This window comes from Gordonia amicalis NBRC 100051 = JCM 11271, from assembly GCF_000332995.1.
GTDB classification, from domain to species: domain Bacteria; phylum Actinomycetota; class Actinomycetes; order Mycobacteriales; family Mycobacteriaceae; genus Gordonia; species Gordonia amicalis.
The window spans coordinates 1-56286 of record NZ_BANS01000037.1 but is presented as its reverse complement, the minus strand read 5'-3'; the positions used below and the strand labels follow the sequence as shown (position 1 = coordinate 56286).

54 protein-coding genes and 1 pseudogene (1 of these 55 only partly in view) are annotated in these 56286 nt (G+C 67.6%); 21 read left to right on the top strand and 34 right to left on the bottom strand.

What is annotated here, in order from left to right; translation table 11 throughout:
• The 3 genes in view from GOAMI_RS22350 to phnN are tightly spaced (each overlapping or abutting the next) and all read left to right on the top strand, a layout consistent with a single transcriptional unit that may run on beyond the window.
• Positions 1-777: the 3' portion of a DUF1045 domain-containing protein gene (locus tag GOAMI_RS22350; RefSeq protein WP_006437852.1), read on the top strand. The gene continues 69 nt to the left of window position 1, outside the view; only the last 777 of its 846 coding nucleotides appear in the window; the start codon falls outside the window, past its left edge; its stop codon occupies positions 775-777.
• Positions 774-1946 (top strand): alpha-D-ribose 1-methylphosphonate 5-triphosphate diphosphatase, encoded by a 1173-nt coding sequence (locus GOAMI_RS17270; protein ID WP_006437850.1) that lies wholly within the window; start codon positions 774-776, stop codon positions 1944-1946. The genes GOAMI_RS22350 and GOAMI_RS17270 overlap by 4 nt, the downstream gene beginning before the upstream one ends.
• The gene (phnN, locus tag GOAMI_RS17265; protein ID WP_006437849.1) at positions 1943-2509 is read left to right on the top strand and encodes a phosphonate metabolism protein/1,5-bisphosphokinase (PRPP-forming) PhnN; all 567 of its coding nucleotides are present in this window, start codon (positions 1943-1945) and stop codon (positions 2507-2509) included. The genes GOAMI_RS17270 and phnN overlap by 4 nt, the downstream gene beginning before the upstream one ends.
• Before the next feature lie 70 nt (positions 2510-2579).
• Here phnN and GOAMI_RS17260 read toward each other — a convergent pair whose 3' ends face one another.
• Positions 2580-3326, bottom strand: a complete 747-nt coding sequence (locus GOAMI_RS17260) for a class I SAM-dependent methyltransferase (RefSeq protein WP_006437848.1) — start codon at positions 3324-3326, stop codon at positions 2580-2582.
• A 210-nt stretch (positions 3327-3536) separates the two neighbouring features.
• Here GOAMI_RS17260 and GOAMI_RS17255 point away from each other — a divergent pair, with 210 nt between their 5' ends.
• The 6 genes from GOAMI_RS17255 (at position 3537) to GOAMI_RS17230 (ending at position 7788) form a co-directional block, all read left to right on the top strand.
• A complete protein-coding gene (locus GOAMI_RS17255; RefSeq protein ID WP_006437847.1) occupies positions 3537-4148 on the top strand; it encodes a DUF8020 domain-containing protein in 612 nt (203 codons plus the stop codon).
• 218 nt (positions 4149-4366) lie between these two features.
• Positions 4367-5614, top strand: coding sequence for an alkane 1-monooxygenase (locus tag GOAMI_RS17250; RefSeq protein ID WP_006437846.1), 1248 nt, complete (start codon positions 4367-4369; stop codon positions 5612-5614).
• Positions 5611-5778, top strand: coding sequence for a rubredoxin (locus GOAMI_RS17245; RefSeq protein ID WP_006437845.1), 168 nt, complete (start codon positions 5611-5613; stop codon positions 5776-5778). The genes GOAMI_RS17250 and GOAMI_RS17245 overlap by 4 nt, the downstream gene beginning before the upstream one ends.
• Positions 5775-5954 carry a rubredoxin gene (locus GOAMI_RS17240; protein ID WP_006437844.1) on the top strand — a complete coding sequence of 60 codons (180 nt, stop codon included), beginning with the start codon at positions 5775-5777 and terminating at the stop codon, positions 5952-5954. Before GOAMI_RS17245 ends, GOAMI_RS17240 begins: the two co-directional genes overlap by 4 nt.
• Positions 5951-7189: an NAD(P)/FAD-dependent oxidoreductase gene (locus GOAMI_RS17235; protein ID WP_006437843.1), complete on the top strand. Its 1239-nt coding sequence runs from the start codon at positions 5951-5953 to the stop codon at positions 7187-7189. Before GOAMI_RS17240 ends, GOAMI_RS17235 begins: the two co-directional genes overlap by 4 nt.
• On the top strand, positions 7186-7788 hold the full coding sequence (locus tag GOAMI_RS17230) for a TetR family transcriptional regulator (RefSeq protein WP_006437842.1): 603 nt from the start codon (positions 7186-7188) through the stop codon (positions 7786-7788). The genes GOAMI_RS17235 and GOAMI_RS17230 overlap by 4 nt, the downstream gene beginning before the upstream one ends.
• A gap of 8 nt (positions 7789-7796) precedes the next feature.
• Here the strand turns inward: GOAMI_RS17230 and GOAMI_RS17225 are convergent, their stop codons facing one another.
• Positions 7797-9284: a phospholipase D-like domain-containing protein gene (locus tag GOAMI_RS17225; RefSeq protein WP_006437841.1), complete on the bottom strand. Its 1488-nt coding sequence runs from the start codon at positions 9282-9284 to the stop codon at positions 7797-7799.
• A gap of 125 nt (positions 9285-9409) precedes the next feature.
• On the opposite strand from GOAMI_RS17225, the gene GOAMI_RS17220 reads away from it, so the two are divergent.
• From GOAMI_RS17220 to GOAMI_RS17195, 6 genes are all read left to right on the top strand, one after another.
• Positions 9410-10033 (top strand): CHAP domain-containing protein, encoded by a 624-nt coding sequence (locus tag GOAMI_RS17220; protein ID WP_006437840.1) that lies wholly within the window; start codon positions 9410-9412, stop codon positions 10031-10033.
• A gap of 22 nt (positions 10034-10055) precedes the next feature.
• A complete protein-coding gene (locus GOAMI_RS17215; RefSeq protein ID WP_006437839.1) occupies positions 10056-10688 on the top strand; it encodes a DUF2461 domain-containing protein in 633 nt (210 codons plus the stop codon).
• Between the two features lie 181 nt (positions 10689-10869).
• Entirely contained in the window at positions 10870-12303 is a 1434-nt protein-coding gene (locus tag GOAMI_RS17210) for an FAD-binding oxidoreductase (RefSeq protein WP_006437838.1), read from the top strand.
• 33 nt (positions 12304-12336) lie between these two features.
• Positions 12337-13332, top strand: a complete 996-nt coding sequence (locus tag GOAMI_RS17205; RefSeq protein ID WP_006437837.1) for an antibiotic biosynthesis monooxygenase — start codon at positions 12337-12339, stop codon at positions 13330-13332.
• A 103-nt stretch (positions 13333-13435) separates the two neighbouring features.
• Positions 13436-14833: an amidohydrolase family protein gene (locus GOAMI_RS17200; RefSeq protein ID WP_006437836.1), complete on the top strand. Its 1398-nt coding sequence runs from the start codon at positions 13436-13438 to the stop codon at positions 14831-14833.
• Between the two features lie 4 nt (positions 14834-14837).
• Positions 14838-15782 carry a putative antibiotic biosynthesis monooxygenase gene (locus tag GOAMI_RS17195; protein WP_006437835.1) on the top strand — a complete coding sequence of 315 codons (945 nt, stop codon included), beginning with the start codon at positions 14838-14840 and terminating at the stop codon, positions 15780-15782.
• A gap of 1 nt (position 15783) precedes the next feature.
• On the opposite strand, the gene GOAMI_RS17190 is transcribed toward GOAMI_RS17195, so the two are convergent.
• Positions 15784-16191, bottom strand: a complete 408-nt coding sequence (locus tag GOAMI_RS17190; RefSeq protein WP_040004939.1) for a YchJ family protein — start codon at positions 16189-16191, stop codon at positions 15784-15786.
• A gap of 91 nt (positions 16192-16282) precedes the next feature.
• On the opposite strand from GOAMI_RS17190, the gene GOAMI_RS17185 reads away from it, so the two are divergent.
• Complete coding sequence (locus GOAMI_RS17185; protein ID WP_006437833.1) at positions 16283-16495, top strand: dodecin; 213 nt, start codon at positions 16283-16285, stop codon at positions 16493-16495.
• An 18-nt stretch (positions 16496-16513) separates the two neighbouring features.
• Here GOAMI_RS17185 and GOAMI_RS17180 read toward each other — a convergent pair whose 3' ends face one another.
• A complete protein-coding gene (locus GOAMI_RS17180; RefSeq protein WP_006437832.1) occupies positions 16514-17401 on the bottom strand; it encodes an alpha/beta fold hydrolase in 888 nt (295 codons plus the stop codon).
• 75 nt (positions 17402-17476) lie between these two features.
• On the opposite strand from GOAMI_RS17180, the gene GOAMI_RS17175 reads away from it, so the two are divergent.
• Entirely contained in the window at positions 17477-18097 is a 621-nt protein-coding gene (locus GOAMI_RS17175) for a TetR/AcrR family transcriptional regulator (protein WP_040004938.1), read from the top strand.
• Here GOAMI_RS17175 and GOAMI_RS17170 read toward each other — a convergent pair.
• The 5 genes from GOAMI_RS17170 to GOAMI_RS17150 all read right to left on the bottom strand — a co-directional run bounded on the left by GOAMI_RS17170 (position 18071) and on the right by GOAMI_RS17150 (position 23334).
• Entirely contained in the window at positions 18071-18745 is a 675-nt protein-coding gene (locus GOAMI_RS17170) for a TetR/AcrR family transcriptional regulator (RefSeq protein ID WP_006437830.1), read from the bottom strand. The genes GOAMI_RS17175 and GOAMI_RS17170 overlap by 27 nt on opposite strands.
• A gap of 95 nt (positions 18746-18840) precedes the next feature.
• Positions 18841-19986 carry an acyl-CoA dehydrogenase family protein gene (locus GOAMI_RS17165; protein WP_006437829.1) on the bottom strand — a complete coding sequence of 382 codons (1146 nt, stop codon included), beginning with the start codon at positions 19984-19986 and terminating at the stop codon, positions 18841-18843.
• Positions 19987-20008: 22 nt separating this feature from the next.
• On the bottom strand, positions 20009-21685 hold the full coding sequence (locus tag GOAMI_RS17160) for a class I adenylate-forming enzyme family protein (protein ID WP_006437828.1): 1677 nt from the start codon (positions 21683-21685) through the stop codon (positions 20009-20011).
• 47 nt (positions 21686-21732) lie between these two features.
• Entirely contained in the window at positions 21733-22482 is a 750-nt protein-coding gene (locus GOAMI_RS17155; protein ID WP_006437827.1) for an SDR family NAD(P)-dependent oxidoreductase, read from the bottom strand.
• Between the two features lie 60 nt (positions 22483-22542).
• Entirely contained in the window at positions 22543-23334 is a 792-nt protein-coding gene (locus GOAMI_RS17150) for an enoyl-CoA hydratase-related protein (protein WP_006437826.1), read from the bottom strand.
• 234 nt (positions 23335-23568) lie between these two features.
• Between GOAMI_RS17150 and GOAMI_RS17145 the strand changes: the two genes are divergently transcribed.
• Together GOAMI_RS17145 and eutC are read left to right on the top strand one after the other, a co-directional pair.
• Complete coding sequence (locus GOAMI_RS17145) at positions 23569-24978, top strand: ethanolamine ammonia-lyase subunit EutB (RefSeq protein WP_006437825.1); 1410 nt, start codon at positions 23569-23571, stop codon at positions 24976-24978.
• The gene (gene eutC, locus GOAMI_RS17140; RefSeq protein WP_006437824.1) at positions 24975-25784 is read left to right on the top strand and encodes an ethanolamine ammonia-lyase subunit EutC; all 810 of its coding nucleotides are present in this window, start codon (positions 24975-24977) and stop codon (positions 25782-25784) included. Before GOAMI_RS17145 ends, eutC begins: the two co-directional genes overlap by 4 nt.
• Before the next feature lie 21 nt (positions 25785-25805).
• On the opposite strand, the gene GOAMI_RS17135 is transcribed toward eutC, so the two are convergent.
• The 25 genes from GOAMI_RS17135 to hisD all read right to left on the bottom strand — a co-directional run bounded on the left by GOAMI_RS17135 (position 25806) and on the right by hisD (position 54876).
• Positions 25806-26141, bottom strand: coding sequence for an SHOCT domain-containing protein (locus GOAMI_RS17135; RefSeq protein ID WP_006437823.1), 336 nt, complete (start codon positions 26139-26141; stop codon positions 25806-25808).
• Between the two features lie 40 nt (positions 26142-26181).
• Complete coding sequence (locus GOAMI_RS17130) at positions 26182-26631, bottom strand: DUF6325 family protein (protein ID WP_006437822.1); 450 nt, start codon at positions 26629-26631, stop codon at positions 26182-26184.
• Entirely contained in the window at positions 26628-28466 is a 1839-nt protein-coding gene (locus GOAMI_RS17125; protein ID WP_006437821.1) for an AMP-dependent synthetase/ligase, read from the bottom strand. Before GOAMI_RS17125 ends, GOAMI_RS17130 begins: the two co-directional genes overlap by 4 nt.
• Positions 28467-28576: 110 nt before the next feature.
• Positions 28577-30565 carry an ABC transporter ATP-binding protein/permease gene (locus tag GOAMI_RS17120; RefSeq protein WP_006437820.1) on the bottom strand — a complete coding sequence of 663 codons (1989 nt, stop codon included), beginning with the start codon at positions 30563-30565 and terminating at the stop codon, positions 28577-28579.
• Between the two features lie 189 nt (positions 30566-30754).
• Entirely contained in the window at positions 30755-31219 is a 465-nt protein-coding gene (locus GOAMI_RS17115) for a hypothetical protein (RefSeq protein WP_006437819.1), read from the bottom strand.
• A gap of 10 nt (positions 31220-31229) precedes the next feature.
• Positions 31230-32108 (bottom strand): acyl-CoA thioesterase, encoded by an 879-nt coding sequence (locus GOAMI_RS17110; RefSeq protein WP_006437818.1) that lies wholly within the window; start codon positions 32106-32108, stop codon positions 31230-31232.
• 52 nt (positions 32109-32160) lie between these two features.
• Complete coding sequence (pyk, locus tag GOAMI_RS17105; RefSeq protein WP_006437817.1) at positions 32161-33585, bottom strand: pyruvate kinase; 1425 nt, start codon at positions 33583-33585, stop codon at positions 32161-32163.
• 193 nt (positions 33586-33778) lie between these two features.
• Positions 33779-35284, bottom strand: a complete 1506-nt coding sequence (locus GOAMI_RS17100) for a glutamate synthase subunit beta (RefSeq protein WP_006437816.1) — start codon at positions 35282-35284, stop codon at positions 33779-33781.
• Positions 35277-39848: a glutamate synthase large subunit gene (gene gltB / locus GOAMI_RS17095; RefSeq protein WP_006437815.1), complete on the bottom strand. Its 4572-nt coding sequence runs from the start codon at positions 39846-39848 to the stop codon at positions 35277-35279. The genes GOAMI_RS17100 and gltB overlap by 8 nt, the downstream gene beginning before the upstream one ends.
• 339 nt (positions 39849-40187) lie before the next feature.
• Positions 40188-41963 carry a prolipoprotein diacylglyceryl transferase gene (gene lgt, locus GOAMI_RS17090; RefSeq protein ID WP_210737919.1) on the bottom strand — a complete coding sequence of 592 codons (1776 nt, stop codon included), beginning with the start codon at positions 41961-41963 and terminating at the stop codon, positions 40188-40190.
• Between the two features lie 169 nt (positions 41964-42132).
• The gene (gene trpA, locus GOAMI_RS17085) at positions 42133-42942 is read right to left on the bottom strand and encodes a tryptophan synthase subunit alpha (protein ID WP_006437813.1); all 810 of its coding nucleotides are present in this window, start codon (positions 42940-42942) and stop codon (positions 42133-42135) included.
• Positions 42939-44273, bottom strand: a complete 1335-nt coding sequence (gene trpB, locus GOAMI_RS17080; protein WP_006437812.1) for a tryptophan synthase subunit beta — start codon at positions 44271-44273, stop codon at positions 42939-42941. The genes trpA and trpB overlap by 4 nt, the downstream gene beginning before the upstream one ends.
• 61 nt (positions 44274-44334) lie before the next feature.
• Positions 44335-45153 carry an indole-3-glycerol phosphate synthase TrpC gene (gene trpC, locus GOAMI_RS17075; RefSeq protein WP_024498859.1) on the bottom strand — a complete coding sequence of 273 codons (819 nt, stop codon included), beginning with the start codon at positions 45151-45153 and terminating at the stop codon, positions 44335-44337.
• 197 nt (positions 45154-45350) lie between these two features.
• Positions 45351-46121, bottom strand: coding sequence for a TIGR02234 family membrane protein (locus tag GOAMI_RS17070; protein WP_006437810.1), 771 nt, complete (start codon positions 46119-46121; stop codon positions 45351-45353).
• The gene (locus GOAMI_RS17065) at positions 46118-47710 is read right to left on the bottom strand and encodes an anthranilate synthase component I (RefSeq protein ID WP_006437809.1); all 1593 of its coding nucleotides are present in this window, start codon (positions 47708-47710) and stop codon (positions 46118-46120) included. The genes GOAMI_RS17070 and GOAMI_RS17065 overlap by 4 nt, the downstream gene beginning before the upstream one ends.
• On the bottom strand, positions 47707-47886 hold the full coding sequence (locus tag GOAMI_RS17060; RefSeq protein ID WP_005196179.1) for a tautomerase family protein: 180 nt from the start codon (positions 47884-47886) through the stop codon (positions 47707-47709). Before GOAMI_RS17060 ends, GOAMI_RS17065 begins: the two co-directional genes overlap by 4 nt.
• Before the next feature lie 39 nt (positions 47887-47925).
• Positions 47926-48297: a phosphoribosyl-AMP cyclohydrolase gene (hisI, locus tag GOAMI_RS17055; RefSeq protein WP_006437808.1), complete on the bottom strand. Its 372-nt coding sequence runs from the start codon at positions 48295-48297 to the stop codon at positions 47926-47928.
• Between the two features lie 19 nt (positions 48298-48316).
• Positions 48317-49090 (bottom strand): imidazole glycerol phosphate synthase subunit HisF, encoded by a 774-nt coding sequence (gene hisF, locus GOAMI_RS17050; RefSeq protein ID WP_006437807.1) that lies wholly within the window; start codon positions 49088-49090, stop codon positions 48317-48319.
• 109 nt (positions 49091-49199) lie between these two features.
• The gene (locus GOAMI_RS17045; protein WP_006437806.1) at positions 49200-50021 is read right to left on the bottom strand and encodes an inositol monophosphatase family protein; all 822 of its coding nucleotides are present in this window, start codon (positions 50019-50021) and stop codon (positions 49200-49202) included.
• The gene (priA, locus tag GOAMI_RS17040) at positions 50021-50764 is read right to left on the bottom strand and encodes a bifunctional 1-(5-phosphoribosyl)-5-((5-phosphoribosylamino)methylideneamino)imidazole-4-carboxamide isomerase/phosphoribosylanthranilate isomerase PriA (protein WP_006437805.1); all 744 of its coding nucleotides are present in this window, start codon (positions 50762-50764) and stop codon (positions 50021-50023) included. The genes GOAMI_RS17045 and priA overlap by 1 nt, the downstream gene beginning before the upstream one ends.
• Before the next feature lie 63 nt (positions 50765-50827).
• Positions 50828-51118 carry a hypothetical protein gene (locus GOAMI_RS17035; protein WP_006437804.1) on the bottom strand — a complete coding sequence of 97 codons (291 nt, stop codon included), beginning with the start codon at positions 51116-51118 and terminating at the stop codon, positions 50828-50830.
• On the bottom strand, positions 51115-51756 hold the full coding sequence (gene hisH / locus GOAMI_RS17030; RefSeq protein ID WP_006437803.1) for an imidazole glycerol phosphate synthase subunit HisH: 642 nt from the start codon (positions 51754-51756) through the stop codon (positions 51115-51117). Before hisH ends, GOAMI_RS17035 begins: the two co-directional genes overlap by 4 nt.
• Positions 51753-52376 carry an imidazoleglycerol-phosphate dehydratase HisB gene (gene hisB / locus GOAMI_RS17025; RefSeq protein ID WP_006437802.1) on the bottom strand — a complete coding sequence of 208 codons (624 nt, stop codon included), beginning with the start codon at positions 52374-52376 and terminating at the stop codon, positions 51753-51755. The genes hisH and hisB overlap by 4 nt, the downstream gene beginning before the upstream one ends.
• Positions 52373-53536, bottom strand: a complete 1164-nt coding sequence (locus tag GOAMI_RS17020) for a histidinol-phosphate transaminase (protein ID WP_006437801.1) — start codon at positions 53534-53536, stop codon at positions 52373-52375. The genes hisB and GOAMI_RS17020 overlap by 4 nt, the downstream gene beginning before the upstream one ends.
• Positions 53533-54876 (bottom strand): histidinol dehydrogenase, encoded by a 1344-nt coding sequence (gene hisD / locus GOAMI_RS17015; RefSeq protein WP_006437800.1) that lies wholly within the window; start codon positions 54874-54876, stop codon positions 53533-53535. The genes GOAMI_RS17020 and hisD overlap by 4 nt, the downstream gene beginning before the upstream one ends.
• 312 nt (positions 54877-55188) lie before the next feature.
• On the opposite strand from hisD, the gene GOAMI_RS17010 reads away from it, so the two are divergent.
• Entirely contained in the window at positions 55189-55644 is a 456-nt protein-coding gene (locus tag GOAMI_RS17010) for a hemerythrin domain-containing protein (protein ID WP_040004941.1), read from the top strand.
• Positions 55645-55995: 351 nt separating this feature from the next.
• Positions 55996-56286: pseudogene (locus tag GOAMI_RS17005) on the top strand (HNH endonuclease); the annotation flags it as partial.

The following is a 56286-nucleotide window of genomic DNA, read 5'->3' as shown; positions in this document are numbered from 1 at the left end:
GCGCGCGCGGTCCGGCTCCGGGAACATGCCGAGAAGTGGCTGGGTCGCGCGATCGACGGTCGCGCCGTACCGACGTGTGCGCCCACCGGGTGGGTGCGCGACGAGGTCGACGCGATCACCGTCGCCGCACGTTCGTACGGTTTCCACGGGACGCTGAAGCCGCCGTTCCGTCTCGCCGCCGGCCGGTCGCTGGACGAGTTGACCGGCGCGGTGGCCGATCTGGCGGCACGCACCCCGGCCGTGTCGATCCCGCACCTGAGTCTGGGCCGGCTCGACGCGTTCTTCGCGCTGGTTCCGGGGGCGGACGACCAGCCGTTGCGCTCGGTGGCCGACGCGGTGGTCACCGGTCTCGACACGTTCCGTGCGCCGTTGACCGACGAGGATCGTGCGCGCCGCAATCCCGACGCGCTGACGCCGAGACAGCGAGATCTCCTCGAGCGCTGGGGTTATCCGTACGTCCTGGACGAGTTCCGCTTCCACCTCACGCTCACCGACCGGATTCCCGACGACCGGCGATCGGAAGTCGGTGGGGTATTGCGGTCGTGGTTCGCCGATGTTCTCGGCCACGACATCCCCCTCGATGTGCTGACGGTGCTGATCCAGGAGACACCGGGCGCACCGTTTCGTCTTCATTCGGTTCATCCCATGACCTTCGGGACGGCACGGCCGGAACCCGTCGCACCCGCCTCCCGTCATCCCGGCGCGAGCGCCCACACAACCCAGACAGCCCAGACAGCCCAGACAGCCCAGACAGCCCAGAGAGGAATCACACGATGAGCAGCGAAACGGTGCTCTCCAACGCCCGGATCGTCCTCGACGATCAGATCCTGCACGGCAGCGTCCGGGACGGCGTGATCGCCGACATCAGTCCGCAGCGCTCTGCTCCATCCGCGGGAGAAGACCTCGACGGCGACTACCTGATGCCCGGCGTGGTCGAGGTCCACACCGATCACCTCGAGTACCACTTCGCACCGCGACTGGGTGTCTTCTGGGATCCGTTGCCCGCGGTGCTGGCCCACGACGCCCAGATGGCCGCGGCCGGCGCCACCACGGTCCTCGACGCCGTCCGCATCGGTTCCGAGTCGGAGTCGGCCGACCGGGCCGCGACCGCCGCGCATCGCCTCGCCGATGCGGTGACGCAGGCAGCCGACGCCGGGCTGCTGCGTGCCGACCACGCGATCCATCTCCGCTGCGAGGTGTCGGCCGCCGACTGCGTCGATGCCTTCGGCCGATTCGCCGACGACCCCCACGTACGACTCGCCTCGTTGATGGACCATGCGCCGGGGCAGCGACAGTTCGCCGATGTCGAGCAGTTCAAGAAGTACTACTCGGGCAAGCATCTGATCGCACTCGAGGACATGGACAGCTACATCGCCGAACGGGTCGAACAGTCCGAGCGCTATGCCGACCTGAACCGGAAGACGATCGCCACGCTCGCGACCGAACGGGGGATCACGCTCGCCGCACACGACGACGCCACCGTCGAACACGTCGAGGAGTCGATCGGTCTGGGAGTGCACATCTCCGAGTTCCCGACCACGATCGTCGCGGCCGAAAGTGCCACCCGCCACGGTCTCCGGGTGGTGATGGGGGCTCCCAACATCGCACGCGGTGGAAGCCAGTCCGGCAACGTGGCCGCCAGCGACCTCCTGGAACGCGGGCTTCTGCACATCCTGTCGTCGGACTATGTACCGGCGAGCCCACTGCAGGCGGTGTTCCAGCTCGCCGCCGAGGGCTCGCTCGACCTGGTCGCGGGCGCAAAACTGGTGAGCGGTAATCCTGCACGCGCCGTCGGCTTCGACGACCGCGGCGAGATCGCGGTGAACAAGCGTGCCGATCTGGTGCGGGTGCGTCCACATTCGTCGTCGCCCACGCCACGTCATCCCCGCGGCGTGGACGTCCCCGTCGTCCGAGGCGTCTACCGAGCCGGGACCCGCGTGTCGTGACCACGCCACTCGGTCCCGGCGCGTTCGTCGCGGTGGTGGGCGCCAGCGACGTCGGCAAGGACTCGCTGATGGACTACGCCACCGAGCGCTGCGACGCGTATTCTCCGCGGCGGGTGATCACCCGGCCCGCCGGCCCCGGCGAGGATCGTCGGCCGGTCACCGACGCGGAGTTCGACGCAGCCTGTGCACGTGGAGACTTCGCGGCGCACTGGGTGGCTCACGACCTGCGCTACGGGATTCCGGTCGATATCGACGACACGCTGCGGAGCGGCCGGGTCGCGGTGGTGAACGTCTCTCGATCCGTGATCGACGAGTTGGCGACCAGGTACGCACGGCTGGTGGTCGTACGGGTGACCGTCTCCGACGACGTCCGGGAGCGCCGCCTGCGGGGTCGAGGACGAGAGTCCGGTAGCGACGTGGCGGCGCGCCTGTCCCGTCCCGACCCGGCGCCACATCGTCCGGGCGACGTCGTCATCGTCAACGACGGCTCGGTGGCCGACGGAGGTGAGCAGTTGGTTCGCGTTCTCCGAACGCTGGGGGCGAGATCCGTGTCGAGGCTGTGATCCGCACCGGAACTTCACCATCCTGCTGGCGGGTATACGGCCGTCGGCCGCGGACTGACCCAGTCCGGGCTCACACCGTCCCGCGAGCGGCCCACGCGGTGGCCGAGACGGTGAACGGCCCGTCGCCCAGACGCTCCCGCGCGACCGTCTCGAGTTCGGTTCGGGCACCGGCGTCGAGCGTCGTCACGTACTCGCCCGCGGGACCGACGCCGAGAGTGTAGGGCTCCCACCATTCTTCGAAGGTCGGGTGCACGACGTCGACGGTGATCGGTTCCTCGGTGACGTTCCGCAACCCGGCCGTCTCGAACAGTTCGGTGAGGTGACCGCGGTGGGCGCCGGAGAGGAGCGCCTCGTCCTGGGCGTCGGGATCGAGAACGTGCACCGCATCCCAGAAGGGCGCGAGCGCTCCGGTGGGTCCGTCCCACACACACGCCGCGACGATCCCCTCCGGCCGGGTCACCCGCGCCATCTGCGTGATGCCGCGAACCGGGTCGGTCATGAAGTGGACCACCAACTGCGCGAGGGCGTGGGTGAATTCGTCGGCGTCGTACGGCAATTCCTCGGCCGTCCCACGACGCACGTCGACATCGGGGAATCGCTGGTGGATCGCGTCGACGAACGGCGGGGACGGATCGATCGCGGTGACTGCGACCCCTCGCGACAGCACATGGGCGGTCAGCGCCCCCGGGCCACACCCGACGTCGAGGACACGCGCGTCGGCACCGACCTCCGCGAAGGTCGCGAAGACCTCGGCGAGAGGGTCGGCGTATCGGCCCATGAAGCGCCCGTAGGCGTCGGGCGGGACGACGAAACCCACTCGTCCATGTTAGGACGCGGTGTGATGGGGGTCACCGTTGTCATCCGTTCGTACCAATGACCGCGGGACAGAGCACACATGGTCGTGAGCCGATGCAAGAATCACACCGCTTGAACCCGACAAAGCGCTCGGACCGGCAGCAGGCGACCTGAACGTGGTCACCTGAGGCGACGGCGACCTGTCGCCACGAAGACGAAGTGGAGATCACCGATGAGACGTTTCCGCCTCCTCAGCGTCACGACGTTGGCTGTCGCGATACTCACGGTGTCGTTCGGCACCGCTCACGGAACGCCCGCGCCGGCGGCGCCGTCACATCTGTCGGTGGCATCCGCGGACGGCACATCCATCTCCTCCACTCTGAAGAACGCCACATTCGTCGCCGCCGACGACGAGCTCCGCGTCGTCGATCTCAACGGCCGAACGCTCGAGCGTGTCGCCCTGACACTCCCGCTGAACGGGGTGAATGTGCCGTTACAGACGCGGGTCAGCGCGGACCGCACCCAGGCGACCTTCACCCCGCTCCTCACACCGCAGGCCCGGGCCGCGATCGCCGCCGGTGTCCACCCGGCGTCGGCGAAGAAGGACCGCGCATATCAGCAGATGATCTGGCACATCACCAACGGCTGGAACCGCGGTGGCAACGTGACGACCGCGGTCGGCGCGCTCGCCGGTCTGATCATCGGCTGCCTGATCATCGTCGGATGCATCTGGGGCGCCGGGGTCGGCGCCGCCATCGGTGCGGCGATCGGTGCGGCGATCGGTATCGGCAACGGCGATCCCGCTGCCGCCCAGTCGATCCTGAACTGGATCAACACCCCATGACCGAGGGGTAGAACCCCTCGATTCCGGACGCGGCCTTCCCCCGCCGCCCCGGAGTTCCCCCAGGAAGATCCCTCGCGCCCTCCCCCGACAGAAACGCGCGAGGGATCTTCTTCGCGAAAGACTACTTTACAAACCATAGGATTTGTCTAGACAACGTACATTGTCTCGGTTAGTGTCTAGTGCGGCAAGTCACAGTCCTTCTCGTGAGAGGAGCGTGCATGAGTACCGCACCGCTCGAATCCGCCCCTGGCACCCCGCCCCTGGAATGGCGCGACAAGAAGCGCCACCTCTGGCTGCTCGGCCTCATCCCGCCGACGTCGGTCTTCCTGGCGATGGCATTCGTCGCCGCCTTCAACGCGATCGGCCACGGTTTCGACGCCGTGTCCCCCGTCTGGTGGTGGATCGGACCGATGCTGGTCTATGTCCTGCTGCCCATCCTGGACGTCTTCTTCGGCCCCGACGGCTCGAATCCGCCGGAAGAACTGATGGAGCAGTTGGAGAACGACAAGTACTACCGCTACTGCACATACATCTACATCCCGTTCCAGATCGCCAGCCTCGTCATGGCCTGTTATCTGTGGACCGCCGACGATCTCAGCTGGCTCGGCATCGACGGCGGACTGGGCCTCGCCTCCAAGATCGGTCTCGCCCTGTCGATCGGCGTGATGGGCGGTATCGGCATCAACACCGCGCACGAACTCGGCCACAAGAAGGACGATCTCGAGCGCTGGCTGTCGAAGATCACGCTCGCGCAGACCTTCTACGGTCACTTCTACATCGAGCACAACCGTGGACATCACGTCCGCGTCGCCACCCCCGAGGACCCGGCGAGCTCGCGTTTCGGTGAGACCTTCTGGCGATTCCTGCCGCGGAGTGTGTGGGGCAGCCTGAAGTCGTCGATCGAGCTGGAGCGCAAGCGACTCGACCGTGTCGACAAGCCGTTCTGGCATCCGAGCAACGACGTCCTCAACGCCTGGGCCATGTCGATCGTGCTCTGGGGTGTGCTCGCGGCGGTGTTCGGGTGGCAGGTCCTGCCGTTCCTCGTCATCCAGGCCGTCTACGGGTTCTCGCTCCTCGAGACCGTCAACTACCTCGAGCACTATGGTCTGATGCGTCAGAAGACCAAGACCGGCCGCTATGAGCGCTGCACCCCGGAGCACAGCTGGAACTCCGACCACATCTGCACGAACATCTTCCTGTATCACCTTCAGCGACACAGTGATCACCATGCCAACCCCACCCGGCGCTACCAGACGCTGCGCAGCTTCGACGGTGCGCCGAACCTGCCGAGCGGGTACGCCAGCATGATCACGCTCGCCTACTTCCCACCCGTCTGGCGTGCGGTGATGGACAAGCGGGTCCTCGACCACTACGACGGCGACATCGAGCTCGTCAACGTCGCACCGCATCGTCGTGAACGCATCCTCGCCGCGCACGGTGTCGCCGGGAAGGACGGCGACCGATGAGCGCCTACCGTTGCCCGGTCTGTGATTTCGTCTACGACGAGGCGACCGGCGCACCCCGTGAAGGATTCCCGGCCGGCACCGCGTGGTCCGACATCCCCGACGACTGGGCCTGTCCGGACTGCGGTGTCCGCGAGAAGATCGATTTCGGAGAGGTGGCGAAGTGAAGTTCAAACTGTTCCGCTGCGAGGTCTGCGGATTCGAATACGACGAAGAACTCGGGTGGCCGGAGGACGGCATCGAGCCGGGGACCCGCTGGGACGACATCCCCGACGACTGGAGCTGCCCCGACTGCGGTGCCGCGAAGGCAGATTTCGAGATGGTCGAGGTGGCCCGCCCGTGAACCCTGGGCCCGCCCACGCCCCATCGGTGGTGATCGTCGGGACCGGGGTCGCGGGCGTCACGGCAGCGGAAACCCTGCGGGCCAACGGGTTCGACGGGACGATCACCGTCTTCGGCGAGGAACCCCACCTCCCCTACCGACGCACCGCGCTCAGCAAGGGCATGCTCGACGGGGACCTCTCCGATCCCAAGATCACCCTGCGGCCCCCGGGGTACTGGGAGGAGCGCGGCATCCACATCGTGCCGTCCGTCCGGGTCATCGGCATCGACGCCGTGTCCGGAACCGTCGAACTCGCCGATGGTTCGGCGGTCGGCTATGACGCGCTCGTCCTCGCGACCGGCGGCACGGCACGCCAACTGCCCGGCGCGTCGCCGGACCTCCTGTCGCTGCGCACGCGCCGCGACGTCGAGCGTCTCCGTGCCCGGATCGACTCGGGTCCGGTCGTCGTCGTCGGCGGTGGACTGATCGGCCTGGAGATCGCCGCCGCGGTGGCGTCCTCCGAGCAGCGGGTGGACTCCGCCGGACAGATCACCGTTCTCGAGGCCGCCGCGTCGTTGCTGTCGCGGGTGGTCCCGGACAGCGTTGCGGAGGCCGTCGCCGCCCTGCATCGGGATCGCGGCGTTCGGGTCGTCACCGACGCCCGGATCACTGCCGCCGAGACCGACGCGGTGACGCTGGCAGACGGCACCCGGCTGACCGGAACCGTGATCAGCGCCATCGGGATGCAACCCGATACCGCCCTCGCGGAGGCGGCGGGTCTGTCGGTGAGTCCTGCGGGCATCGTCGTCGACGAGACGCTGCGCACCTCGACACCCCGGATCTATGCCGCCGGCGACGTCGCAGCACGGCCGCATCCGCTGACGGGTGAGCCGATGCGGGCCGAGCAGTGGCTGACCGCGACCGAGCACGGCAAACTGGTGGCCATGACCATCGCCGCCGATCTCGGCCTCGCCACCGGTCCCTCGACCCCCATCCCGCGCGTCCCGCTCGCATGGTCGATGCAGTACAGCAGCAACATCCAGATGGTCGGGTGGCCGACCATGGCCGACCGGTTCGACGTGGACCTCGACACCAGCACCGGGACGGGTACCTGCGCCGACGGGTTCGCCACCACCGTCCGCTGTTTCGCCGACGAACGCCTCGTCGGCGCGGTGTGCATGGGTCGCGGCGGTGCCGGACGTGCACTCCGTACCGAGATCGAGAAGACGCTGGAGCCGGTCGGCGCGACGGGATGACGACGCGTAACTACGCCCAGGACAGCAAGGCGCTGCTGCGGAACTCCCTGCTCGACGGATTGCACGACCTGCTGATGGACCGGGACTGGTCGGCGATACGGATGTCGGACGTCGCCGCCGCCACCGGTGTCAGCCGGCAGACCGTCTACAACGAGTTCGGGTCGAGGTACGGGCTCGCGCAGGGATATGCGGTCCGGCTGGCGAGCCGTTTCGCCGGCCATGTCGCCGACTCCCTCGCGGAGCACGTCGACGACGTGACCGGCGCGCTGCGCACCGCGTTCACCGAGTACTTCACCGGCGTCGCCACCGACCCCCTGATCGCGTCGCTGCTCTCCGGCGAGGCGAAACCTGATCTGATGAAACTCATCACGACCGATGCGGCGCCGATCATCGCCACGGCCGGCGACCGGCTCTCCCAGGCGTTCCGCGAGTCGACGTGGTTGTCGATGCCCGACTCCGACATCGAACGCATCGCCCGCGCCATCACCCGCATGGCGCTGAGCTATGTCGCGATGCCGCCGGAAGGCGATCGCGACGTCGCGGCGGATCTCGCCGAGATCATCGCTCCGGCCATCGAGACCGCGCGGCTCTCCGACTGAGGAAACCCTCAGCGCGGCAGTCGTTTCCCGACCCCGCGCCGGATCACCCCGCGGTAGATCCGCTCGACCAGCGGAGTGCGCGCACCCTCCGGGTCGACGAGTTCGTTCTCGGCGATGATCGATGCCTCGTCGTCGATCACCTCGCGGTCGAACAGTTCGAGCGTCCGGCCCGGGGTGGCCAGCGACTCGATCGCCCCGATCAGCGACTCCTTCTCGCGCACGGCGTCGTCGAAGACCTCGGCGTCGATGCCGAGATGTTCCGACAGCAGCCGGGTACGCATCGACGTGATGGTCTCGCGAAGTCCCGCGTCGTCGGGGTCGTCGCGGCGTGCCTCGATGGCCACGTCGCATTCACTGTCGAAGCCCAGCGACCGGTTGTTGAGATTCGACGAGCCGATGCGCAGCAGGACGTCGTCGACCACGAGCACCTTGGCGTGCACGTAGATCTCGTCACCCTCCGAGGTCACCGGATAGTAGGCACGGAACCGATCGTGGACGTCGGCACGCCACAGCATCCGGAGCAGCTTGTGGCGTGCGCCGTCCATGGCCAGTCGTTCCACCGGGCTGTCGGCGTTGCGTGGGAGGACCACGACGATCTCCGGACCGTCGGGTTCGGCGAGTCGCTCGGCCAGGGCCTCCGCGATCTCGCGGGCGGCCAGATACTGGCTCTCGACGTAGATCGTGCTGCGGGCGGCGGCGAAGGCCGCCCGGTACAACCGGCGGATCTCGTCGATCTCCGGACGGTCGTTGTAATGAGGGATGGTCCGGGCGACCCCGACCTCGCAGTCCGCGAACGTCACGTCGAGACCCTTCGGCCAGATGTCGGGGCCCTCGGTGTCGACGAGGGGCGCCAGACGCTCACCGGTCGCCGCCTCCCACCGGTCGACGGCGACACTCGCGACGACGCGTGCGGCATCCCCGTCCAGTGCGACGGTCACGTCGTGCCACGGACCATGCGGTTCACCGTCGGGGTCGCGACGGAAATCGTTGTGCGACAGATGTTCCGAGGTGTCCCAACGGTCCACGGTCATGTCGATGCCGCCGCAGAACGCGAACTGGTCGTCGATGACCGCGATCTTCTGATGGTGTGCGGCCGACACCGGATGCGCGGCATCGATCCGGTAGTGCAGACGACGCCCCGTGAGGAGGTCCTGGACGAACGGCGGCGCCACCCCGCGAAGCATCCCGGTGAACGCACCCGTGCTCCAGCGCAGCACGTAGATCTCGAGGCCCGGCCGGTTCTCGATGAGCCATTCGAGGAAGTCGCCGAGCCGGTCGGGGATCTCGTGGTCGGATGACCGCGGATCGAGGCTGATCCGGGTGTCGACGTCCCAGCCGATCAGGATGACCCGGCGTCGTGCCTGGAGCAGTGCCGACTTGGCGTGCAGAAAGTAGTCCGCCGCGTCGACGATGCAGGCGACGCGGTCGGCGGTGGCGATCTCCCGACAGGTGTCACCCGCACGCAGGATCGGTTCGTGTCCCGACTCGTCCGCCATGTTGTCCTCTGCCTCGTTCTCGTCACCCGTTGTCGTTGTCAGTCCCCCCGTCAGCCCGTCATTCTGCCAACACACGCCGGTCGCCATGGCACCCGCACCTCGGAGCGGTCCCTACACTTGTCGAGGTGACACCCGAAGCCGCGCACGACCTCGACGAACGGCCCACCCGACGTCGACGACGCCGGCCGTTCGCGGTGGCCGCCGCCCTTGCCGTGGTCCTGCTACTGGGCGCCGGTCTCGTCGCATGGCGCACCGTCCCCGAGCGGTGGCTTCCGTGGGACACCGCGGAATTCCCCCAGGTGGACGCCTCTCAGCTGTCACCGGCACAGCACCGGATCGTGGAGTTGCTCCGTGCCGAGCACGCTGCACAGCGGCCGGGCACGTTCTATTCCGAAGGCGTCGACGAGCCGTGGTGCGCGAACTTCGTCAGCTGGATCATGCGCGAAGCCGGGACCCCGTTCGCCAACCCCCACTCGGGGCACTGGCGAATCCCCGGAGTGTTCACCCTGCAGGAATACTTCCAGGACACCGGGCGCTTCGAACCCGCCGGCGACTACACGCCCCGCGTGGGCGACGTCGTGATCTACGACCGGTCGTCGGCGCTCGGCCAGCACACCAATATCGTGGTCGGGGTCGACGGTGACGAGGCGACCACGGTCGGGGGCAACGAGATGCGCAAGATCCGGGTACACGATCTGGACTGGAGGTCCGACGGCGGCGTCGTCGGATTCGGACGGAGCGTCGGATGACGAGTTCCGGCATGGTGATGTCATGAGCTTCGACGGATTCCCCGAAGCCGCCCTCGACTTCTACGACGATCTCGAGATCGACAACTCGAAGTTCTTCTGGGAGCAGCACAAAGAGACGTATCGCACGGCGGTCGCGGAACCGATGTCGGCGCTCGCCGAGGAGCTCGCCGACGAGTTCGGCACCGCCAAGCTGTTCCGCCCCCATCGCGACGTGCGGTTCTCCAAGGACAAGTCGCCGTACAAGACGCACCAGGGCGCCTTCATCGCGGTGGCTCCGGCCACCGGCTACTACATCCAGATCGGCGCTCCCGGTGTCCGCGTCGGGGCCGGGTTCTACGAAGCCGCCCCGGCTCGTCTCGCCGAGTTGCGCAAGGCCATCGACCATGACCGGCACGGGCCCGAACTGGAGAAACTCGTCCGTAGGCTCACCCGTGCCGGATGGGAGATCGGCGGCGACCGGTTGAAGACCGCTCCACGCGGCTACGACGTCGATCATCCGCGCATCGACCTTCTGCGTCACAAGTCGCTCTTCGCCGGCCGTGACTACGGCTTCGACGAGGTCATCCACACCCCGGCACTCGTCGACCGGGTCCGCAAGGACTGGCGCGCGACGACCCCGCTCGTCGACTGGATCGCGCGGCACGCCGCTACGTGAACCGGTCCGCACGTGGACACCGTTGCGGTTTCGCCCGGGACGCTCCCGGAGGTCACCCACCCTGTGGTCTGTTCAACGAAAACGGGACGACTTCGACGGCTTTCTGCGCGCGCGTTGCGGGTGCGTGGTCATACTGACGCCGTCCAACGTCGCTGACGACCTCGAATGACCGGGACGGCCGATGACAACGCTCGATCGCGGTATGACCGCACATCTCGAGGTCGCCCTACCCGGCCGGATCCATCTTCCCGGTTCAGTCGGCTACCGGGACTCGTTGGGACGCATCTTCTTTCCCGATGCCTCTCGGCGCCATCCGCCCTGCGTGGTTCATCCACGGGACACCTCGGACGTGGCCATGACGATGCGCACGGTCACGGCCCACGGCGGCACCGTCACCGTCCGCGGGGGCGGCCTGAGTTCCACCTCCGTCGACGACGCCGCCGTCCTCCTCGACCTGTCCGTACATCTCACGAGTGTTCGACCTCGTGGCGCACACGTCGAGGTGGAGGGCGGCGCCACGGTCGGCTCTGTCCTCGATGCACTGGCGGCGGAGGGCCGCGTCATCCCGGTGGGAATAGTCGGCCTCGCCGGTTTCGGCCTCGTGACCCGCGGGGGCGTCGGGTATCTCACGCGGAGCACCGGACTGACGCTGGATCATCTCGTCGAGGTCGAACTGGTCCTGCCCGACGGCGAGGTGGTCCGACTCTCCGAGGACAGCGGCGGCGTCGACGCCGACCTCTGGTGGGCGGTCCGGGGGTGCGCCCCGTCGTTCGGCGTGGTCACCCGCGCGGTGATCCGGACACACGAACAGGGGCCGGTCCACGTCGACCGCGCGGTGGTCGAACTCGACGCTCTTCCAGCCTATTTCGACACTGCTCCGACACTTCCGCGGCATACGACCATGGGCGCTGTCCTGGGGTATCCCGGATCGACCGGTGACCCGGCGATGCTCGTGTACACGGCCTGCCGCAGTACGCGGCCGGCGGATCTGGCCGAAGCGCGCGAGGCAACCGACGCGGTCGTCGACGGCTCGTCGCATCCGCCTCGTTTCCGGTCGACGACCGTCGGCCGGTACCTTGACGGACTACCCGAGTTCGCACTGCCCGGACCGGATGGCGCCGATCCGCCGCCGATCAGTCCGCCCGACCCCCAAGCCGTCGACGATCACGGGCACTTCTACGGCAAGTCGGTCTTCCTCGGCCCCACACTGCGCTCCGGCGTCGCCGACGAACTCGCCGAGGGGATCGGCATCGCCCCGACGCGGGCGTGCCGCATCGACTTCCAGCACACGGGCGGCGCGCTCGCCGATGTCGCCGAGGGCGCCACGGCATTCTGGGGGCGTCGCGCCGAATGGAATGTGCCGCTGAACGCGATCTGGTCCGACGACCCGGACACCGGAATCCACTCGGATGAGGATTCCTGCACCGGCTGGGCCCGGTACATTCTGGATGTCCTCGCCGAGGACACCCTGGGTGTGTACGGCGTCGAGGTCCGGCCGGGTTTCGACGAGACCGATCACGAGACCGCACTTGCCTACGGCGAGAACCTCACTCGCCTACGTGAACTACGCGATCGCGTCGACCCTGCCCGCGTTCTGGGCGTCCATCCCCTCTAGCGCGCCCACGAGTACCGACCGCCGGAGTAGCCCATGACCAACGAGACCTCCCATCCGGACACGAGCCGACCTATCGGGGGCCCGGACGGCGCCGCCACGCTGATCTTCGGCCAGCGCGTCCGCGCCGGTGCGGACGAATCGTTTCGCACCTGGCATACGGCGATCTCTGCTGCCGCCGCGAGCTTTCCGGGCTTCCTCGGCGTCGAGTTGCGGCCTCCGACGGACACCCATGCGGAATGGCTCACCATCTACGGCGTCGACTCCGTCAGCCATCTCCAGGACTGGCTGAACAGCAGTGTCCGTCTCGAACACGTGCGCGCCGGCGCGGATCTCATGGACGGCCCGGCCACCGCACAGGTCCTCGCCCACGACGCCAAGGAACCCGACACACTGGTCACGGTCGTGATCACCCACCATGTCGCCGACGCCAAGGTCGACGATTTCCTCGCCTGGCAGAAACGGGTGGACGACGCCGAGCATCGTTTCGCGGGCTTCCGCGGCTCCGAACTGTTCCGCCCCATCGAGGGGGTGCAGGACGAGTGGACGGTGTCGTATCGCTTCGACACCGCCGAGCATCTCGAGGCGTGGCTGACGTCGTCGGAACGACGTGCCCTGCTCGCGGAGGCGGCGGAGTTCGGCGAGTTCACCTTGCAGACGATCGACCACTCGTTCGGCAACTGGTTCTCCCACGGCGCCCCCGACGCCCCGCCCCCGTCCAACTTCAAGACCTCGGTCGCGGTGTGGGTGGGCCTCTACCCGACCGTCGTGTTCCTGACGCTGGTGACCGCTCCGCTGGGCATGCCCCTGTGGCTGGGCATGCTGATCGGAAACCTGTTGTCCAGCTTCGCGATGAGCTATCTGACGATGCCGTACTACGTGAACAGGGTCCTCGGTTGGTGGCTGCGACCGAAAACCAAGGCCCCGCAACCACACACCGACGTGAAGGGCGGATTGTTCATCGTCGCCCTGAACGCGGCCTGGGTGGCCGTCTTCTATCTCGTCACCGTCGAGTTCTGGTCGTTGCCGTGATCGGGCCGGGACCATGCCGACGGACGACGGGGCCACGGCTGGAGACCCACCTCGGTGACCGCCCGCTGTCCCCCGACCCCATCCCACGATCCGAGGAGCACCGATGACCGACCACGTCCATCACGGCCACATCTTCCACCTGGCCGGAAGTCCGAAGATCACCGAGGCCGTCGACGCCCTGGTGTCGATCCCCGACGGCGCGCTCGTGGTCGGGGATGACGGGAAGATCAAGTACGCGGGCGAACGGTCCGGGCTACCGACCGAATTCGCGTCGGCCGAGAAGCACGATCATCCCGGCGGGTACCTGATCCCCGGCTTCGTCGACACCCACATCCACTTCCCACAGACCTATGCGGGTGACTCCTACGGCGGCGGACAGCTTCTCGAATGGTTGAACCTCTGCATCTTCCCCTCCGAATCGAAGTTCGCCGATCCCGAGTTCGCCCAGGCCGCGGCGGTCGAGTTCACCAGACGCCGCGTCGCCGCCGGCACCACGGCGATGATGGTGTTCGGTTCGGCCTTTCCCCACGCGCAGGATTCACTGTTCACCGAGACCCGCAAGGCGGGTCTGCGCATCGTGGCCGGTCGCGGTATCCAAACCGTCGGCGGCGACACGGCCAAACCCCTTCTCACCTCCGAAGAGGAGGCGATCCGCCTGACGCGGGCGGAGATCGAGAAGTGGCACGCTGCCGACACCGGCGACTTCCGCACCGCTCTGCTGCATGTCGCGATCATCCCGCGATTCTCGTTGTCGGTGACCACCGAGACGTTGCGCAATCTCGGCGAACTCTACGACGAGTACCGCGATCAGGGCGTCTACGTCCACTCGCACCTCAACGAGAACAACCGTCCGGGCACGGGCGAGATCGACACCACCAAGGAGGTCTACCAGGTCGATTCGTACCTGGACACCTACGACGGCAAGTTCCTTCCGGGTTCCCAGGTCGGGGGCAAGAGCCTTCTGGGTCCACGAACGATCCTGGCCCACAGTGTGCACTGCCAGGACGGTGAACTGGCCCGGATGGCGGGGACCGGCACCTCGATCTCGCACTGCCCCGTCTCGCAGCTGTTCCTGGGTTCCGGAACCATGCCGTGGAAGCGCACCGTCGCCGCCGGGGTGAACATCTCGGCGGGAACCGATTTCGGCGGCGGCGACGAATGGCTCATCCCGCGGGTGCTCGGCGATGCGTTCAAGCAGCACATCACCGAACCAGGAGACGCGGGGGTGTCGATGCATCCCGCCGAGATGCTGTTCATCGGAACCCTCGGTGGCGCCCGCGCGCTCGACATGGAGAACCGTTTCGGCAACTTCGACGAGGGCAAGGAAGCCGACTTCCTCGTCATCGAACCGGCTGACGCGCTCAAGGGAGTGCTCGAGAACGCGGTCCGCGCCGAGGACGACGACCTCGCCCGCGACCAGACACTGTTCGGGCTTCTCATGGGGCTGCGTGAGTCCTCCATCGCCGAGGTCCATGTGCAGGGCCGGCGAGTTTCCCTCTGATGCCGTGATCACGACCGTGTCGGTGTTCCACCCCGTCTCGCAGACCGGGTTCGCCGACTGGGCCGCACTGCTCGCCGCGTCGGCGGCCGACAGCGAGGGCTGCCTGAGCGCGCGTGTCTCGACCGTCGCGGATGGCCGTTTCGAACCGGCGGTGGCCGCGACCTTCGTCGACGAGGAGGCCTGCGACCGCTGGGTCGACAGCCCCCGGCGGGCCGAGATCCTGCGGGACGGGCGTGTTCACGGTTGGTTGGCATCGGCGCCGATGCTCGAACTGGTCGACGGCGTACCGCCCCCGCCCGGCGTCGGCGCCTTCCGCCACGACATCGTGTCGGGCAAGGTCGGCGCATTCATCGACGCGCAACGCGACCTGACCGGCGCCGCAAGAGAATTCAGCGGCTACGAGGGCACGTCACTGTTCGTCGACGAGGACCGCGAAACGGCGTTGTCGGTACTGCGGTTCCGTACCGACCGGCAACTCTCGGCGTGGGTGTCGTCTCGCGAACGCGGCGCCGCCCTCTCCGGACTGCGTTCGAGTCTGACCCACGACTTCGAGACGATGTCGAGCACCACCGCGTTCGGCACCACCGTGCGGAACGACCACGGCCGTATCCGCCAGACGCCGAACTGGAAGTCGGCGATGATGGTCCTGCTGGTGCTCTACCCGACGGTGATGGTCCTGTCCCGTTTCCTCGGGCCGGTTCTCGACCGCATCGGGGCCCAGCCGTGGCTGGCGTTGTGGCTGAGTCAGGTCGTGAGCGTCGGATTGATGCAGTGGTGGCTCATGCCGTGGGCGGCGAAACCGTTCCGCCGCTGGCTGGATCCGGTGGACGGCAACAGCCTCCGCAGCAATCTCGCCGGCGCCGGGGTGATCCTGCTGGTCTACGTCGGATGCCTGGCGATCTTCGCGAACGTCACCTGGCTCCAGTTCTGGGATTACGTGGACTCCTGAGTCAGCCGACGACACCGTCGAGGTAGACCCAGCGCCCGTCGTGTCGGGTGAAGCGACTGCGTTCGTGCAGCGTGCCACGCTCCGAGCCGGTCTTGTAGTACGCGGTGAAGGTGACCTCGCCCTCGGTGTCGAACGGCGATCCGCCGTTCGTCGATTCGATGTCGAGGCGGTACCACCGCATCGCATCGTCGAGTTCGAGATCGCCGGGACGGGTGTCGGGGTGCCAGCTGCGCAGCAGGTGATCTCGATCACCGAGGGCGAAAGCGGTGAAGCGCGATCTCATCAGCGCCTCGGCGGTCGGCGCGTCGCGCTCACCGGCGAGGATGGTCCCGCAGCATTCATCGAACGGCAAGCCGGACAGACACGGACACCGCGCGCCGGGATCACGGTTTGCCGATTCGATGTTCATTCCCCGCATCTTAGGGGTAGACAGAAACGAGGTCACCCATGAGGCGGTCCGGTCATCCATGGCCGGACCGGCGCCGACGGAGGGAGAATCGTTGTCCGACAACGTGTATCGAGTCATCGAGGTGGTCGGTTCAGCCGCGACCGGCACCGACGACGCCATCCGGAACGCGATCTCGCGTGCGTCGCAGACGGTCAATCATCTCGACTGGTTCGAGGTGACCGAGACCCGCGGACACATCGAGGACGGCCGGATCGCACACTTCCAGGTCACCCTGAAGGTGGGCTTCAAGATCGAAGGTTCCTGACCCTCGCGGTCGACATGACTATCCGCGGGACGCGGTCGCGGTGAGAAACGCGCCGATCTCGCGGGCGACGGCTTCCGGCTCGTCGAGCATGGACAGCACCGCCGCACCGGGGATCTCGGCATAGCGGCCACGCGGCGCCAGCTCGGCGAGCCGAGGGCCGTGCGCCGGCGGCATCACCCGGTTGTCGGGCGACCACAGCACGAGCACATCCCCGTCGAACTCCCTGAGCGCCTCCGTCTTTCGAACGAGCTCGGCGGGATCGAAAGATGTGGTCGCGTATTTGGTGACGTCCCGCCGGATGCGCGGGTCGGTGAGGACGGGGTCGGTCCACCGACGCATCCGCTCGTTGTCGACGGGCTTGTTGATCATCCAGCCCCAGAGAATGGGCAGTCGTCGCAGCCACCCGATCCGCAGTTGACGTGCGGCGAGGGTGATGCCCCCGGGCAGGCGCACGGCCAGCGTTGCCATCTTGCCGGGAAGTCCCGGCGGAAAGTTCTCGAACGCCTCACACGGCAGGATCACCATCCGGGCGACACGCTCGTCCCGACCGAGGGCGGTCAAGAACAGTGAACCGCCCCAATCGGAATGGACGAGGGTCACGTCGCGCAGGTCGAGGGCGTCGAGGACATCGGCGACGAGACCCACCATCCCGTCCATCGAGAGATCCGCGTCCTCGTGCAGCGGAACCCGGTGAGACCCGAGCTGGAGCACCGGCCGGATGTAACGGAAACCGCTCGGCAACAACGGGATCACGTCGTCCCACACCGTGTGGTCCATGAGCAGGCCGTGCAGGAGGACCACCGGCGGACCCGCACCGTCCTCCGCGTACTCCACCGTCCCGGCCGGCGTCTCGATTCTCTTGACGGCACCCGCCTGCGGGCTTCCCATCTGGTTGAGCTGGGTCATGTCACGCGCTCCTCACGTCGGCCGGGAGACCGAAACCGGCCTCTAGAACGATCACTCTAGAATATCTGCTCTAGAATGGCCAGGGTGAAGACCGACGAACGCATCGTGGTGGCGATGGCCGAGCTCCTCCGCAGGCAGGGCTATGCGGCGACCGGGATCAAACAGGTCGTCGAGACGGCCGACGCCCCCATCGGGTCGATCTATCACCACTTCGGCGGTGGTAAGCGCGACGTCGCGGCCGCCGCTCTCCGGCAATCCGGCGCCGCCTACGGTGAGTTGATCGGCTTGCTCCTCGCGCCGTACGACGACCCCGCGGAGGGAATCGAGGCGGCGTTCGTCGCCGCGGCGGAAACCATCGAGCAGGGTGGCTGGCTGAACATGTGCCCCGTCGGGACCGTCGCCGGCGAGGTCGCCGATGCCGAACCCGCCCTCCGAGAGGTCGCCGACGAGGTCATGTCCGCGTGGATCGACGCCGGCACCGCGCTCTTCGCCGCGCGCGGACTGACCGGCGCGGATGCCCGCTCGCTGATGTACGCGGTGGTCTCGGCACTCGAGGGCGCGTTCATCGTCGCCCGGACCCAGCGCTCCACCGATCCGATCCTCGCCGCGGGTCGCGCGATGGGCAGCTATGCGCGGGCACTCACCTCCCCGGCACGGGCAGGGGCGACCTCAGAGCCGGGCGAGATACGTCGGTAGGGCGTCCTCGAGGACGAGGGACTGCAAGGCGAACCGAAGCTGGGCCGACACGTACCGGTCCAGGTCGTACCCGGGCGCGAAATGCCAGTGCTTGAGCGCCCATCCATGGGCGAGCATCATCAGGTCGAAGACCACGAGGTCGGCGTCGACGTCGACGATGAGTCCGGCTGCCGTCCCGGCGGTGACCGCCGCCCGCATCGGTTCGGAGGTCTCGACCTCGAGTTCCTTGATCCGCTCCCGTCCAGCGGCGTCGAGCGTCCGGCTCTCCCGATACGTCAGCACGACGGCGTCACGGTTCTCGTCGACGATGGTGGCGTACTGACGGAAGCCCGCGATCAACTGCTCGACGGGATCGTCACCGGCGCGGTCCATGGCGGGCTGGAGCTGATCGCGGAAGGCCTCGAGGATGTCGACGATCGCGGCCAGCAGGATCTCTTCCTTGCCACCGAAGTACTTGTAGAACAGGCCGACGCTGACCTGGGCCTCCTCGGCGAGTGCCTGCATCGACATCTGGTGAAAACCGGTGCGCTGCATGACCTTCACGGCGGCGTCGAGCAGCTGCCGGCGGCGGGTGGAGACACGCACCGCGCGCACCGCTTCCTCGACGGCCAGGTCGGCCGACGACCTCGCCGTCGCAGATTTCGCCATCCCACCTACTTCCTTCTGATCCGTTCGTGCCTGTGTTCATCGAGACCGGCCCACGACCGCCTCGACGAATCAGCGCTGGAGTCACTGTACAAGTCCTACAGCCCGAGGTCCTTGGCGACGATCGTCTTCATGATCTCGGTGGTGCCGCCGTAGATGGTCTGGATGCGGGCGTCGACGAACGCCCGCGACACCGGATACTCACGCATGTAGCCGTAGCCGCCGTGCAGTTGCAGGCATCGGTCGGCGGTGCGTACCTGCAGCTCGGTGGCCCACCATTTGAGTTTCGCGGCGCGGGCCGGCGTCAACCGGCCGGCGACGTGTTCGGCGATGCAGTCGTCGAGGAACGTGCGGGCGATGTCGAGTTCGGTCGCCAGTTCGGCGGCGACGAACTGTGTGTTCTGGAACGACGAGATCGGCGACCCGAATGCCGTGCGCTCCTGCACGTACTCCAGGGTGCGCGCGAAAGTGCCCTCCGCAGCCGCAACAGCACCGATGGCCAGTGACAACCGCTCCTGCGGGAGGTTGCGGACGAGCTGATAGAAGCCTTCGCCCTCCCCGCCGAGACGGTTGGCCGCCGGGACGCGCATGTCCTCGAAGGACAGCTCACCGGTGTCCTGCGCGTGCAGTCCGATCTTGTCGAGTCGGCGGCCCCGGACGAACCCGGGCGTGTCCGCGTCGACGACGAGAAGCGTGAGGCCCCTGTGCTTCTCGGGACCCGTCCGGGTGGCGACGACGAAGAGGTCACCGTTGCGCCCGTTGGAGATGAAGGTCTTCGCCCCGTTGACCACGTAGTGGTCGCCGTCGCGGACCGCCGAGGTGCGGATACCGGTCAGGTCGCTGCCCGCACCGGGTTCGGTCATCGCGATACCCAGCACGGTGTCGCCGCCGACGACCCCCGGCAACCAGCGAGCCCTCTGCTCGTCGGTCGTCAGCTCCGTGAGGTATGGCAGTACGACATCGTTCTGCAACGAGAAGGCGATGGCCTCGGCGGCGGCACCGGTGCGCGCCACCTCGTCGATCAGGATGGCGTTGTACCGGAAGTCGTCGACGCCGGGACCACCGAACCGCTCGGGCACGGGGAAGCCCAGGAGTCCGTTCTTGCCCGCCTCGACGAAGAGGTCGCGATCCCATTGCCCGGCGTTCTCCCAGGCGGTGTGCACGGGGGTGATCTGTTCGGCCACAAAGCGTCTGACCGTCTCGCGAAAGTGCTTGTGTTCGAGGTCGTGCGTGAGTGAGGACATCGATTCCTCCGTTCGGGGTGAGTCAGCCGTGGACGCGGTCGGGGGCCGGTGCGCGGAACGCGCCGTCGGCCATCTCGCGCGCGGCGGATTCGGTGGCCTTGTAGTGCAACTTCTTCCCGGTCGCCGAGACGGGGAGCGACTCCACGATGCGGTACGCGCGAGGACGTTTGAAGCTCGACAGCATCGGGTGCGAGCGACAGTAGGCGTCGAGGTCCTCCGGCGTCGGGGCCGCCCCGTCGGCGGGCACGACGTAGGCGACGACGAGACTTCCCCACTGTTCGTCCGGGACACCGACCACGAGCGAGTCGACCACGCCCGGATGGCCGTTCAGTGCCTCCTCGACCTGAACCGGGTGGACGTTCTCGCCGCCGGACAGCAGCATGTCGTCCTTACGACCGACGATGGTGACGAACTCATCGGCGTCCCAGGTGGCCAGATCACCGATGTGCAGCCAGCTGCCGTTGTACTTGGCCTTCTCCTGCTGGGGGGAGTCGTAGTAGGCGGCCGCGCATTTCGGCGACCGGATGATGACCTCACCGACTTCCGCACCATCGTGTGCGACGACCTCGTCCGGGCTCGCCAGATGTCCGTCGTCGTGGACCCGGACCACGCGGACGTCGTCGTCGATGCACGCACGTCCGGCGGTTCCGGCGTGCTCGGGGAGATCGTCGGGTCGCAGAAAGGTGTTCCAGAATCCCTCGGTGCTGCCGTAGCCGTTGAAGATCCGCGGGGTGAGCACCTGCTGGTAACGCAGTGCCGCCTCGCGTTCGAGCGGTGCCCCCATCGTGACGATTCCGCGCAGACTGGAGAGGTCGCGCGGGTTCGCCGACTGCGCGCCGGCAAGCATCGCCAGGTTGGTCGGCGCACCGATGAGAAAGGTCAATCGATATCTCTCCACCCAGTCGAGGGTCAGCTCGGGATCGAAGGTGCGCATCGGGACGACTGTGGAACCGAGGTAGAACGACGGATTGGGACCGGCGCAGTAGAGTCCGCCGCGATGGAACCACGGCGTCATGTTCAGTGTCCGGTCGTCCGGGGACAGCGGGAAGTGCATGATCACGTCGTGCGCCGAGAAGATCTCGATGGCCGAGTTCATCGGCACCGCCTTGGGCATGCCGGTCGTACCCGAGGTGTAGAGCCGAGTGGTCTCGTCGAAGACGCCGCGCGACACCGTCGGCGGCACACCGCGGGCGACGGGGAGGTCGGCGAAGCGGATCGACCCGGCGGCGAGGTCGCCCTCTCCGACGCCCACCAGTACTTCGGGAGTGTGCCCGGCAAGCGAGATGGCCTCGTCGACCGTGGCGCTGAGACTGGTGTCGTAGACGTAGACCTTCGGCCGGCTGAGGTCGAGGATGACGGCCGTCTCACCGGCCGCGAGCCGGAAGTTCACCGGCGACCCGACCGCTCCGGCCGCCTGCGTCGCCAGATACAGCTGGGCGAACTCCGGGCCGTTGAGCAACTGATAACCCACGACCACGCCGTCGGTCACCCCGCGATCGACGAGGCCGGCCGCGAGTTCGTCCACCGCCGAACCGAGTTCGGCGTACGTCCACTGCCGATCGGTGGAGGGGTCGATCATCGCCACCTCGCCGCCGTAGCGGGCGACGTTGCGGCGGAAGCCGTTCAGATAGGTGAACTCGTGCTCGAAGAAACTGCGGTACGCATGCGCGTCATACACGTAACTCGTGTCGGGGGTCATGTCGGTTCCCTCCAGGGCTCATCTCGATCCGGGTGGATGGCGGCCGGTCAACCGGCCATGGTGAGACCGCCGCTGACGCTGATCACCTGACCGGTGATGAACGACGCCGCGGGTGAGGCGAAGAACAGGACCGGTGCGGCGACCTCGTCGGGGCGCGCGAGTCGCCGGAGCGGGATCGCCTTCACCAGAGCTTCTTTCAGCTTCTCGGGTTGCGCCTGGAACAGCGGGGTGTCAGTGGGTCCGGGGCAGACGGCGTTGACGGTGATCTGATACCGGGCCATCTCCCGCGCAAGCGACTTCGAGAGGGCGATGACGCCGCCCTTCGCGCCGGCGTAGATCGTCTCACCCGCCGAGCCGACCCGCCCGGCGTCGGAGGCCAGGTTGATCACGCGGCCACCCCGCCAGCCGTCGGACTTCGACGCCTCCACCATGCCGGGCAGGAACGCGCTGGCCATGTGAACGGGTCCGAGGTAATTGATGGCCACCACTTTCTCGGCGAATTCGGTTGTGGCGTTCAGGAACTGATCAGTGCGGTCCCAGCCGGCGGCATTGACGAGGATGTCGGGGACACCCACCTCCGCCTGCACCGCGTCCCGCAGCTCGTCGACCTTCGCACGGTCGGCAACGTCGACGACCATCGGCACGATGGAACCCGCCTCTCCCGCGGTGCGCTTGGCGGCATCGAGATCGAGATCGGCGGCGACCACGGTCGTCCCCTCGGCCGCGAAGCCCAGGGCGATCGCCCTGCCGATCCCTGATCCCGCGCCCGTGACGACGGCGATGTGCTTGTCACTCATGAGGTTCCTCCCGGAGGTGTCGAGTCCGTGGGTCGAGTCGAAAGATCGGATGCCGGGCGATCAGGCGCCGACGTACTTGTCGAACCGCGGCGCACGCTTCTCCGCGAAGGCGTTCGCGCCCTCGAGCCCCTCGGGGGAATGGGTGAAGAGGTCGAGCGCGCTCATCGCGAGATTGGAGAGACCGGCCTGGTGGTCGGTGTCGGCGTTGAAGCTCTGCTTGAGGAAGCGCAGTGTGGTGGGCGACTTCTCGGCGATCTCGGCGGCGATCTTCTTCGCCTCGTCGAGCAGATCGGCCGCCGGGACGACCCAGTTCACCAGCCCCCACCGTTCGGCGGTCTCGGCGTCGTACTGGCGGCACAGGTACCAGATCTCGCGGGCACGTTTCTCCCCCACGACGCGGGCCAGGAACGCCGAACCGAATCCGGCGTCGAAGGAGCCGACCTTGGGCCCGGACTGACCGAAGCGTGCCGTGTCGGCTGCGATGGTGAGGTCGCACAGCACGTGCAGGACGTGTCCGCCGCCGATGGCGAGTCCGTTGACCGCGGCGATGACCGGCTTCGGGATGTCGCGAATGGTCTTGTGCAGGTTGCCGATCTCGAACATGCCGCTCTCGCTGGGCCCGTAATCGCCGGTCTCCGCACGCTGTTTCACGTCACCACCGGTGCAGAACGCCTTCTCCCCGGCTCCGGTCAGGATCACGGCCTGGACTCCGTTGTCGGCCCAGGCACGACGGAAGGCGTTGATCATCTCCTCGACCGTCTTGGCCCGGAAGGCGTTGTACCGATGCGGCCGGTTCATCGTGATGATCGCGGTGGGGCCCTCGACCGTGTAGTCGATGTCTTCGTAATCCATCTTGATCACTCCTTCTGCTGGGGAATCGCCTCCGGGCACATCCGTATGGGGGTGTCTGCGGTGGTCAGCGATGATTTTTGCTCAAGCGGAGCCCTGCTGTGAACTTTTATTCCGGTATGCGTGAACGTACATTCATTCGTCTGGGTGTGTCAAGGGTCACTCCGTTGCCGGCGTCGGCGCAAGTGGTTCGTTCGTCATGCGCGGCGGATCGGCCGAACCTAGACTTCGGGGACCATGAGATTCACCCAGACCATCTCCGGCACGTCCTACGAGTTCGACGGCCTCGTCGAACTCATGGCGAAGGCCACCCCGCGCCGCTCGGGTGACGAATTGGCCGGTTGCGCCGCCACGTCCGACGCCGAACGTGCTGCTGCTGCATGGCAATTGGCCGACGTTCCACTGTCAGCTTTTCTCGAGGACCTCCTGGTCCCCTACGAGTCGGACGAGGTCACCCGACTCATCGTCGACACGCACGATCGCGCAGCCTTCACCGAGATCTCACACCTGACCGTCGGCGGGTTCCGCGACTGGCTGCTCGAGATCTCCACCCGCTCCGACGCGGCCGAACGCATCGCACGCATCTCCCCCGCCGTGACGCCGGAGATGGCGGCCGCCACGTCGAAGATCATGCGCAACCAGGACCTCATCCTGGTGGCATCGGTCATCCGGGTGACCTCGGCGTTCCGGACCACCATCGGACTCCCGGGCCGCATCGCCACCCGCCTGCAGCCCAACCATCCCACCGACGATCCGCGCGGGATCGCCGCAGCCACCCTCGATGGTCTGCTGATGGGCTGCGGCGACGCGGTGATCGGGATCAACCCGGCGTCGGACTCACCGCAGGCGACCACCGACCTGCTCCACATGCTGGACGAGATCCGTCAGCGCTTCGAGATCCCGATGCAGTCGTGCGTGCTCTCGCACGTCACCACCACGGTCGACCTGATCGATCAGGGCGTCCCCGTGGACCTCGTGTTCCAGTCGATCGCCGGGACCGAAGGAGCCAATGCGGGATTCGGGGTGAATCTCACGATTCTGCAGGAGGCCAACGAGGCCGGCCGGTCCCTGCACCGCGGCACGGTCGGCGACAACGTCATGTATCTGGAGACCGGACAGGGATCCGCACTGTCGGCGGGCGCGCACCTCGGCACCGGTGGCAAAGCCGTCGACCAGCAGACCCTCGAGACGAGGGCCTACGCGGTCGCGCGCGCCCTGGACCCGTTGCTGATCAACACCGTCGTCGGATTCATCGGCCCCGAATACCTCTTCGACGGCAAGCAGATCATCCGCGCGGGACTCGAAGACCACTTCTGCGGGAAGCTCCTCGGACTCCCGATGGGCGTCGACGTCTGCTACACCAACCATGCCGAAGCCGACCAGGACGACATGGACACCCTGCTGACACTTCTCGGCGTCGCCGGAGCGGCCTTCGTCATCGCGGTGCCCGGCGCAGACGACGTCATGCTCGGCTACCAGAGCCTGGCCTTCCACGACGCGTTGTACGTGCGACAGGCACTCGGACTACGTCCCGCACCCGAATTCGAGGCGTGGCTCGCCCGACTAGGGATGTGCGACGCCGACGGCCGGATCCGTCCGGTCGATCCGGCGACCTCGCCCCTCCTGCCGTTGGCGGCCGGCCGATGAGCACACCGGAGCAGTCACAGCCGGCGGAACTCGCCGGCGGCGACGACATCTGGGCGTCGATGCGTCGAACCACACAGGCGCGCATCGGCCTCGGGCGTGCCGGTAACTCCCTGCCGTCACGTCGCGTCCTGGAGTTCCAGGCCGCACACGCAGCAGCACGGGATGCCGTCCACGAACCCCTCGACGCCGACGCCATCGCCGCGTCGCTCGCCGAACTCGGACTCGGTCGTCCGGTCATCGTCACGAGCCGGGCCTCGGACCGCGGCGAGTATCTGCGCAGACCCGACCTCGGCCGGACGCCCGAGGACCTGTCGGCGCTCACCGAATCCGGCGCCGACATCGGCATCGTCATCGCGGATGGCCTGTCCCCGCGCGCGGTCGCCGATCACGGACACGGTCTGGTGGCCGCACTCGTCGATGCCCTCGACGGCCGTTACACGATGGCGCCGCCGGTGATCGCCACGCAGGCGCGCGTCGCGCTCGGCGACCACATCGGCGAGGCCCTCGGCGTGACGACCCTCATCGTGATCATCGGTGAGCGACCGGGACTCTCGGTTGCCGACAGCCTCGGCATCTATCTGACCCATCTGCCCCGTCCCGGACGCACCGACGCCGACCGCAACTGCATCTCCAACATCCACCCGCCGGACGGATTGCACTACGACGTCGCCGCACGGATCACCGCGGCCCTCGTCGACGGCGCGCGGAGACTCGGCCGATCAGGAGTGGCCCTCAAGGACACCTCGCGTCGGGCCGCACAGGAGAACATCGGCGACGCAGACGATCTCACCATCGAGACCTCGTGATCCCGCGATCGCTCCCCGCCCTCACGTCCCGAGGATCTTCGCCTTCTGCGCGGCGAACTCCGCCTCGGTGAGGATGCCCTGCTGGTAGAGCGCACCGAGTTCCTTCAGCGCCGCGATCGTGTCCATACCGGTCGACTGCGCGGGCGGTTGCGGTGGTTGCGGCGGTGGCGGTGATTCGGGATACGGCGTCGGGGCGTACTGCGGTTCGGGATATCGCTGCGCACTCGGGTCCTGCTGGGTGACAGTCCCCTGTTGCGCCCAGCGGCTCGCCTGACGCCGCGACACCCGATTGCTCACCGCGGTGGCGGTCCCGGAGATGACGGCCGTGCGGGCGACCCCGCGGATCAGACCTGGCATGACACTGTTCCTCTCTGGCCCGTCAGGGCTGTCGAGACGATCACGATCGCTCGATCGCGTCGAGCGATTCGAGGAGCGCGTCGACCGGAATCCGGCCCGATGCGACCACGCGCCCACCGTTGTTGCGCACCGCCGTGGCGAACGGAGCGGCCCACAGGTTCTCCCACACGAGAACCGCTGCACTGGAACCCGGTTCGATCGCAGTGGCCGCCTCGGCGATGTCGGTGTCATCGAGAATCGACGTCGCCGCTCCGTCGAAGATCGCGAACTCCACACCCAGTTCCCCGATCTCGACCTCGGCGACGGCCCCGTCGGCCCCCTTGGTCAGGAAAACGATGTCGATGAGCCGCACGATCCCGCGGTCGATCAGGTCCATCAGGTAGGGCAACGCCTCACCGGTGGGTTCCCGACCGGCCCATTCGACGACGATGTAGTCGACCGGACCCAGTTCACGATCAGGGGCCTGATCACGATCAGCGGCGGCGGTCATGACCGCAGATCCACTACGGCGTCACCCGGCTGCGGTTCGTACAGGGCACCGATCTCGGCCGCGTACTTCGTGGCGATCGGAGCGCGGCGCAGCTTCATCGTCGGTGTCAGTTCATCCCCGCCCGGATCCCACGTGACGGGGACGATGGTGAACCGCTTGACCTGCTCCACGCGGGACAGCCTTCTGTTGGCAGTACGAATGGCGGCCGAGACCTCGTCCACGATCTCGGGATGCACGGACAGTTCGGTGAGGTCGGCGTCGGGCAGATTCAGCTTCTCGGCGCGCGCCGCCACGACCTCCGGGTCGAGCACGACCAGCGCGGAGACATACGGCTTCGCATCGCCGATCGCGGCCACCTGACTGATCAACGACGACGCCGCCTTCATCGCGTTCTCGATGTTGGTGGGCGACATGTTCTTTCCGGACTCGTTGATGATGAGTTCTTTCTTGCGGTCGACGATGATGACGTTGCCGTCGTCGTCGATCTTCGCGATGTCACCGGTCGACAGCCAACCGTCGGCGTCGATCGCCTCCGCCGTCTTCTCGGGTTGCCCACGGTATCCGCGCATCACCACGGGGCCGCGGACGAACAGCTCACCGTCGTCGGCGATTCTGACCTCCATGCCACGTATCGGTGGGCCGACGGTGCCGATCTTGAGGTTGTCGGGCGTGGTCATCGTCGACACACCGGTGGTCTCCGACATCCCCCACACCTCGAGAATCGGGATTCCCAAGCCCAGGAAGAACTTCAGCACCTCGGGTGGGATCGCTGCGGCACCCGAGCCGGCGAACTTGAGCTGGTCCAGTCCGAGCGCGGCACGCACCTTGTGCAGCACCAACCGGTCAGCGAGGCCACGCTGAGCCCTGGCGAGGACACCCAGCCCCTTGCCGTCGATCTGTGCCTGAACACCGGCTGCTCCCACGCCGAAGGCCCAACCGGCAAGCACTCTCTTCACCGGACTGGACTCCTCGGCGACCTTCGCCTCGACGCCGGCCCGGATCTTCTGCCACACCCGCGGGACCCCGAAGATGAACGTCGGGTGCACTTCGGGCAACGCCGCGGCGATCTCGCGCGGGTCCGACACCGTGGTGATCTGCATGCCGCGCATGATGTTCGCCGCATGCGACGACACCCGATCGGCGATGTGCGCGGCCGGCAGATAGGAGATCGAGCGGTCGTCGAACCCCACGTCGACCTTCTCCGCCAGCGCAGCCATCTCCGCGACCATGTTGCGGTGGGTGATCTCGACGCCTTTCGGCGGACCTGTGGTCCCGGACGTGTAGATCAGGGTCGCCAGGTCTTCGGGTTCCACCGCCTGCCACGACGCGGTGAAATCGAACCCATCGGGTGGCGGCGTGCGTTCGACGTCGTCGAGCGAGATCGTGTCGGCGGCCACCCCATCGACGACGATGATGCGTTCGACGCCGGTGTTCGCCGATGTGATCACCGGCAGGAACTTCTGCTCGGTGATCACCACCGAGTTCTCGGCGTTGCCGAACAGGTACTCGATCTGGTCGGACGAGCTCGTGTTGTAGATCGAGAACGGGACCGCACCGAGGTGCAGTGCCGCGGTGTCCACCAAGTGGAACTCCGGCCGATTGGTCAGCATGATGCCGATGGTGTCGCCCCTGCCGACGCCGAGCGCCGCGAGTCCACCGGCGATCGCCTCGACCCGGGTGGCGTACTGCGACCAGGTGATCTGCTGGGCACCGCCGACGGTACGGATCGCCACGGCGTCCGGACGGACCGTGACCGTCTGCTGGAACGCGGCCGGAATCGTCGACACGTCGACACCGGTCTCATGGGGAAAGGTGATCAGGTCTGTTGCGGTCATCTGGTCCTCGAGTCGCCAAAGCGATGGATGTGGTACACGTCACACTAGCGAGGGGTCGCAGTTATCAGGATCCGTTCACGGCAAACGGTGACCAGATCGAAAGATGCAGGTCACGACTGTTTGTCTAGCGAAAGACTCGAGTCGATCGGCGACAACGTCCACGCCCCTCCACCGGTCAGTTCCAGCACTTCGGTGTGGTGCTGATCGGTGGTGCTCCGGTGGCTGACCGACACCAGGATCGTCTCCGGGAGCTCGGTCCGGATCAGTTGGTACAGCGCGTATTCGAGACCCTCGTCGACCGCCGAGGTCGCCTCGTCCATGAACACCGCCTGCGGTTTCGTAAGCAGGATGCGAGCGAACGCGACGCGCTGCTGCTCGCCCGGCGAGAGCACTTTGGCCCAGTCCTCCTCATCGTGCAGACGGTCGACGAGATGCGGCAGGAACACCTTCTCCAGGGCCCGCTTGACGGCGTCGTCGCCGACGTCGTCGGGAAGCGCCGGATAGGCGACCGCGGTCCTCAGATCACCCAGCGGGATGTAGGGCATCTGCGAGAGGAACAGGGTGTGGTCACCCGGCGGGCGGGTGAACTCGCCGTCGATGAACGGCCACAGGCCGGCCAGTCCCCGCAGGAGAGTGGTCTTGCCCGAACCCGAACGGCCCTTGACGACCAGCGCGTCACCGGGATCGAGAGAGACGTTGAGTGCGCGGATCAGCTCGTCGCCGCTCGGGGTGTTCACGTCGATGTCGGCGAGACGCACTGCCCGTTCCCGATCGGTGGTCGTGATCTCGGGCATGGCTCGCGACTTGACGTCGGCGTCGGCGTCGGCCAACCCGTCGAGACGGATGATCGACGCGCGCAGACCGGTGAAGTCGTCATACGCGGTCCGGAAGAAGGAGAGTGCGTCGTGCATCTCGCCGAAGGCCGACGCCGTCTGCTGCATGTCGCCGAGCTTGATCTGGCCGTCGAAGAACCGCGGGATCTGCACCAGATACGGGAACACCACCGCGAGTTGGCTGACGCTGAAGTTCCAGCCGACGAATGCCATCTGGACATGGATGATCTGCCAGTAGTTCCTGATGACCGCCGCGAACCGGGTCATCAGTCCGGAGTGTTCGACCCGTTCGCCGCGATAGAACGCGATGTTCTCCGCACTGTCACGGACCCGGACGAGGGCGTATCGGAAATTCGCGGTGAGCCGCTCGTTCCAGAAGTTGAGACGGATGAGCGGTCGACCGATGGCAAACGCCACGACGCTCGTCACCAGCACGTACACGAAAACCAGCCACATCATCATCCGTGGGATCTCGACCCCGAGGAGCGTCACCGGCCCCGACAGATCCCACAGGATCTTCGAGAAGGACACGATCGAGGCGATCGCCGTGAGCACACCGTTGGTCGACGAACCGCCACCACCCCAGAGCAACGAAGTTCCGACGGAGGCGACGTTGGTGATGTCGGCCTGGATGCGCTGATCGGGGTTGTCGACCCCGGGATGGATGTCGATCGGCTTGCGCGAGGGCTGCGGCGCACGCCGGAACCACCTGCGCCGCATGAGTCCCGCACTGAGGTCGACGAAACGATTGCGGTAGAAGGCACGGCCGTTCATCCAGTCCGCCGCTGCCCCGGCGGTCATCCAGCGGCGGAGGTTGATCTCGAATGCGGCCCCGACGTAGATCTCGATCATGGTGCGCACCACGTGGAGCGACGCGAGGATCGCGAACACCACCATCGAGTGCCAGAACGCGTCCTTGCCCATCTGGAGCAGGTCGGCACCTTGCGGACCGCCCGCCGCCAATCCCTCGGCCGCGGTCTGCAGGCCGGTGTAGAGGTCATTGCTGAAATACGAGAACAGCACCGTCACCCGCACACCCATCAGGGCGAGCAGAGTGAGTATCGCAGCGAGCCCCCAGGCCTTGAGTCGCGTGCCGGGCTCGGTGAAGAATCCGCCGATGACGCGCCAGAGCGGTCTACCCCACCGGCTGAACCGGGCGAGGAGAAGACCGATGACGAGCATCGCGACGGCGGAGATCCCGAAAGCGATGGCCAGCCATTTCAGGCTCGCCCACACCTCGTTGCCCCAGTCGATGCTGTACTCCACGCACACTCCCTTACCGTCGGACGTCGCAGCCGGGAACGCCGGGCGACATCGCGGCCCGTCTGCACGCGGAGCGTCGAAGATGCAGTCGACACAACGGGTCCGGGCCCAACAATGATCCGGCGCAGTTTAACCCGGCGTTCACCGGCTGTCCGGACAACTGCGGCCCATGTCGCGACGGGTCGGCGGAACTCAGGCGAGGGACCGGAGCACCGCACCCTCTTGGAGGGCGGACGTGGAGACCGGTTGGGAGAAACGATCGCCGACCCGGACGACATAGCCGGCGTCGGTGAACGTCACGCCGTCGACCTCGAAGGTCAGTTGGCACCCCTCGTCCGCGCGCAGGAAGCGGTCGAGCGAGGTGACGGCGACCTCACCGCCGGCGGCGTCGTAGATCGCGACCTGCGCGCCGCGGACGATGCGTCCGCCGTCGGGCAGCGCCGCGACCTCCGTTGCGCAATCGGCGACGACGCCGCCCTTCGCCGTGAACGTCGGGGTGGTCAGGAGTCCGACCAGCAGGGCACCGATCGCAACGGCGGCGAACAGCACCATCGCAAGCGTGGTCCCGACGATGACCGGTCGACGAGTCCTGCGCTGCCAGGTCCGGCGTGGGAGTGGCGGGCCGGGATCGAGCCACATCTCCTGGGCTGCAGTCATTTCGAAAAAGTCACTTCTTGGGTGGGAAGTACTTGATCAACGCTTCCTGCACGACCGACGTCGCGAGGGTGCCGTCCCGCATCCAGAATCGACCCGATCCCATGCCGCGCGAACCCGTCGCCACCGGCGAACGCGTCGCGTACAGCAACCAGTCGTCGAATCGGAACTCGCGATGGAACCACATCGAGTGGTTCACGGTCGCCGCGAACAGCCGGTCGATGCCCCACGACAGTCCGTGAGTGGTGATGATGGAGTCGAGGACCGTGGTGTCGGAGGCGTAACACATTGCGGCGACGTGCATCACGGGGTCGTCGGGCATCACGCCGTCGGCCTTCATCCAGACCCGGTTGTCGGTGAGCTTGTGCCCCGCCTCCTTCGCCTTCCAGCTCGGATCATTCGCGAACCGGATGTCGACCGGATGCAGGGCGTTCACGAAGGTGGCGATCCGGTCCTCGAATCCCTTGAAATGCTCTCCGAGAGTGGGCAATTCCTCCGGGTAGGGCACCTGCGGAATCTCCACCGCATGCTCGAGTCCGGCGGCATTGTCCTGGAAGGCCACCAGCATCGTGAAGATCTCTTCGCCGTTCTGCTTGGCGGTGACCTGACGATTGGCGAAGGACTTGCCGTCGCGGAACCGGTCGACGTGGTACTCCATCGGTTTGGTGACGTCGCCGCCGCGGATGAAGTGTGCGTGCAACGCGTGGATCGGCGGGTTGCCGCGCGTCAGGCTGCGGGAGGCGGCCACCACTCCCTGCCCGAGGAGCTGCCCGCCGAAGGTGCGTGCGGTGACCTGCTCCGGATGGTGTCCGATGAACACGTCCTCGTCGCGGCGTTCCACGTCGAGCAGTGCGAGCAGCTTGCCGAGATCCCCGGTCTGTTCCACGGTCATGGCCTTCACCCTAGTGACAGACCGGGGGCCTCGGTGTCGGTGGTCGTGCTTGTCAGTGGTCCTGCTCGCCGATGCGGTGGACGTGGATGAGGTTGGTGGAGCCGACGGTGCCGGGTGGGGCGCCGGCCACGATGACCACCACGTCACCCTCGGACAGTCGGCCGATCCGCAGCAACTGGTGGTCGACCTGGTCGATCATGTGGTCGGTGGTGTCGACGTTGTTGACGATGAACGTCTCCGTGCCCCAGCTCAGTGCGAGCTGACTCCGTACCTCCTGCGTCGGTGTGAAGGCCAGCAGCGGCAGCCGCGAATGCAGCCGGGCGAGGCGCCGGACGGTGTCGCCGGACTGGGTGAACGCGACGAGTGCCTTCACCTCGAGCCGTTCGCCGATGTCCCGGGCCGCGTAGGAGATGACGCCTCGCTTGGTGCGGGGCACATGCGACAGCGGCGGCACGTCACGCGGACCGGACTCGACGGCCCGGCAGATGCGGTCCATCGTGCGGACGGTTTCGAGCGGGTACTTCCCCACCGAGGTCTCGCCGGAGAGCATCACCGCGTCCGCACCGTCGAGGACGGCGTTGGCCACGTCGGACGCCTCGGCGCGGGTGGGTCGCGAGTTCTCGATCATCGAGTCGAGCATCTGGGTCGCGACGATCACCGGCTTGGCGTTCTCGCGGGCCATCTGGATGGCCCGCTTCTGCACGAGCGGCACCTGCTCGAGCGGCAGTTCGACGCCGAGGTCGCCGCGGGCGACCATGATGGCGTCGAAGGCCAGGACGATGGCCTCGAGGTTCTCGATGGCCTCCGGCTTCTCCAGCTTCGCGATGACCGGCACCCGGCGGCCCACCCGATCCATGACCTCGTGGACGAGTTCGATGTCGGACGGGCTGCGCACGAACGACAGCGCGATCATGTCGACACCGAGACCGAGTGCGAACTCGAGGTCCGCGATGTCCTTCTCGGACAGCGCGGGCACCGAAACGCTCATACCCGGCAGCGACAGACCCTTGTTGTTGCTGACCGGGCCACCCTCGGTGACGGTGCAGACCACATCGTTGCCGTCGATCGACGAGACCGTCAGTCCGACCTTGCCGTCGTCGACGAGGAGCCGGTCGCCCGGGCTCGCATCCTCCGACAGCTGCTTGTAGGTGGTGGAGACGCGATCGTGGGTGCCCTCGACATCGTCGACGGTGATCCGGATCTCCTCACCCGTCTCCCAGACGGTCGCCCCGTCGCAGCCGTCGAAACGACCGAGCCGGATCTTGGGTCCTTGCAGGTCGGCGAGGATGCCGACGGCCTTCTCCGCCGCATCGGAGGCCTTGCGGACACGTGCGTAGACGGCAGCATGGTCCTCGTGCTTGCCGTGGCTGAAGTTCATCCGGGCCACATCCATACCGCTGGCGACGAGTTCCTTGAGGCGTTCGTCGCTGGAGGTGGCCGGACCCATGGTGCAGACAATCTTGGTTCGCCGAGTCACACCAACACCTTAGTCCCGTCGGTGGAGCATCTCCACGCGCCGTCGCAGACGCCATCCAGTGGTCACGTGGTGTTGTCGCTGGTGACGGTCCACTACTTCCCGGTACGCAGTTCGCGTCACACAAGCAGCTCGCGCGTGTTCGCCGTCCCCGCCGTGTCGGTCGGCGACCGCGATGCTCCGTTGGCTCCGCTCCTCAGCGCACGGAGAGCGGCAGGGCCGCGGGCCGGACCGGAGAGGGTAGGTCGGATTCACCGACGAGGTACTCGTCCACCGCCCGCGCCGCCGACCGGCCCTCGGCGATCGCCCACACCACCAGCGATGCACCGCGATGCGCGTCCCCACACACGAAAACGCCGGGAGCGTCTGTCTGCCAATCACTTCCGCACGAGATGGCGCCCCTCTTGTTGGGTTCGATCGCCAGCCCCGACAGCAGTTCGCCGCGCTCCACACCGGCGAAGCCGATCGCGAAAAGCGCCAGCTCACAGGGGATCTCGAACTCCTCCCCGACCGGTCTGATCTCGCGTCGACCGTCGGCGTCTCGTCGTACCTCGACCTCTGCGAGGACCATGGTGGTGACGTTGCCCTCCTCGTCGCCGAGGAAACGCTGCACGGCCACCTGGTACCTGCGTTCACCGCCCTCGGCGTGCGCACTGGAGGTCCGCATGACCAGCGGCCAGGTCGGCCACGGCGAGCGCGTGTCGTCGCGTTCGTCGGGGAGTTCGGGGTTGTAGTCGAGTTGGACCACCGAGGCCGCGCCCTGCCGGTGGGCGGTGCCCAGGCAGTCCGCGCCGGTGTCGCCGCCGCCGATGATGACGACATGCTTGCCGGCGGCGGCGATCGGCGACGGGCCGTCGCCCTCGCACTCCCGGTTGGCGGGCACGAGATGTTCCATTGCCAGGTGGACCCCGTTGAGCTCGCGACCGGGCACCGGGTTGTCGCGGGCCTGCATCGCGCCGATGGCCAGGACGACGGCGTCGTGTCGCGCCTGCAGGTCGCCGACGGACAGATCGGTGCCGACGTCGCAGCTGGTGACGAACTCCGTTCCCTCCGCGCGCATCTGGGCGATACGACGATCGATGTCGGACTTCTGCAGCTTGTACTCGGGGATGCCGTAGCGCAGCAGGCCGCCGAGCCGGTCGTCGCGCTCGTAGACGGTCACGTCGTGCCCGGCACGCGTGAGCTGTTGCGCCGCGGCGAGTCCGGCCGGACCGGAACCGACCACCCCCACCGACTTCCCGGTCTTGGACGCCGGCGGTTCGGGTCCGATGACGCCCTCCGCCCACGACTCGTAGGCGATGGTCTTCTCGATGCGTTTGATGGTGACGCTGCCGCCGGTCGCGGACTCGGAGATCGACAGGACACAGGCGGCCTCGCACGGCGCCGGGCACACCATCCCGGTGAACTCGGGAAAGTTGTTGGTGGCGTGGAGCCGGCTGCTCGCCGCGTCCCAGCGGCCGCGTCGGACGAGATCGTTCCACTCCGGGATCAGGTTGCCCAGCGGGCAACCCGCGGAACCGGAGTGGCAGAACGGGATACCGCAGTCCATGCAGCGGCGCGCCTGGGTACTGACCTCCTCGAGCACCTTCACCGGGTTGTCGGCGTGGACGTAGACATCGTCCCAGTCCTGGACGCGCTCGGCGACCGGACGGTACTTCGCTTCTTTCTTCGGGACTTCCAGGAACCCGCGCGGATCAGCCACGTGCCGCCTCCATGATCGCTGAATCGACGTCGCGTCCCTCGGCCTCGGCCATCCTGGCCGCGTCGAGCACGCGCTTGTAATCGGTGGGCATCACCTTCGTGAACGCCAGGCAGCGGCGGGGCCAGTCCGCGAGGATCGAGGCGCCGATCGCCGAACCCGTCAGGTCGGTGTGTCTGGCGACTGTCTCCTTGAGCCATGCCAGATCGTCGGGGTCCGGGCGCATGAGTTTGACCATCGCCATGTTCACCTTGGTCCGGTCGAGGTCGTGCACGTAGGCGATACCACCCGACATCCCCGCCGCCAGGTTGCGTCCCGTCGGTCCGAGGATCACCACGCGCCCGCCGGTCATGTACTCGCACGCATGGTCACCGGCACCCTCGACCACCGCGGTCGCCCCCGAGTTACGAACCGAGAAACGTTCGCCCACGCGGCCTCTCAAGTACACCTCACCCGAGGTCGCGCCGTAGAGGATGGTGTTGCCGGCGATGACCTGGTCCTCGGCCACGAACCACGAGTCGGGATGCGGGGCGACGACGATCTTGCCGCCGCACAGCCCCTTCCCGACGTAGTCGTTGGTGTCACCGGTGAGCTTGATCGTCACCCCGGGCGGCAGGAACGCGCCCAGCGACTGGCCGGCCGAACCCTCCAGCTTCACCACGATCGTGTCCTCGGCCAGGCCCTCGGCGCCGTAGCGTCGCGTGACCTCGGCCCCGAGCAGGGTGCCCACGGTCCGGTTGACGTTGCGCACCGGCAGTTCGAGCGTGACCGGATGGGCGTCCTCCAGCGCACCCTCGGCGAGCTGGATGAGCGTCTGGTCCAGTGCACGGTCGAGTGCGTGGTACTGCTCCCGCACCCGACGGCTCGGACCCTTGTCCTCCACCTTGCGGAAGATCGGGGACAGATCGAGTCCCTTCGACTTCCAGTGCGCGACCGCGGCGTCGGTGTGCAGACGCTGCGACTGCCCGATGGCCTCGTCGAGGGTCCGGTACCCCAGCTGCGCCAGATACTTCCGCACGTCCTCGGCGATGAAGCGGAAGAAGTTGACCAGGTGGTCGACCTGGCCGGTGAACCGCGACCGCAGCTGCGGGTTCTGGGTGGCGACACCCACGGGGCACGTGTCGAGATGACAGACGCGCATCATGATGCACCCGGCCACGATCAGTGGCGCGGTCGAGAAGCCGTACTCCTCGGCGCCGAGCAACGCCGCCATGATGACGTCCCGGCCGGTACGCAGCGCACCGTCACACTGGACGGTGATCCGGTCGCGAAGTCCGTTGAGCATCAACGTCTGCTGGGCGTCGGCGAGTCCGATCTCCCACGGGGTGCCGGCATGCTTGAGCGAGGTCAGCGGCGACGCACCGGTACCGCCGTCGTGTCCGGAGATCAGCACGACGTCGGCATGCGCTTTCGACACGCCCGTCGCGACCGTCCCCACGCCCACCGCGCTGACCAGCTTGACGTGGATGCGCGCCTCGGAGTTGGCGTTCTTCAGATCGTGGATCAGCTGGGCGAGGTCCTCGATCGAGTAGATGTCGTGGTGCGGCGGTGGCGAGATCAACGCGACGCCCGGCGTCGAATGCCTGGTCTTGGCGATCCACGGGTACACCTTGTACGCCGGAAGCTGGCCGCCCTCACCGGGTTTCGCCCCCTGGGCCATCTTGATCTGGATGTCGGTCGCGTTGATCAGGTAGTCGCTGGTGACACCGAACCGCCCGGACGCGACCTGCTTGACGGCGCTGCGGCGTTCCGGGTCGTAGAGACGGTCGACGTCCTCGCCGCCCTCGCCCGAGTTCGAGCGACCGCCGATCTTGTTCATCGCCATCGCGATGGTCTCGTGGGCCTCGGCAGAGATCGAGCCGTAGCTCATGGCACCGGTGTTGAAGCGCTTCAGGATCTCCTCGACCGGTTCCACCTCCTCGAGCGGGATCGGTTCGCGCGCATCGAGATCGAATTCGAAGAGACCGCGGAGCGTGCCGCCTTCGCGGGACAGCCGGTCGACCTCGTCGGAGTACTTCTGGAAGATCTCGGCCCGCCCGGTCTTGGTGGCGTGCTGCAGCAGGAAGACGGTTTCCGGGGTGAACAGGTGCAGTTCGCCGTCCCGGCGGTACTGGTACTCACCGCCGGAGTCGAGACGGCGATAGACCTGTTCGGTGGGATTCTCCGGGAAGGCGCGGTGGTGACGTATGCGCACCTCCTCGGCCAGTTCGTCGAGTCCCACGCCTTCGATGCGCGACACCGTGCGGGTGAAGTACTCGCGCACCACCTCCGACGACAGGCCCACGGCCTCGAAAGCCTGTGCGGCGGTGTAGGAGCTGATCGTGGAGATACCCATCTTGCTCATCACCTTCAGCACACCCTTGCCGAGCGCCTCGAGGTAGTTGCGGATCGCCTTCGACCGGGTGACGCCGGTCAGTTCACCCTCGGCGATGAGGTCCTCGATCGTCTCGATCGCCAGGTACGGGTTGACCGCGGCCGCCCCGAAACCGATGAGCGTCGCGATGTGGTGGACCTCGCGGGCGTCGCCGGATTCGACGACCAGTGCGACACGGGTTCGCTCCTTGGTGCGCACCAGATGGTGGTGGACGGCCGAGGTGGCCAACAGCGACGGGATCGGCGCGTGGTCGGAGTCGGTGAGCCGATCCGAGATGACGAGGGTGGTGTGTCCCTCGGCGATCGCCTGGCTCGCCCGCTGACGCAGATCCTCCAGCGCGGCCGCGAGACCGGCTCCGCCCTCGGCCACCTCGTACAGCGCACGGAGCAGCTTGGCCGACGACCCCGGATGATCGCCGTCGTCGTTGATGTGGACCAGTTTGGCGAGGTCGGCGTTGTCGAGGACCGGCCAGTGCAGCATGATCTGGCGGCACGACGCGGCGCTGGGATTCAGCAGGTTCTGCTCAGGACCCATCACGCGGCCCATCGAGGTGACGATCTCTTCGCGGATCGCGTCCAGCGGCGGGTTGGTGACCTGCGCGAACAGTTCGACGAAGTAGTCGTAGAGCAGCCGCGAGCGCTGTGACAGGACCGCGACCGGGGTGTCGGTGCCCATCGAGCCGAGCGGTTCGTACCCCGACGCCGCCATCGGCGTGAGCAGCACCCGCAGGTCCTCTTCGGTGTATCCGAAGGACAGCTGCCGGCGGACGACGGTGTCGTGGTTGGGCTGGAAGACCGGGCGTTCGGGCAGCGTGGCGATGTCCACGAGCCCGGCGTGCAACCACTCGTCGTACGCCTCGGCGTTCATCAGCTCGCCCTTGATCTCCTCGTCCGGGATGATCCGCCCCTGGGCCGTGTCGACGAGGAACATGCGGCCCGGCTCGAGGCGCCCCTTGCTGATGACATCGTCGACCGGGACGTCGAGGACACCCGCCTCGGAGGCGAGGATGATCCGGCCGTCGCGGGTCTGCCACCACCGCCCGGGGCGCAGGCCGTTGCGGTCGAGGACCGCGCCGACGACGGTGCCGTCGGTGAAGGTCACGCACGCCGGCCCGTCCCAGGCCTCCATCAGCGACGCGTTGAACTGCAGGAACGCGCGGCGCTTGGGATCCATGTCGGGGACGTTCTCCCACGCTTCGGGGACCATCATCATGACCGCGTGGGGCACGCTGCGACCGCCGAGATGCAGCAGTTCGAGCACCTCGTCGAGCGAGGCCGAGTCCGAGGCCTCGGGGGTGCAGATCGGGAAGGCACGCTTGAGGTCGCCGGGGATGAGATCGGTCTCGAGCAGGGCCTCCCGGGCGCGCATGCGATTACGGTTGCCGCGCACCGTGTTGATCTCGCCGTTGTGCGCGACGAACCGGAACGGATGCGCGAGGGGCCACGACGGGAACGTGTTCGTCGAGAACCGCGAATGGACGATCGCGATGGCGCTCTGGCACCGGTCGTCGCGCAGATCCGCGTAGTACAGCGGCAACTGCATCGTGGTGAGCATGCCCTTGTAGACCATGGTGCGGCTCGACAGCGACGGGAAGTACAGGCCAGTACCCGCCTCCTCGACCTCCGGCGTGACCCGCTCGGCCTGCTTGCGGAACGGGTAGATGAAGCGGTCGAGGGCCACGCCACCGATGCGTTCGGCACCCGGTTCGGGATCGACGGTGACCAACAGCTGCATCATGTACGGCATGCACGCGACGGCGGTCCCGCCGATGTCGGCGTGCTCGTGGTCGACGGGCACATCACGCCAGCCGAGGACCGTGATTCCTTCGTCGGCGGCGAGCGCCTCGACGCGTGCGATCGCCCGCTGTCGCAGGTCCGGGTCCATCGGCAGGAAGCACGTGCCCGCCGCGTAGGTGTGGGAGCCGTCGGCGGCCGGCGCGGGAAGCTCGAAGTCGGTGGTGGCACGCAGCAATTCGTCGGGCAGCTGGATCAGGATGCCGGCGCCGTCACCGCTGTTGGTCTCGGCTCCGGCGGCCCCGCGATGCTCGAGGTTCTCCAGTGCCAGAAGACCGTCGGCGACGATCGAATGCGAACGCCGGCCGTGGATGTCGGTGACCATCGCGACGCCACACGAGTCGACCTCGGCCTCCGGGTCATACAGGCCCTGCTTGGCCGGGAGCGCAGAAAACAGCATCACTACCTCCACTCGATCCGGAAACGGATCGCTGCTGAGTGTCCACTGGGACAGCACTGGCCCGAGGAGAATTGCGCGGCGAGCGAGTGACCGTGCCGAGATCGGTACCGGGCTGATTCGAAACCGTCGCGACCCCCGAGGGTCGTGGTGGTCGGTGCCGGGCGGTCGGAGATCGCGCGTCGTGAGATTCGATCGTATCCGAACACCACGGGGCACGCCGGTGCTCGAGGTCTGTGATCCTCACGACCGGAATCCGCCCCGGAAAACCACCCTCGACAGAGGCGCCGACGACAATATGTCGTCGGCTGCTCTCGGGAGGGCGCTTTCCCGGGGTCTATTTCAGGGGCGGCGACGACGACCGAATCTGGAGGCGACCCGCCGGCGGAAACTGCTCGTGGAGTCGGTCTCCCCGGCATCTGGTCGGTCTGCGTCGGTCGCTTCCACGTCGGCTTCATCTGGGGCAGCAGACCCTGCGTCACCGGTTTCGGCGGCAGACGACGTCACGTCATTTTCGGCGACGTCGCTTGCTGCGTCCTCGGATTCGGCGACGCCGCCCACCTCGGATTCCGTGACCCCGGACCCCGTGGTCTCGGAGTCGGTGACCTCGGAGTCGGTGACCTCGGAGTCGGCGACCTCGGCGTCGGCCGCCTCAGTCTCCGACTCGGGTGCGTCGGACTCCCCTGCGTCCGACTCGACCGTGTCGGATTCGGCGGTGTGTGACTCGACGGTGCCCGACTCTTCCGCGTCAGACCCGTCCGCCTCCGAATCAACTGTGTCCGACGCAGGTGTGTCCGGCTCAGCTGTGCGAGGCGCCGTGTCGCCGGTTGGCTGCACGTCGGCGGACTCAGCGTCGGTGTCCGCGAGCGCGGATTCCTCGACCGCCGATTCGTCGACCGCCGATTCGGCAGCCTCGGTGTCGTCGCCGTCCGCGGTCTCGGTGTCGGCCTGTGCGGCGTCCACCGCGCTCGGCTCGACGTCCTCGGCCGCCTCATCGTCGGATTCGCCGTCCTGTGCTGTCTCTACCTCGGCCGCCGCCGGTTCGGCACTCCCGGTGGTCTCGGTCGTCTCCGCGTCCTCCGCCGCCTCGGCCTCCTTTGCCTCCTCGGCGATCTCGTCGTCGAGGACGTCCAGGGTGGTAGAGCCTGCTGCCGGCTCGACCTTCTTGCCGTCCAGGTCCTCGAGATCTTCGTCGTACCAGTCGTCGACGTATCCGGCGACGCCCTGCTCCTCGAGTTCGGCGGCACGTTCGGGGTGGTACATCTCCAACCCTTGTTCACGTCCCTTGGGCGCGACCACGAAGTAGACGATGGCGCACAAGAACACGAGGGCGGCCGTGAAGAGGTTCGGGCGGATCCCGGCGATGTCGTTGGCGACGGCGGCACGGTCGTCGCGCAGCATCTCGATGAAGAACCGGCCGAGGCAGTAGCCCGCGATGTAGAGCGCGAACAGGCGACCGTGACCGATGCGGAACTTGCGGTCGATGACCACCAGCAACACCACGATCAGCACGTTCCACAGGAGTTCGTAGAGGAACGTCGGCTGGACGATGGCGACGACGACGCCGTTGGACTTGCCGTCGATCAGGCCCGCGTCGGAGTAACCGGCCTCGTTGACGCGCTCATAGATCTTGAGACCCCAGGGCAGCGTCGTCTCGCGGCCGTACAACTCCTGGTTGAAGTAATTGCCGAGCCGGCCGATGGCCTGCGCCAACAGGATCGGCGGGGCGATCGCATCGCCGAAGGCGGGCAACCGGATGCCGCGGCGTCGGGCGCCGATCCACGCTCCGACCGCACCGAGGGCAACCGCACCCCAGATTCCGAGACCGCCGTCCCAGATTCGCAGGGCGTCGATCGGTTCTTTGGGGGCGTCGGCCCCGAAGTAGGTCTTCCAGTCGGTGATCAGGTGGTAGAGACGACCGCCGAGGAGACCGAACGGCACCGCCCAGATCGCGACGTCGAGGACCTCGCCTTCCTGTCCCCCGCGGGCGATCCAACGGCGATTGCCCCACCAGACCGCGACGATGATCCCCGCGATGATGCACAGCGCGTAGGCGCGCAGCGGGAACGGTCCGAGATCCCACACGCCCTGGGGCGGACTGGGGATGTAGGCGAGCATCGTCGAGGTCGGCGCGTTCACGGTGCAACCCTATCCGACCGAGCCACTCACGCCCGTCCGGTCCGGATGCCGGGTGGCGCGCCTGGCCTCGATACCGCCGCCCCGGCCTCACTCGACCAGCAGGACACGCAGGAGACGGCGGCGAACGACTCGCACAGCAGGGCAGGCGTCAGACGGCGGCGTGTCGCGACCGCACGCCCTCGGCGAGTTCTGCGGTGAGCGACGCGAGTCGGTCCTGGCCGGCCTTGGCCGCGGTCACGAGTGCCGACCCGACGATGACGCCGTCGGCATAGGACGCGATCTGGGCGGCCTGTTCGCGGTTGCGGACACCGAGGCCGACGCCGATGGGGATGTCGGAGTACTCGCGGACGCGGGCACACAGCTCGGGAGCCATGTCCGACACCGCGTCACGCGCACCGGTGACGCCCATGGTGGATGCGGCGTACACGAATCCGCGGGATGCGTCGACGGTGTATGCGATGCGTTCGGTGGTCGACGACGGCGCGACCAGATAGATGCGGTCGAGCCCGTGCTCGTCGGAGGCCGCGTGCCATGCGGCCCCTTCCTCGGGGATCAGGTTCGGCGTGATGAGACCGGCGCCGCCGGCGTTGGCGAGATCGCGTGCGAACTTGTCGACGCCGTACTGCAGCACCGGATTCCAGTAGGTCATCACGACCGCGTTGCCGCCCGCCGCGGTGATCGCCTCGACTGCCCTGAAGACGTCATGGACGCGGACGCCGTTGGTGAGGGCGAGATCGGCGGCTTCCTGGATCGTCGGACCGTCCATCACCGGATCGGAGTAGGGCACGCCGACCTCGATGATGTCGCAACCGGCGTCGACCATCGTGCGGAAGGACGTCAGCGAATCGTCGACGGTCGGATAACCCACCGGGAGGTAGCCGATCAGGGCAGCGCGGTTCTCCGCGCGGCACTTGGCGAACACCGGTCCGGTTTTCGACGGGATCGTGTCTGCGCTCATGCCTGCTCTCCCGGTTGCCCGCTGGTGGCCTTCGCCTCGTCCTGTGACGGCGGGGGGTCGAAGAGACCGAACCAGCGCGCCGCGGTGTCGACGTCCTTGTCGCCGCGTCCGGAGAGGCTGACGACGATGATCGAGCCCTCGCCGAGTTCCTTGCCCAGCTTGAGCGAACCGGCGACCGCGTGGGCCGACTCGATGGCCGGGATGATCCCTTCCCGACGGCTCAACAGCGCCAGTGCGTCCATCGCCTCGGTGTCGGTGATCGGACGGTACTCGGCCCGGCCGGTGTCCTTGAGATAGGCGTGCTCGGGGCCGACGCCCGGGTAGTCGAGACCGGCGGAGATCGAGTGGGATTCGATCGTCTGACCGTCCTCGTCCTGCAACAGGTATGAGTACGCGCCCTGGAACGCCCCCGGCGTCCCGCCGGTGAAAGTCGCTGCGTGACGGCCGGATTCGACACCCTCACCGGCAGCCTCGAAACCGACGAGGCGAACGTCCTTGTCGTCGATGAAGGGGTGGAATATCCCGATCGCGTTGGAACCACCACCGACACACGCGGTCACCGCGTCGGGCAGGCGTCCGGCCTTGTCCAGGATCTGGGCGCGAGCCTCGAGACCGACGACGCGCTGGAGGTCACGGACCATGACCGGGAACGGATGAGGTCCCGCGGCGGTGCCGAAGCAGTAATACGTGTTGTGCGCGTTGGTGACCCAATCGCGCATCGCCTCGTTGATCGCGTCCTTGAGGGTTGCCGAACCGTTGTCGACGGCGATGACCTCGGCGCCGAGCAGGCGCATCCGAGCGACGTTCAGCGCCTGACGGTCGGTGTCGACGCGACCCATGTAGATCACGCACTCGAGACCCAGCAGCGCACACACGGTGGCGGTGGCGACACCGTGCTGACCGGCACCGGTCTCCGCGATGACGCGGTTCTTGCCCATCCGCTGAGCCAGAAGCGCTTGTCCCAGAACGTTGTTGATCTTGTGCGAGCCGGTGTGGTTGAGGTCCTCGCGTTTGAGGAAGATCCGCGCTCCCCCCGCATACTCGGCGAGACGCTTCGCTTCGTACAGCGGCGACGGGCGTCCGGCGTAATCACGCTGCAGACGGTCGAGTTCGGCGAGGAAGTCGTCGTCGGAGCGGATCTTGTAGAAGGTTGTGGTGACCTCGTCGATGACGGCCATCAACGCTTCCGGCACATGCCGTCCGCCGTAGACGCCGAAGTGGCCGCCCTCGTCGGGTTCGATCGACGTACGCGTGGTCAGTCCGGTGCTGGCCGGCGGAAGCACCGTGCTCGCGGAAGAATCAGGATGGGCCGAATCAGGATGGGCGGTCACTACATCTCACAGTCGATCGGGCCGACGACGACATGGACCGAACACGGCCCGAAGGCGTATGTCAGCGAACTGGTTTCGGGCACGACGGATGGGTACCCGCGGTGACCAGCTCACGCACGGCGGCGCGGGGGTCACCACTTGTCACGAGTCCCTCACCCACCAGGACGGCGTCGGCGCCCGCTCCGGCATAGGCCAGCAGGTCGGCGGTTCCACGTACGCCGGACTCCGCGATGCGGATGATCTCGGTCGGCAGGCCGGGGGCGATCCGCGAGAAGGTGTCCCGCTCGACCTGCAGGGTCTTCAGGTTTCGGGCGTTCACGCCGACGACCGACGCGCCGGCCTCGAGGGCACGGTCGGCTTCTTCCTCGGTGTGGACCTCCACGAGGGCGGTCATGCCCAGGCTCTCGGTGCGGTCGAGCAACGAGGCGAGGACGTTCTGTTCGAGGGCCGCCACGATGAGCAGGATGACGTCGGCGCCGTGGGCGCGGGCCTCGTGGATCTGATACGGCCCGACGATGAAGTCCTTGCGCAGGACCGGGATGTCGACCGCTGCACGAACGGCGTCGAGGTCGGCGAGTGATCCGTGGAAGCGGCGCTCCTCGGTCAGGACGCTGATGATGCGGGCGCCGCCCTGTTCGTAGGCCTTGGCGAGCTCGGCGGGATCGCCGATCGAGGCGAGCTCCCCCTTCGACGGACTGGCGCGCTTGACCTCGGCGATCACACCGATGCCGGGCTGGCGGAGCGCCGCCATGACATCCCGGGGAGCGGGAGCCTTCGCCGAGGCGGCCTTGACAGCAGCGAAGTCGACCACCGCTTCACGTGCGGCGACGTCGGCTTTGACTCCCTCGATGATCGACTCGAGAACGTTGGGCATGCTCACAGCGACTCCGCTCCCTTCCGCTCGTCGTGTGGTCTCAGGGTAGACCGATCGTCTCGGCGGCCTGTCGTCGGGTTGGCCGAATCTCCACAAACCTGCAACGGTCCTCGACTGTTACGCATGTCTCAGTACGCATATCTCGGCCTGTCGGGTGCGTCTCACGGAGAACTCCGGTTCGGGTCGTTGCTAGCCCGGAGGGGTCAGCGCTCGTCCGGATCGGACGACTCTGTCGGGTCGATCCCGGTGTCGAGCGCGTCCCACATCATGCGCTCGTTCGCGTCGGGATCGTCGCCGGACCGGCCGCCCTTCCCGCCGGTCTCGACCTCGCCCGTGGCCGGGGTGTCCCCGGTCGTGGCGTCCGCCGCGGCCGCCTTCTTCCTTCGCTCGTAATCGGCGAAGATCTCGGTCTCGAGCTCCTCCCGCCGGGCGGCTGGAGTCTTGTACTTGGACGACATCCTCGCACCCTTGGCCACCCGGAGCAGCACAACGGCGGCGGCGACCGCGCACACCGTGCCGAGCAGCACCAGCGCGGCAGGCGGCCACTTGGTGTCGGTGTAGAGCACGATGTACCGGTCCGGGATGTCGCCCGCGTCGGCGGCGTACTCGGAGTCGGTGCCGCCGGTGATGAGTGAGATCGCCGGGAACGCGGCCAGCACACCGCCGGCAGCGACCAGTAGTGCGACGAGGCGCAGGCCCCAGCCCCGCACGGACAGCACCGCGGCGATACCGGCGAGATAGACCAGGGCGAGCGGCGTCAGCCAGGGGCTCCAGTCCGATCCCTTGACGTCGAACGCGCGCTGGGGAGAGAGGCCGTCCTCGGCCGAGACCGTCGCCCACGTCAGCCGGCTCGCACCCCAGAACGCGGCGGCGGTGGCCGCCATCAGGATCGCGGCGATGATCTGCGGACGGCGCGACGACTTCGGCCGGGACTTCGGCGCGGCGCCGTCGGCCGGCTGTTCGGCTGAGGTCACGACGTCTCCCCTCCAGGTGTCTCCCCGACCCTGCTCATCGTCGACGCGGCGGCGACGGCATTGAGCACCGCGGTGGCCTTGTTGCGTGCCTCGTTGTACTCGTATTCGGGTTCGCTGTCGGCGACCACGCCGCCACCGGCCTGCACGTAGGCGTGCCCGCGTGCGAGGAGCGCGGTGCGGATGGCGATGGCGGTGTCGGCGTTGCCGGCGAAGTCGAGGTAGCCGACGATGCCGCCGTACAGGCCGCGTCGTGTCTTCTCGTGTTCGTCGATCAGTTCCATCGCGCGCACCTTGGGCGCTCCGGTGAGGGTTCCGGCCGGGAAGCAGGCGGTGACCGCGTCGAGCGCGTGCTTGTCCGTTCGGAGGGTTCCCGAGACCGTCGACACCAGGTGCATGACGTGGCTGTACCGCTCGATGTGGCGGTAGTCGCTGACCTTCACCGTGCCCGGGACGCAGACGCGACCGAGATCGTTGCGGCCGAGGTCGACGAGCATGAGGTGTTCGGCGTTCTCCTTCTCGTCCTCCAGAAGGCCCTTGCCGAGCAGCTGGTCCTCTTCCTCGGTGGCGCCCCGCCAGCGCGTTCCCGCGATGGGGTGCGTGGTCGCGACCCGGTCGGCCACGGTGACCAGCGCCTCCGGGCTGCTGCCGACGATCGTGAACGGCTTGCGTGCGATCGCATCGGGGGCAGCGGTGTCGCTGTTCGCCTCGGTCCCCGGCATCCGCAGCAGGTACATGTACGGGCTGGGGTTGGACGCGCGGAGCACGCGGTAGACGTCCAGCGGATCGGCGTCGGTGTCCATCTCGAAACGCATCGAGGGGACGACCTGGAAGGCCTCGCCCGCCTCGATCTCGCCGACGAGGCTGGTGACGATCTCGCTGTACTCCTCCAGGGAGCGCTGCGCGGTGAAGTCCGGCTTGGGCCGGTCGAAGGTCGAGACGGTCGAGGACGCCGGTGCGGCGAGCGCCTCGGTCATCCGGTCCAGCCGCGCCACGGCGTCGGCGTAGGCCTCCTCGACACGCTCGTCGGAGCCGTCCCAGTTCACCGCGTTGGCGATCAGCGTGATCGTGCCCTCGTGATGGTCGACCGCGGCGAGGTCGGTGGCCAGCACCATCATCATGTCCGGCAGGCCGAGGTCGTCGACGGTGGTCTCCGGGAGGCGTTCGAGACGCCGGACCATGTCATAGGCCATGAACCCGACGAAGCCACCGGTCAGCGGCGGCATACCCGGCAACGGGTCGGTCCGCAGGACGCGCAGCGACTCGGCCAGCACCTCGAGCGCGTCTCCGCCCTCCGGCGCGCCCACCGGCACCGATCCCCACCAGTGCGCCTGACCGTCGACGACGGTCAGCGCCGACGGCGCTCCGGCCCCGATGAAGGACCAGCGCGACCAGGAGCGGCCGTTCTCCGCCGATTCCAGCAGGAAGGTGCCGGGACGGTCGCCGGCCAGCTTGCCGTACGCCGACAGCGGTGTCTCGGAATCGGCAAGCACTTTCCGGGTCACCGGCACCACGCGATGGTCGCGGGCGAGGTCGAGGAATTCGGTGAGGGACGTCGTGTGCGCCACGGCCGCCGAGTTCACGCCGCTCATCCGAGGGGCTCGCCGCCGACGCCCCACTGGGTGCGCGGTACCTCGGTGATCGTCACCCAGACGGAATCCGGGTTCTTGCCGGTTGCCTTGGCGTACGCCTCGGTCACCGCCGCGATGGTCTCGCGCTTGACGCGGTCGGAGAGTCCGGGAGTCTGCGAGATCTGGATGAGGGGCATGCAGCGTCACCGCCTTTCGGGTGTGATCACGATGGAAATCTACTGTGCGGAATCGACGGGACGGGCTTCTGATCCGAACGGCAGCGAGTCGGTGTCGAAACAGCTGTGGTTGCCGGTATGGCAGGCCGCGCCGACCTGGTCGACGACGAGCAGCACCGTGTCGCCGTCGCAGTCGAGGCGCGCGTCGTGCACGTACTGGGTGTGGCCGCTGGTCTCGCCCTTGACCCAGTACTCCTGGCGCGAGCGCGAATAGTAGGTCGCCTTGCGCGTCGCGAGGGTGCGCTCGAGGGCGGCGTCGTCCATCCACGCGACCATCAGTACGTCTCCCGTCGAGCGTTCCTGGGCGACCGCACTGAACAACCCGTCGGCGTTGCGCTTGAGACGTGCGGCGAGCTCCGGATCGAGTGCCATCAGCGTTCTCCTGCCTGTGTCATCGGACGGTGATCCCGGCGTCCCGCAAGGCCGCCTTCACCTCGTGGATGGTGAGTTCACCGAAGTGGAACACCGAGGCGGCCAGCACCGCGTCCGCTCCGGCCTCGACCGCGGGGGCGAAGTCCTCGACACGGCCGGCACCGCCGCTGGCGATGACCGGAACCTGCACGGCCTCGCGCACCGCCTTCAGCATGCGCAGGTCGAAACCCTGCTTGGTGCCGTCGGCGTCCATCGAGTTCAGCAGGATCTCGCCGACCCCGAGTTCCTGACCGCGCCGAGCCCACTCGATCGCGTCGATACCGGTGCCCTTGCGGCCACCGTGTGTGGTGACCTCCCAGCCGGATGGCGTCGGCTCGGAACCCTCCGGCACGGTCCGCGCGTCGACCGACAGGACGATGCACTGCGAACCGAACCGCCGGCTCATCTCGGCGAGGACCTCGGGACGTGCGATCGCGGCGGTGTTGACGCTGACCTTGTCCGCGCCCGCGCGCAGCATCGTGTCGACATCCTCGACGGTGCGGATGCCGCCACCGACGGTGAGCGGGATGAACACCTGGTCGGCGGTCCGTTTGACGACGTCGATCATCGTCGAACGTCCCGAGCTCGACGCGGTGACGTCGAGGAAGGTCAGTTCGTCGGCACCCTCGCGGTCGTAGCGTTCGGCCAGTTCGACCGGATCTCCGGCGTCACGCAGGTTCTCGAAGTTGACGCCCTTGACCACTCGACCGTCGTCGACGTCGAGGCACGGGATGACCCGGGTCGCCAGCGTCATCGTCGTGACTCCTTCAGCTCGTTGACCTGTGGTGCTTCCATGGATGCTCTCGCACCTCTCTCATCGGTGGCTGCCTCATCGGTGGCTGCCACGTCTCGGTTCTGCGGGGTCACGCCGACCAGTCCTCGACCGTTTCGTCGATCACCGCCATCAGCCCTGCGTGCACCGTGGGTGCGCCGGCCACCAGCGACGGGGACGCGACCGTCCAGCGCTCCCCCGCCAGGTCGGTGGCCACGCCACCCGCGGCGCGGACCAGTGCGGCGCCCGCCGCGTTGTCCCAGGGATGACGCCCGAAGGCAACAGCTCCGCCGAACACGCCCGAGGCGGTGAACGCCATGTCCACGCCGGTGCTGCCGGTCATCCGGATCCGTGCGACACGTGAGCTCAGCGCGCGCAGCAGGTCGGCCCGCTTGGCTCCCGCATAGCGACCGCGCCCGGCCGCGTTGAACGGCCCGAAGGCGATCGCCGACTCGTCGAGGGCCAGATCGGGCGGAGATTCCACGGCCACACCGTTGACCATCAGTGGTCCGTCCGCGTGGGCCGCGTACTTCCGGTCCAGGAGCGGCAGCCAGGTCAGACCGAGCGTCGCCTCACCGTCGACGACGAGACCGAGCAGGATGCCGGTCAGCGGCATGCCCGCGGAGTAGTTGAAGGTACCGTCGACCGGGTCGAGCACCCACACCGGGCCGTCGATCGGGTCGGCACCGCCGAACTCCTCCCCGTGGACGGGGATCTGCGTCCGGTCCTCGAGTTCGGCGGAGATCTGCCGTTCCAGGTCGAGGTCCACCTGGGTGGCGAAGTCCGTCCCGCCCTTGTGCACGGCGCTCGGCGCGCCCAGCCCTTCGACGAAGGTCTCCACGGCGGCGTCGAGGACCGATCCCGCGGTGTCGAGCAACCGCGGGAGGTCGAGCGAACTCTGGGCTGCGCTCATCAGACCCCGGCGACGGCCGTGAGCGCCTCGGGCAGGGTGAAGCGGCCGGCGTAGAGCGCCTTGCCGACGATCGCGCCCTCGACGCCCTGGTCGACGAGACCGGCGATCGCGATCAGATCGTCGACCGCCGAGACACCGCCGGACGCGACGATCGGTGCGTCGGTGGCCGCGGCGACCTCGGCGAGCAGTTCGAGGTTCGGGCCCTTGAGGGTACCGTCCTTGGACACGTCGGTCACGACGTAGCGCGAGCAACCGTCGTGGTTGAGGCGCTCGAGGACCTCCCACAGGTCGCCGCCGTCGGTGACCCAGCCGCGGCCACGCAGCCGGTAGGACTCGCCGTCGCGGATGACGTCGAGGCCGACGGCGATCCGGTCTCCGTGGTCGGCGATCGCGCGGGCGCACCATTCCGGGTTCTCGAGGGCCGCGGTACCGAGGTTGACGCGGGTACAACCGGTGGCCAGCGCCGCGGCGAGCGACTCGTCGTCGCGGATGCCGCCCGACAGTTCCACCTTCACGTCGAGTTCGCCGACCACACCGGCAAGGAGCTCACGGTTGTCACCACGGCCGAACGCGGCATCGAGATCGACGAGGTGAATCCACTCCGCACCGTCGTTCTGCCACGCCAGCGCCGCGTCGCGCGGCGAGCCGTAGGAGGTCTCGGTGCCGGCCGCGCCCTGGACCAGGCGGACCGCCTGCCCGTCGGCGACGTCGACGGCGGGAAGGAGTTCGAGGGTGCTACCCATGGGTGGAGTTTCCTGTCTGTTCTCGGGTCGGACTGTTGTGTCCTGGCTGTCGTGGGAGAGGGGTCAGGCCGGCGGGTGGTCGTCACGGGCCGCGATCAGATCGGCCCGCGCGCGGTTGACCATGCGGTTTGCCACCGTACCGATCGCCGCGATCATCGCGACCACCGCCGCCAGCGCGGCGATCAGACCGGCGACCGGCGACCAGTTCGCCAGCAGGACGATGATCGGGATGGACACCGCCAGAACCAGCACACCGGCGCCGAGAGCGTAGAACGCGAGCTTGGCGATCGAGAAACCGCCGCCCGCCGACGGGGTGTCGGCAGCGTTCCCGCCGGCCGGCGTGCCGCCGGTCATGAGAGACCCTTCACCCAGTTCTCCAGGAGTTGGGCTCCGGCATCGCCGGACTTCTCCGGATGGAACTGCGTGGCCGAGAGCGGTCCGTTCTCGACGGCGGCCAGGAAACGTCCGCCGTGTTCGGCCCAGGTCAGCTTCGGGGCCGCGAGCGGCGAACCGACGTTGTCCATCTCCCAGCTCTGTGCGGCGTAAGAGTGCACGAAGTAGAAGCGGGTGTCGGCGTCGAGTCCGGCGAACAGCACCGAGTCCTCCGGGGCCTCCACGGTGTTCCAACCCATGTGCGGCAGGACCGGAGCCGGCAGCTGGGTGACGCTTCCGGGCCACTCCCCGCAACCTTCGGCCTCGACCCCGAACTCCACACCGCGTTCGAACAGGATCTGCATGCCGACGCAGATGCCCAGGACCGGGCGTCCGCCGGCGAGGCGCCGACCGATGATCCGGTCGCCCTTCACCGCGCGCAGACCTTCCATGCATGCGGCGAACGCGCCGACACCGGGCACGACGAGACCGGTCGCCTCGAGGGCGGTGTTGAAGTCAGAGGTCACGGTCACCTGGGCGCCCGTACGCTCGAGCGCTCGCTGCGCCGAGCGCAGGTTGCCCGAACCGTAGTCGAGGATCGTGACGTCGGCCGCGCTCACAGGGCACCCTTCGTCGACGGCACACCGGTCACGCGTGCGTCGTATTCGGTTGCCGTGCGCAGGGCACGCGCAACGGCCTTGAACTCGGCCTCGGTGATGTGGTGCTGATCGCGGCCGTAGAGCACCCGCACGTGCAGGGCGATGCGGGCGTTGAGGGCGATCGACTCGAAGACGTGCCGGTTGATGATCGTCGAGTACGGCACGCCCGGGTATCCGCCGATCACCGCGGTGAGCAGGTGGTCCGGTTCGCCGGTGTGCACGCAGTACGGACGGCCGGACACATCGACGACGGCCTGCGCGAGGGTCTCGTCCATCGGGATCCAGGCGTCGCCGAAGCGCCGGATGCCCTTCTTGTCGCCGAGGGCCTGACCGAGCGCCTGCCCGAGGACGATGGCGGTGTCCTCGATGGTGTGGTGTCCCTCGACCTCGATGTCGCCCTCGGCCTTGACGGTGAGGTCGAAGCTGCCGTGCTGGCCGAACGCCGTCAGCATGTGGTCGTAGAACGCGATACCGGTGGAGATGTCGGTGATGCCGGTCCCGTCGAGATCGAGTTCGACCGAGATCGAGGATTCCTTGGTGGTCCGTTCGACCTTCGCGATGCGAGGCGCGGGGGTGCTCACTGAGAGTTCTCCAGATCTGTTGTGGCGAGCGTGCGGCTGACGTCGAGGAAGGCGTCGTTCTCGGGTGGGAGTCCGATGGTCACCCGCAGGTGGCCGGCGATCCCGACGTCCCGGATGAGGACACCGGCATCGAGGTAACGCTGCCAGGACGCGGGAGCATCCCGGAAGCCGCCGAACAGGACGAAGTTCGAGTCCGAGTCGACGACGCGGTAGCCGAAGCCGGTGAGCGCCGTCACCACGCGTTCGCGTTCGGCGATGATCTCGGCGACACCGGCGAGGGTGTCGTCGCTGTGACGCAGTGCGGCGCGTGCGGCAGCCTGGGTCAGCACCGACAGGTGGTACGGCAGGCGGACGAGCTGGATGGCGTCGACGACGGCCGGTGCTGCGGCGAGGTAGCCGAGGCGTCCGCCGGCAAAGGCGAAGGCCTTCGACATGGTGCGGCTGACGACGACCTTGGTCGGGAACTCGTCGATCAGCTCGGTCGCGCTCGGTGCGGACGAGAACTCGGCGTACGCCTCGTCGACGATCACGATGCCGGGTGCGGCCTCGACGATGCGCCGCAGATCGGCGAGCGGGATCGAGCCACCGGTCGGGTTGTTGGGCGAGGTCACGAAGACCACGTCGGGTTCGCGGTTGGTGACCTCGGCGACCGCGTAGTCGATGTCGAGACCGAAGTCGGGTGAGCGCGCGGCGACGAGCCAGGCGGTGTCGGTGCCGTCGGAGATGATCGGGTGCATCGAGTACGACGGCACGAAGCCGAGCGCACGACGCCCGGGACCGCCGAACGCCTGCAGCAGCTGCAGCAGGATCTCGTTGGAACCGTTTGCGGCCCAGAGGTTCTCGGCACCGAGCTGCACCCCGGTGGCTCGGGTCAGGTAGGCGGCGAGGTCGGTACGCAGGGCGATCGCGTCGCGGTCGGGGTAGCGGTGCAGTTCCGCCGCCGCGTCACGGGCCGAGGCGGCGACGTCGTCGATCAGCGCCTGCGACGGTGGGTGCGGGTTCTCGTTGGTGTTGAGGATCACCGGCACCTTGAGTTGCGGTGCGCCATAGGCGGACTTACCGCGCAGGTTCTCGCGCAGCGGCAGGTCGTCGACGGTGATGCCCGAGCCCGGGACGTTGCTTCCCGTGACGTTCGTGACAGGCGCCTCCGATGCCGTCACGAGCGCACGCTCCTCGCGAAGCGCTGCTTGACCGCATCGCCGTGACCGGGCAGGTCCTCGGCATCGGCGAGGGTGACGACCTTGTCGGCGACCTCACGCAGTGCGGCCTCGTCGTAGTCGATGACGTGGACACCCTTGAGGAAGGTCTGCACCGACAGACCCGACGCGAAGCGCGCCGAACCCGACGTCGGCAGAACGTGATTGGAGCCCGCACAGTAGTCGCCGAGACTGACCGGGGCATACGGACCGACGAAGATCGCACCCGCGTTGTGCACGCGATCGGCGATCGCGGCGGCGTCGCGGGTCTGGATCTCGAGGTGTTCGGCGGCGTAGGCGTCGACGACGGCGAGACCGGCCTCGAGGTCGTCGACGAGGACGATGCCGGACTGCTCCCCCGACAACGCGGTCGTGACGCGCTCACGGTGCTTGGTCGCGGCGACCTGCTGGTCGAGTGCGGCGTCGACGGCATCGGCGAGCTCGGTGCTGTCGGTGACGAGCACCGAGGCGGCGAGGACGTCGTGTTCGGCCTGGCTGATGAGGTCGGAGGCGAGGATGCCCGCGTCGGCCGAGTCGTCGGCGAGGATCGCGATCTCGGTGGGTCCGGCCTCCGAGTCGATGCCGACCACGCTGCGGCACAACCGCTTGGCGGCGGTGACGTAGATGTTGCCCGGGCCGGTGATCAGGTCGACCGGGTCGAGGACGGCGCCCGGCTCGTCGGCGGCATCGGTATCGGTTCCTCCGTAGGCGAGCAGCGCGACGCCCTGTGCACCGCCGACCGCCCACACCTCGTCGACGCCGAGAAGTGCGCAGGCGGCGAGGATGGTGGGGTGCGGCCAGCCACCGAAGTCCTTCTGCGGAGGTGACGCGACGACCAGCGAACCGACGCCGGCCTCCTGCGCGGGGACGACGTTCATGATCACCGAGGACGGATAGACCGCGTTGCCGCCGGGGACGTAGAGCCCCACGCGACGCACCGGAATCCACTTCTCGCTGACGACACCGCCGTCGACGACCTGGGTGCGGGTGGTCTCGCGCCGCTGGTCTGAGTGCACCTTGCGCGCCCGGGTGATGGATTCGCGGAGCGCGTCGGCGACCTGGGGGTCGAGGCCGGCGAGGGCATTGGCGATGACCTGGGCGGGGACCCGCACCGAGGCGGGCCGCACACCGTCGAACTTCTCCCCGAATTCCAGCGCCGCGGGCGTGCCGGTCTCGGCCACCGCATGCACAACCGGCGTCACCGTGTCGAGTACGGCATTGACGTCGGTACCCCCGCGGGGCAGCGCGCGACGCAATTCGGCGAGCGTCGGCGTGCTACCGCGCAGGTCAATTCGGGCGAGCATGATCTCTCCTGGTCGGTGCGGGAATTTACCCGTCCAGGATACGGGTCGGTGGCCAGCGGGTTTCTGGTGCGGGTGGGGAGGGTGTGCCGACGTCTCGCGTACTCGTCGTTCCCGACCACCGCCGACCACCGCCGACCGGCGAGAGACACCTTCGACGCACGCGTACGCCAGAACCGATCATTCCTCGTACCGTGGGACGTGGGTGGAGGGCGCACATCCCACGACCGGACCGAACGAGCGGACCGTTCGAGGGACGGAGGGGTGCGTGGACAGAGAGGCGAACGAGTGTTCCAGTACTGCGATTGCCGGGACATGCCGCTCCTGCGGGATTACACCGCCGAACACGAGCGGGCCGTGAACCTCGGCGGCGATGCGGTCCGCGCACTGAATGCGGGTGACGTGGATCGTGCGCGTGACCTCGCCGGAAGGCTGACGGTCGAGCTCCGGTCGCACTGGCGTGGCGAAGAAGACGGTCTCTTCTCCCAGTTGCTCGACTCCGAACACGACCTCTTCGCCGAATACATCGACCCGCTCGTCGCCGAACATCGCGAACTCGGCACCTTCCTGGACGCGATGGATCTGTCGGTCCCGGAAGACCAGGACCGATTCCGACGCGAGGTCTTCGCCCTGCACCGACACATCGCCAAGGAGGAGGACGCCCTGTTCCCTGCGTCGGTCACCACCCTGGACGGCGACCAGTGGGACGCCGCGATCGCCGCGTGGGAAGCCGCCCACCCCGGTGAGCGACTACTGGGCACCGGAATCTAGGCGGCCGGGCCCTTAACCCGTCCGCGGGAGCCGCGTGAGTCCGGAGGCACGTCCGATCAGGGGTTCTTGTCAATCGACGACCGCTGGAACCAGCTCTCGAGGTCGAAGTCGTACTTGATGCTGCCCTGCTCGACGAGGAACGCCTTGGTGCCGGTGAGCAGTTCGACGGCATCCACGGAGAACGGCCCTTCGGAGTACCCGTCGGGATTCGCTGCGGCACGGACCGCCGCGTCCTAGCACGCCGTACCGACAATCCGCGACGGGTAACTGATGATCGGTTTTCATTGCACGGCAACGAAATAGCGCGTATCGTCGAACATATGTTCGCAGGACGGACGGGGGGTGTGCAGCATGTCCAGCAGTGAAGCCATCACTTCAGACGTGCCGCCGTCGCGGGCCACCGAACTCGTTCGCAGTCTGCACGCCCTTATCGATGAGATCCAGACAGTCGATCTGACCTCGTGCACCGATTCCGAACTGGTCGATGTCGCCGCGGAGACCGAACGTGCCATCGCGCGACTGAGTTTCGCCGGTGACCGTCAGGTCGCCGAAGCCACCGAACGTGACCTACCCCGCAAGACCGGGCACCGCAGCGTCATCCAGTTCATGACCCACCGCCTCCGGATCGCCGAACCCATGCGG

What these genes read in the sequence shown, in the direction of transcription:
- GOAMI_RS17270 (WP_006437850.1), top strand. Translation starts at nt 774, where the DNA reads ATGAGCAGCGAAACGGTGCTCTCCAACGCCCGGATCGTCCTCGACGAT.
- GOAMI_RS17255 (WP_006437847.1), top strand. Translation starts at nt 3,537, where the DNA reads ATGAGACGTTTCCGCCTCCTCAGCGTCACGACGTTGGCTGTCGCGATA.
- GOAMI_RS17250 (WP_006437846.1), top strand. Translation starts at nt 4,367, where the DNA reads ATGAGTACCGCACCGCTCGAATCCGCCCCTGGCACCCCGCCCCTGGAA.
- GOAMI_RS17245 (WP_006437845.1), top strand. Translation starts at nt 5,611, where the DNA reads ATGAGCGCCTACCGTTGCCCGGTCTGTGATTTCGTCTACGACGAGGCG.
- GOAMI_RS17230 (WP_006437842.1), top strand. Translation starts at nt 7,186, where the DNA reads ATGACGACGCGTAACTACGCCCAGGACAGCAAGGCGCTGCTGCGGAAC.
- GOAMI_RS17225 (WP_006437841.1), bottom strand. Translation starts at nt 9,284, where the DNA reads ATGGCGGACGAGTCGGGACACGAACCGATCCTGCGTGCGGGTGACACC.
- GOAMI_RS17215 (WP_006437839.1), top strand. Translation starts at nt 10,056, where the DNA reads ATGAGCTTCGACGGATTCCCCGAAGCCGCCCTCGACTTCTACGACGAT.
- GOAMI_RS17210 (WP_006437838.1), top strand. Translation starts at nt 10,870, where the DNA reads ATGACAACGCTCGATCGCGGTATGACCGCACATCTCGAGGTCGCCCTA.
- GOAMI_RS17205 (WP_006437837.1), top strand. Translation starts at nt 12,337, where the DNA reads ATGACCAACGAGACCTCCCATCCGGACACGAGCCGACCTATCGGGGGC.
- GOAMI_RS17200 (WP_006437836.1), top strand. Translation starts at nt 13,436, where the DNA reads ATGACCGACCACGTCCATCACGGCCACATCTTCCACCTGGCCGGAAGT.
- GOAMI_RS17190 (WP_040004939.1), bottom strand. Translation starts at nt 16,191, where the DNA reads ATGAACATCGAATCGGCAAACCGTGATCCCGGCGCGCGGTGTCCGTGT.
- GOAMI_RS17180 (WP_006437832.1), bottom strand. Translation starts at nt 17,401, where the DNA reads ATGACCCAGCTCAACCAGATGGGAAGCCCGCAGGCGGGTGCCGTCAAG.
- GOAMI_RS17175 (WP_040004938.1), top strand. Translation starts at nt 17,477, where the DNA reads ATGGCCAGGGTGAAGACCGACGAACGCATCGTGGTGGCGATGGCCGAG.
- GOAMI_RS17170 (WP_006437830.1), bottom strand. Translation starts at nt 18,745, where the DNA reads ATGGCGAAATCTGCGACGGCGAGGTCGTCGGCCGACCTGGCCGTCGAG.
- GOAMI_RS17165 (WP_006437829.1), bottom strand. Translation starts at nt 19,986, where the DNA reads ATGTCCTCACTCACGCACGACCTCGAACACAAGCACTTTCGCGAGACG.
- GOAMI_RS17160 (WP_006437828.1), bottom strand. Translation starts at nt 21,685, where the DNA reads ATGACCCCCGACACGAGTTACGTGTATGACGCGCATGCGTACCGCAGT.
- GOAMI_RS17155 (WP_006437827.1), bottom strand. Translation starts at nt 22,482, where the DNA reads ATGAGTGACAAGCACATCGCCGTCGTCACGGGCGCGGGATCAGGGATC.
- GOAMI_RS17150 (WP_006437826.1), bottom strand. Translation starts at nt 23,334, where the DNA reads ATGGATTACGAAGACATCGACTACACGGTCGAGGGCCCCACCGCGATC.
- GOAMI_RS17145 (WP_006437825.1), top strand. Translation starts at nt 23,569, where the DNA reads ATGAGATTCACCCAGACCATCTCCGGCACGTCCTACGAGTTCGACGGC.
- eutC (WP_006437824.1), top strand. Translation starts at nt 24,975, where the DNA reads ATGAGCACACCGGAGCAGTCACAGCCGGCGGAACTCGCCGGCGGCGAC.
- GOAMI_RS17135 (WP_006437823.1), bottom strand. Translation starts at nt 26,141, where the DNA reads ATGCCAGGTCTGATCCGCGGGGTCGCCCGCACGGCCGTCATCTCCGGG.
- GOAMI_RS17130 (WP_006437822.1), bottom strand. Translation starts at nt 26,631, where the DNA reads ATGACCGCCGCCGCTGATCGTGATCAGGCCCCTGATCGTGAACTGGGT.
- GOAMI_RS17125 (WP_006437821.1), bottom strand. Translation starts at nt 28,466, where the DNA reads ATGACCGCAACAGACCTGATCACCTTTCCCCATGAGACCGGTGTCGAC.
- GOAMI_RS17115 (WP_006437819.1), bottom strand. Translation starts at nt 31,219, where the DNA reads ATGACTGCAGCCCAGGAGATGTGGCTCGATCCCGGCCCGCCACTCCCA.
- GOAMI_RS17110 (WP_006437818.1), bottom strand. Translation starts at nt 32,108, where the DNA reads ATGACCGTGGAACAGACCGGGGATCTCGGCAAGCTGCTCGCACTGCTC.
- gltB (WP_006437815.1), bottom strand. Translation starts at nt 39,848, where the DNA reads ATGCTGTTTTCTGCGCTCCCGGCCAAGCAGGGCCTGTATGACCCGGAG.
- lgt (WP_210737919.1), bottom strand. Translation starts at nt 41,963, where the DNA reads ATGCTCGCCTACATCCCCAGTCCGCCCCAGGGCGTGTGGGATCTCGGA.
- trpA (WP_006437813.1), bottom strand. Translation starts at nt 42,942, where the DNA reads ATGAGCGCAGACACGATCCCGTCGAAAACCGGACCGGTGTTCGCCAAG.
- GOAMI_RS17065 (WP_006437809.1), bottom strand. Translation starts at nt 47,710, where the DNA reads ATGAGCGGCGTGAACTCGGCGGCCGTGGCGCACACGACGTCCCTCACC.
- GOAMI_RS17060 (WP_005196179.1), bottom strand. Translation starts at nt 47,886, where the DNA reads ATGCCCCTCATCCAGATCTCGCAGACTCCCGGACTCTCCGACCGCGTC.
- hisI (WP_006437808.1), bottom strand. Translation starts at nt 48,297, where the DNA reads ATGGCACTCGATCCGGAGCTCGCCGCACGTCTCAAGCGCAACGCCGAC.
- hisF (WP_006437807.1), bottom strand. Translation starts at nt 49,090, where the DNA reads ATGACGCTGGCGACCCGGGTCATCCCGTGCCTCGACGTCGACGACGGT.
- GOAMI_RS17045 (WP_006437806.1), bottom strand. Translation starts at nt 50,021, where the DNA reads ATGAGCGCAGCCCAGAGTTCGCTCGACCTCCCGCGGTTGCTCGACACC.
- priA (WP_006437805.1), bottom strand. Translation starts at nt 50,764, where the DNA reads ATGGGTAGCACCCTCGAACTCCTTCCCGCCGTCGACGTCGCCGACGGG.
- GOAMI_RS17035 (WP_006437804.1), bottom strand. Translation starts at nt 51,118, where the DNA reads ATGACCGGCGGCACGCCGGCCGGCGGGAACGCTGCCGACACCCCGTCG.
- hisD (WP_006437800.1), bottom strand. Translation starts at nt 54,876, where the DNA reads ATGCTCGCCCGAATTGACCTGCGCGGTAGCACGCCGACGCTCGCCGAA.
- GOAMI_RS17010 (WP_040004941.1), top strand. Translation starts at nt 55,189, where the DNA reads ATGCCGCTCCTGCGGGATTACACCGCCGAACACGAGCGGGCCGTGAAC.